This is a genomic window from Citrobacter sp. W9, assembly GCF_026719375.1.
GTDB lineage: Bacteria > Pseudomonadota > Gammaproteobacteria > Enterobacterales > Enterobacteriaceae > Citrobacter > Citrobacter werkmanii.
On sequence record NZ_JAPPTE010000002.1, the window covers coordinates 284547 to 342217 of the forward strand.

At 52.0% G+C, this 57671-nt stretch carries 54 protein-coding genes (2 of these 54 cut by a window edge); 21 read left to right on the top strand and 33 right to left on the bottom strand.

Annotation, left to right across the window (positions count from 1 at the left end):
- The 5 genes from OOJ59_RS06080 to apbC form a co-directional block, all read right to left on the bottom strand.
- Positions 1 to 357, bottom strand: the 5' end (the start) of a protein-coding gene (locus tag OOJ59_RS06080; protein ID WP_160956131.1) for a fimbrial biogenesis outer membrane usher protein. The gene continues 2124 nt to the left of window position 1, outside the view; the window shows 357 of its 2481 coding nt (coding positions 1–357); its start codon is at positions 355 to 357; the stop codon falls past the left edge of the window.
- Positions 358 to 369: 12 nt separating this feature from the next.
- Positions 370 to 1053, bottom strand: coding sequence for a fimbria/pilus periplasmic chaperone (locus tag OOJ59_RS06085; RefSeq protein WP_085047892.1), 684 nt, complete (start codon positions 1051 to 1053; stop codon positions 370 to 372).
- Between the two features lie 45 nt (positions 1054 to 1098).
- Positions 1099 to 1668 (bottom strand): fimbrial protein, encoded by a 570-nt coding sequence (locus tag OOJ59_RS06090; RefSeq protein ID WP_170973235.1) that lies wholly within the window; start codon positions 1666 to 1668, stop codon positions 1099 to 1101.
- A gap of 277 nt (positions 1669 to 1945) precedes the next feature.
- Positions 1946 to 2227, bottom strand: a complete 282-nt coding sequence (locus OOJ59_RS06095; protein ID WP_160956135.1) for a DUF2574 family protein — start codon at positions 2225 to 2227, stop codon at positions 1946 to 1948.
- Positions 2228 to 2492: 265 nt separating this feature from the next.
- On the bottom strand, positions 2493 to 3602 hold the full coding sequence (gene apbC / locus OOJ59_RS06100; protein WP_038641931.1) for an iron-sulfur cluster carrier protein ApbC: 1110 nt from the start codon (positions 3600 to 3602) through the stop codon (positions 2493 to 2495).
- A 164-nt stretch (positions 3603 to 3766) separates the two neighbouring features.
- On the opposite strand from apbC, the gene metG reads away from it, so the two are divergent.
- Together metG and OOJ59_RS06110 are read left to right on the top strand one after the other, a co-directional pair.
- The gene (metG, locus tag OOJ59_RS06105) at positions 3767 to 5800 is read left to right on the top strand and encodes a methionine--tRNA ligase (RefSeq protein ID WP_038641933.1); all 2034 of its coding nucleotides are present in this window, start codon (positions 3767 to 3769) and stop codon (positions 5798 to 5800) included.
- Between the two features lie 205 nt (positions 5801 to 6005).
- Positions 6006 to 6464, top strand: a complete 459-nt coding sequence (locus tag OOJ59_RS06110) for a YehR family lipoprotein (RefSeq protein ID WP_038641935.1) — start codon at positions 6006 to 6008, stop codon at positions 6462 to 6464.
- A gap of 44 nt (positions 6465 to 6508) precedes the next feature.
- Here OOJ59_RS06110 and OOJ59_RS06115 read toward each other — a convergent pair whose 3' ends face one another.
- The 3 genes from OOJ59_RS06115 to OOJ59_RS06125 are packed head-to-tail and all read right to left on the bottom strand — an operon-like array spanning position 6509 to position 9427.
- A complete protein-coding gene (locus OOJ59_RS06115) occupies positions 6509 to 6979 on the bottom strand; it encodes a DUF1456 family protein (RefSeq protein ID WP_087856170.1) in 471 nt (156 codons plus the stop codon).
- 46 nt (positions 6980 to 7025) lie between these two features.
- Positions 7026 to 7745, bottom strand: a complete 720-nt coding sequence (btsR, locus tag OOJ59_RS06120; protein WP_038641937.1) for a two-component system response regulator BtsR — start codon at positions 7743 to 7745, stop codon at positions 7026 to 7028.
- The gene (locus OOJ59_RS06125) at positions 7742 to 9427 is read right to left on the bottom strand and encodes a sensor histidine kinase (RefSeq protein WP_038641939.1); all 1686 of its coding nucleotides are present in this window, start codon (positions 9425 to 9427) and stop codon (positions 7742 to 7744) included. The genes btsR and OOJ59_RS06125 overlap by 4 nt, the downstream gene beginning before the upstream one ends.
- Before the next feature lie 225 nt (positions 9428 to 9652).
- Here OOJ59_RS06125 and mlrA point away from each other — a divergent pair, with 225 nt between their 5' ends.
- Positions 9653 to 10384 carry an HTH-type transcriptional regulator MlrA gene (gene mlrA, locus OOJ59_RS06130; protein ID WP_042307362.1) on the top strand — a complete coding sequence of 244 codons (732 nt, stop codon included), beginning with the start codon at positions 9653 to 9655 and terminating at the stop codon, positions 10382 to 10384.
- A gap of 51 nt (positions 10385 to 10435) precedes the next feature.
- Positions 10436 to 10543, top strand: coding sequence for a protein YohO (locus OOJ59_RS06135; RefSeq protein WP_003027354.1), 108 nt, complete (start codon positions 10436 to 10438; stop codon positions 10541 to 10543).
- On the opposite strand, the gene OOJ59_RS06140 is transcribed toward OOJ59_RS06135, so the two are convergent.
- From OOJ59_RS06140 to bglX, 5 genes are all read right to left on the bottom strand, one after another.
- Complete coding sequence (locus OOJ59_RS06140; protein WP_121529278.1) at positions 10524 to 11255, bottom strand: ABC transporter permease; 732 nt, start codon at positions 11253 to 11255, stop codon at positions 10524 to 10526. The genes OOJ59_RS06135 and OOJ59_RS06140 overlap by 20 nt on opposite strands.
- Complete coding sequence (locus OOJ59_RS06145) at positions 11239 to 12186, bottom strand: ABC transporter ATP-binding protein (protein WP_160956136.1); 948 nt, start codon at positions 12184 to 12186, stop codon at positions 11239 to 11241. Before OOJ59_RS06145 ends, OOJ59_RS06140 begins: the two co-directional genes overlap by 17 nt.
- Positions 12179 to 13345 (bottom strand): ABC transporter permease, encoded by a 1167-nt coding sequence (locus OOJ59_RS06150; protein WP_069323458.1) that lies wholly within the window; start codon positions 13343 to 13345, stop codon positions 12179 to 12181. Before OOJ59_RS06150 ends, OOJ59_RS06145 begins: the two co-directional genes overlap by 8 nt.
- 15 nt (positions 13346 to 13360) lie before the next feature.
- On the bottom strand, positions 13361 to 14278 hold the full coding sequence (gene osmF, locus OOJ59_RS06155; RefSeq protein ID WP_137350836.1) for a glycine betaine ABC transporter substrate-binding protein OsmF: 918 nt from the start codon (positions 14276 to 14278) through the stop codon (positions 13361 to 13363).
- A 221-nt stretch (positions 14279 to 14499) separates the two neighbouring features.
- Complete coding sequence (gene bglX / locus OOJ59_RS06160; protein ID WP_137347135.1) at positions 14500 to 16797, bottom strand: beta-glucosidase BglX; 2298 nt, start codon at positions 16795 to 16797, stop codon at positions 14500 to 14502.
- A 232-nt stretch (positions 16798 to 17029) separates the two neighbouring features.
- Between bglX and dld the strand changes: the two genes are divergently transcribed.
- Positions 17030 to 18739, top strand: coding sequence for a D-lactate dehydrogenase (gene dld, locus OOJ59_RS06165; RefSeq protein ID WP_038641949.1), 1710 nt, complete (start codon positions 17030 to 17032; stop codon positions 18737 to 18739).
- Between the two features lie 64 nt (positions 18740 to 18803).
- Here the strand turns inward: dld and pbpG are convergent, their stop codons facing one another.
- Together pbpG and OOJ59_RS06175 are read right to left on the bottom strand one after the other, a co-directional pair.
- Entirely contained in the window at positions 18804 to 19751 is a 948-nt protein-coding gene (gene pbpG, locus OOJ59_RS06170) for a D-alanyl-D-alanine endopeptidase (RefSeq protein ID WP_160956138.1), read from the bottom strand.
- A 181-nt stretch (positions 19752 to 19932) separates the two neighbouring features.
- Entirely contained in the window at positions 19933 to 20520 is a 588-nt protein-coding gene (locus OOJ59_RS06175) for a Yip1 family protein (RefSeq protein WP_038641953.1), read from the bottom strand.
- A gap of 815 nt (positions 20521 to 21335) precedes the next feature.
- Between OOJ59_RS06175 and OOJ59_RS06180 the strand changes: the two genes are divergently transcribed.
- A complete protein-coding gene (locus tag OOJ59_RS06180; protein ID WP_038641956.1) occupies positions 21336 to 21908 on the top strand; it encodes a DedA family protein in 573 nt (190 codons plus the stop codon).
- Positions 21909 to 21932: 24 nt separating this feature from the next.
- Here the strand turns inward: OOJ59_RS06180 and mdtQ are convergent, their stop codons facing one another.
- Positions 21933 to 23372: a multidrug resistance outer membrane protein MdtQ gene (mdtQ, locus tag OOJ59_RS06185; protein ID WP_038641958.1), complete on the bottom strand. Its 1440-nt coding sequence runs from the start codon at positions 23370 to 23372 to the stop codon at positions 21933 to 21935.
- A gap of 169 nt (positions 23373 to 23541) precedes the next feature.
- Here mdtQ and OOJ59_RS06190 point away from each other — a divergent pair, with 169 nt between their 5' ends.
- A complete protein-coding gene (locus tag OOJ59_RS06190) occupies positions 23542 to 24276 on the top strand; it encodes a class I SAM-dependent methyltransferase (protein ID WP_160956139.1) in 735 nt (244 codons plus the stop codon).
- A 70-nt stretch (positions 24277 to 24346) separates the two neighbouring features.
- The gene (gene yohP / locus OOJ59_RS28180) at positions 24347 to 24430 is read left to right on the top strand and encodes a small membrane protein YohP (RefSeq protein ID WP_087855921.1); all 84 of its coding nucleotides are present in this window, start codon (positions 24347 to 24349) and stop codon (positions 24428 to 24430) included.
- Between the two features lie 103 nt (positions 24431 to 24533).
- Here the strand turns inward: yohP and dusC are convergent, their stop codons facing one another.
- From dusC to mhbT, 6 genes are all read right to left on the bottom strand, one after another.
- A complete protein-coding gene (gene dusC / locus OOJ59_RS06195; protein WP_085047881.1) occupies positions 24534 to 25478 on the bottom strand; it encodes a tRNA dihydrouridine(16) synthase DusC in 945 nt (314 codons plus the stop codon).
- A gap of 61 nt (positions 25479 to 25539) precedes the next feature.
- A complete protein-coding gene (locus OOJ59_RS06200) occupies positions 25540 to 26733 on the bottom strand; it encodes a 3-hydroxybenzoate 6-monooxygenase (protein WP_085047880.1) in 1194 nt (397 codons plus the stop codon).
- 14 nt (positions 26734 to 26747) lie between these two features.
- Positions 26748 to 27392 (bottom strand): maleylacetoacetate isomerase, encoded by a 645-nt coding sequence (maiA, locus tag OOJ59_RS06205; RefSeq protein ID WP_085047879.1) that lies wholly within the window; start codon positions 27390 to 27392, stop codon positions 26748 to 26750.
- Between the two features lie 8 nt (positions 27393 to 27400).
- The gene (locus OOJ59_RS06210; protein WP_160956140.1) at positions 27401 to 28102 is read right to left on the bottom strand and encodes a fumarylacetoacetate hydrolase family protein; all 702 of its coding nucleotides are present in this window, start codon (positions 28100 to 28102) and stop codon (positions 27401 to 27403) included.
- Positions 28103 to 28117: 15 nt separating this feature from the next.
- A complete protein-coding gene (gene gtdA, locus OOJ59_RS06215) occupies positions 28118 to 29155 on the bottom strand; it encodes a gentisate 1,2-dioxygenase (protein WP_038641971.1) in 1038 nt (345 codons plus the stop codon).
- An 11-nt stretch (positions 29156 to 29166) separates the two neighbouring features.
- Positions 29167 to 30525: a 3-hydroxybenzoate transporter MhbT gene (gene mhbT / locus OOJ59_RS06220; RefSeq protein WP_137371589.1), complete on the bottom strand. Its 1359-nt coding sequence runs from the start codon at positions 30523 to 30525 to the stop codon at positions 29167 to 29169.
- Positions 30526 to 30651: 126 nt separating this feature from the next.
- Here mhbT and OOJ59_RS06225 point away from each other — a divergent pair, with 126 nt between their 5' ends.
- The 8 genes from OOJ59_RS06225 to preA all read left to right on the top strand — a co-directional run bounded on the left by OOJ59_RS06225 (position 30652) and on the right by preA (position 37607).
- A complete protein-coding gene (locus OOJ59_RS06225; RefSeq protein ID WP_085047876.1) occupies positions 30652 to 31560 on the top strand; it encodes a LysR substrate-binding domain-containing protein in 909 nt (302 codons plus the stop codon).
- Between the two features lie 122 nt (positions 31561 to 31682).
- On the top strand, positions 31683 to 32081 hold the full coding sequence (locus OOJ59_RS06230) for a CidA/LrgA family protein (RefSeq protein WP_137347653.1): 399 nt from the start codon (positions 31683 to 31685) through the stop codon (positions 32079 to 32081).
- On the top strand, positions 32078 to 32773 hold the full coding sequence (locus OOJ59_RS06235; RefSeq protein WP_160956141.1) for a CidB/LrgB family autolysis modulator: 696 nt from the start codon (positions 32078 to 32080) through the stop codon (positions 32771 to 32773). Before OOJ59_RS06230 ends, OOJ59_RS06235 begins: the two co-directional genes overlap by 4 nt.
- A gap of 148 nt (positions 32774 to 32921) precedes the next feature.
- Entirely contained in the window at positions 32922 to 33806 is an 885-nt protein-coding gene (gene cdd / locus OOJ59_RS06240; RefSeq protein ID WP_038641979.1) for a cytidine deaminase, read from the top strand.
- A gap of 135 nt (positions 33807 to 33941) precedes the next feature.
- Positions 33942 to 34661 (top strand): outer membrane permeability protein SanA, encoded by a 720-nt coding sequence (sanA, locus tag OOJ59_RS06245; RefSeq protein ID WP_160956142.1) that lies wholly within the window; start codon positions 33942 to 33944, stop codon positions 34659 to 34661.
- A 2-nt stretch (positions 34662 to 34663) separates the two neighbouring features.
- Positions 34664 to 34903 carry a DUF2542 family protein gene (locus OOJ59_RS06250; RefSeq protein ID WP_038641982.1) on the top strand — a complete coding sequence of 80 codons (240 nt, stop codon included), beginning with the start codon at positions 34664 to 34666 and terminating at the stop codon, positions 34901 to 34903.
- A gap of 233 nt (positions 34904 to 35136) precedes the next feature.
- On the top strand, positions 35137 to 36378 hold the full coding sequence (locus tag OOJ59_RS06255) for an NAD(P)-dependent oxidoreductase (RefSeq protein WP_160956143.1): 1242 nt from the start codon (positions 35137 to 35139) through the stop codon (positions 36376 to 36378).
- Positions 36372 to 37607 (top strand): NAD-dependent dihydropyrimidine dehydrogenase subunit PreA, encoded by a 1236-nt coding sequence (preA, locus tag OOJ59_RS06260; RefSeq protein WP_038641987.1) that lies wholly within the window; start codon positions 36372 to 36374, stop codon positions 37605 to 37607. Before OOJ59_RS06255 ends, preA begins: the two co-directional genes overlap by 7 nt.
- 57 nt (positions 37608 to 37664) lie before the next feature.
- Here preA and mglC read toward each other — a convergent pair whose 3' ends face one another.
- The 6 genes from mglC to folE all read right to left on the bottom strand — a co-directional run bounded on the left by mglC (position 37665) and on the right by folE (position 44583).
- Positions 37665 to 38675 (bottom strand): galactose/methyl galactoside ABC transporter permease MglC, encoded by a 1011-nt coding sequence (mglC, locus tag OOJ59_RS06265; RefSeq protein ID WP_003027393.1) that lies wholly within the window; start codon positions 38673 to 38675, stop codon positions 37665 to 37667.
- Positions 38676 to 38690: 15 nt separating this feature from the next.
- Positions 38691 to 40211, bottom strand: coding sequence for a galactose/methyl galactoside ABC transporter ATP-binding protein MglA (gene mglA, locus OOJ59_RS06270; RefSeq protein WP_005129207.1), 1521 nt, complete (start codon positions 40209 to 40211; stop codon positions 38691 to 38693).
- A 70-nt stretch (positions 40212 to 40281) separates the two neighbouring features.
- Entirely contained in the window at positions 40282 to 41280 is a 999-nt protein-coding gene (gene mglB / locus OOJ59_RS06275) for a galactose/glucose ABC transporter substrate-binding protein MglB (RefSeq protein WP_006683804.1), read from the bottom strand.
- A gap of 292 nt (positions 41281 to 41572) precedes the next feature.
- Positions 41573 to 42598 carry an HTH-type transcriptional regulator GalS gene (galS, locus tag OOJ59_RS06280; RefSeq protein WP_038641992.1) on the bottom strand — a complete coding sequence of 342 codons (1026 nt, stop codon included), beginning with the start codon at positions 42596 to 42598 and terminating at the stop codon, positions 41573 to 41575.
- A 144-nt stretch (positions 42599 to 42742) separates the two neighbouring features.
- A complete protein-coding gene (gene yeiB, locus OOJ59_RS06285) occupies positions 42743 to 43900 on the bottom strand; it encodes a DUF418 domain-containing protein YeiB (RefSeq protein WP_038641994.1) in 1158 nt (385 codons plus the stop codon).
- Between the two features lie 14 nt (positions 43901 to 43914).
- Complete coding sequence (folE, locus tag OOJ59_RS06290; protein WP_003027410.1) at positions 43915 to 44583, bottom strand: GTP cyclohydrolase I FolE; 669 nt, start codon at positions 44581 to 44583, stop codon at positions 43915 to 43917.
- Positions 44584 to 44904: 321 nt separating this feature from the next.
- Here folE and fghA point away from each other — a divergent pair, with 321 nt between their 5' ends.
- Both fghA and OOJ59_RS06300 read left to right on the top strand, forming a co-directional pair.
- Positions 44905 to 45741: an S-formylglutathione hydrolase gene (gene fghA, locus OOJ59_RS06295; RefSeq protein ID WP_085047873.1), complete on the top strand. Its 837-nt coding sequence runs from the start codon at positions 44905 to 44907 to the stop codon at positions 45739 to 45741.
- 278 nt (positions 45742 to 46019) lie between these two features.
- A complete protein-coding gene (locus OOJ59_RS06300) occupies positions 46020 to 48005 on the top strand; it encodes a ligand-gated channel protein (protein ID WP_085047872.1) in 1986 nt (661 codons plus the stop codon).
- Between the two features lie 867 nt (positions 48006 to 48872).
- On the opposite strand, the gene lysP is transcribed toward OOJ59_RS06300, so the two are convergent.
- The gene (gene lysP / locus OOJ59_RS06305) at positions 48873 to 50342 is read right to left on the bottom strand and encodes a lysine-specific permease (protein ID WP_038642000.1); all 1470 of its coding nucleotides are present in this window, start codon (positions 50340 to 50342) and stop codon (positions 48873 to 48875) included.
- A gap of 195 nt (positions 50343 to 50537) precedes the next feature.
- Positions 50538 to 51419: a DNA-binding transcriptional regulator YeiE gene (gene yieE / locus OOJ59_RS06310; RefSeq protein WP_069323445.1), complete on the bottom strand. Its 882-nt coding sequence runs from the start codon at positions 51417 to 51419 to the stop codon at positions 50538 to 50540.
- Positions 51420 to 51663: 244 nt separating this feature from the next.
- Between yieE and OOJ59_RS06315 the strand changes: the two genes are divergently transcribed.
- The 3 genes from OOJ59_RS06315 (at position 51664) to OOJ59_RS06325 (ending at position 54734) form a co-directional block, all read left to right on the top strand.
- Positions 51664 to 52713, top strand: a complete 1050-nt coding sequence (locus OOJ59_RS06315) for a YeiH family protein (RefSeq protein ID WP_038642005.1) — start codon at positions 51664 to 51666, stop codon at positions 52711 to 52713.
- 72 nt (positions 52714 to 52785) lie between these two features.
- Positions 52786 to 53643, top strand: a complete 858-nt coding sequence (gene nfo, locus OOJ59_RS06320; RefSeq protein WP_193157086.1) for a deoxyribonuclease IV — start codon at positions 52786 to 52788, stop codon at positions 53641 to 53643.
- 2 nt (positions 53644 to 53645) lie between these two features.
- Positions 53646 to 54734, top strand: coding sequence for a sugar kinase (locus OOJ59_RS06325; protein ID WP_160956093.1), 1089 nt, complete (start codon positions 53646 to 53648; stop codon positions 54732 to 54734).
- Between the two features lie 43 nt (positions 54735 to 54777).
- On the opposite strand, the gene OOJ59_RS06330 is transcribed toward OOJ59_RS06325, so the two are convergent.
- The 3 genes from OOJ59_RS06330 to OOJ59_RS06340 form a co-directional block, all read right to left on the bottom strand.
- Complete coding sequence (locus OOJ59_RS06330) at positions 54778 to 56028, bottom strand: NupC/NupG family nucleoside CNT transporter (protein WP_121529287.1); 1251 nt, start codon at positions 56026 to 56028, stop codon at positions 54778 to 54780.
- 96 nt (positions 56029 to 56124) lie between these two features.
- Complete coding sequence (locus OOJ59_RS06335) at positions 56125 to 57060, bottom strand: pseudouridine-5'-phosphate glycosidase (RefSeq protein ID WP_038642013.1); 936 nt, start codon at positions 57058 to 57060, stop codon at positions 56125 to 56127.
- A protein-coding gene (locus OOJ59_RS06340) for a pseudouridine kinase (protein ID WP_085047870.1) crosses the window boundary here: on the bottom strand, positions 57048 to 57671 show its 3' portion. The gene runs 318 nt beyond the window's last position; only the last 624 of its 942 coding nucleotides appear in the window; its start codon lies off the right edge, out of view; its stop codon occupies positions 57048 to 57050. The genes OOJ59_RS06335 and OOJ59_RS06340 overlap by 13 nt, the downstream gene beginning before the upstream one ends.

The following is a 57671-nucleotide window of genomic DNA, read 5'->3' on the forward strand; positions in this document are numbered from 1 at the left end:
GTTCCAGCGATAACTCCCGCCCTGCACCGCTTGCTCAAGAGAAAGGCAGTTTTTGGTTTTATCAAGCTTATCGGTATTAATCCCTAAACGCGTGATGGTATCGCGAGTCAGGCAGGTTTCAGCAGCCGTATCTTTAACTGTAATCTCATATTTGCCGCGCCACTGTTTATTAACGTAGATATCCACGTCATATTGTCCAGGTAAAGGATGATTATCATCAACGCGTAAAGCAGAAACTTTTTCGCCCTTCATCCCGCCCATCATAAAGTGTGTATCAAAAGTTTCTTCTGCCGACAGGACAGAAAAAGACAACAAAGACAATAATATCGCAGAAGCAAGCGGGGTCATCCTTAACATAATCAGCTCCTGTCATCTCAGGCTGACGTTATCACTTATATAATTGCCATGATCATCAATAATTGTTAGTTTATACTGACTGGCATTACTATTTTTCACCGTAAAAGATTCGCTAGATAATGGCGCAACCATCACCGAGTCATTATTTATCTTGATACTGCCAGCTTTAACTTCCGTGACCGTTATCCAGTTAGCACTGCTATTTTTTATAGAGAAATTTCTTCCACTATGGTTTAACGATAATTTTTTAAAAATTTCTTTATTAACTGGCGCAACACCTGCAGGACGATAAAAGAGCTTAATCCGGTTCTGCATAGCAAATTTAAGTACATTTTTACCATCATATGCCGGATTATTGGGTGGGATATCCAACACATTGAGATAAAACAGACTCTCTTTATTATTTGGTAGCATATTAGGCATTTTCTTAATTTTAAGCTGCTGCCCTGAATTTCCCGCTACTTTAGCGACTGGAGGCGTCAGCAAAAAAGGTACCTGAATCTTCTCGGGTGGCAGCGTTGTATTACCATCATCAATCCAGGCCTGTATCAAAGAAGCGCTTTTTTCCTGGTTCATCAACTGTATAACTATTTCATTTTTTTCTGCAGGGTAAATTACTCTTGTGCCATAAATCACTATCCCTGCCTGAGCCGGTGTCATAAGTGATAATGTAATTACCGCGCCTAATATTTTCATTTTAATTCCCTTTTTATACCGGCAACCAGGGTTGCCGGTATAACACTAATCCTGAACAACAATCAGTTTTATATTTGCTTTTACTTCACCTGTACCAACGGGAGCACCCGCAGCACCTAAAGCCTTTGCATAACGAGCCGAAAGTCGAAGCCCGTATTGAGTATTACCCTCAGTTGATAAACCCAACCGTTCAAGATCTGAAAGCTTAAATTCATCCTGACCATCTTTTGTAATTAAAACATTCTTGTGAAATAATTTAAAACCGACCTCCGCAGGACCTGTGCCTTTATTTTCAATAACACTATTATAATCAAAAGCACTACCATCAACTTTTATTTTGACATTATCGCTACTATTACACTCAAGAATTAAATTCTTATCTGCTTCATTTTCACCATACCCCGTATCCTGACCCGCGGCCAGTGGAGTAAGTATTGTAGCGGGAATATCGTCTAATTTAATAGTAGCGGTATTTGCTGTATCAAGGAACTTACAAGCGGTACCTGACACCATACCGGTAATAGTTAACGTACCTTCTTCAACCCCAGCAGCAAACGCCCCGCCACTCATAAATAATCCTGTTACCACTGCCGCAGCAATAATTGAACGTTTCATAGTATCTTCCTTAATCAACATATTTAGATTTGTTACGTGGTGTTATTCCTGTAATTAGAATCTACACGCTTAAATCGTTACCGCAATGTAAACGGAATGTTTTTTTGATTTAAGACAAGTTACTCAATGCAATATAATTACAACAAATAGTCAGGAACCAATCTTATTTACACAATTAATAAGTTAACGTAATTTACCATTCATATTTATTTTCAAGATAAATAAAAAAGCCCACATCATTCATGAGAGTGATGTGGGCTATATGAAAGAGAGTATCCTAGTCGTAGCGGTTGAGGATAATTTGACGATTATCGCTGCCCGGAACAGCGACCAGTTCCGTTGTTACTCCCCTCACCACCGATGAAACAGTTTGTTCGGTACTCGAAACGTGGGTGGAGTTGCCGCAGCGCTGTTGAAGCTGAGCATTTACCACTTCGGTACTGCAGGTCGGCGCGACAACGTTGCCGCTAATAGTTAAGGTTGCGGTATCTGTTCCCAACGCGGGAAGACTTAATCCATAAGCCAGAACTATAATTCCCAGCGACAAAGTTTTTTTCATCTAAACGTCATTCCTGTATTAAGCCCGATTTAACATGCAGGGTAGTTATTTAGCGTAATAATAGGTGCGCTACCACGCGAAAACCAATTGAAATACTAAATCAATAGGATAGGCATGATCAATTTAAATGATGAATATCGGATTTAATTCAGAAAAAAACATGTTTTATTAAGACAGGGTAAACAATGCTCTATTTTTTCTTCATCTTATATATTCACCGCATCAATATATCATTGATGCGGTGAATAATTTTTAACGCCAGAAATTATACCGCGCGGAAGGCAATCTCTCCCGGAATAACTTCCCCCTGCCAGTACAGCTGCGCTGCCACGCGCCCTGCAAGGTCACGGTAAATGGCGGTAAATTCGCTGTCTGGACGGCTGATAACCGTCGGCGTACCGCGATCGAGGTCTTCACGTAGAGAAATATGCAGCGGCATTTGTCCCAGCAGTTGGGTGTGGTACTGCTCGGCCAGTTTCTGTGCGCCGCCGGTGCCAAAGATTGGCTCATGATGCCCGCAGTTGCTGCAAATATGCATACTCATATTCTCAACAATACCCAACACCGGCACTTCGACTTTTTCGAACATCACAATGCCTTTTTTCGCATCGATCAGCGCAATATCCTGCGGCGTGGTCACTACAACCGCCCCAGTTACCGGAATGTTCTGCGCCAGCGTCAGTTGGATGTCACCGGTGCCTGGCGGCATATCCAGTACCAGATAATCAAGATCTGGCCATAAGGTTTCCTGCAGCATCTGCAATAGCGCTTTACTGGCCATCGGCCCGCGCCACACCATAGCGTTATCGTCGGTGACCAGGTATCCAATGGAGTTGGTCGCCAGACCGTGAGACATAATCGGCGCCATATGGGTGCCGTCCGGCGATGTGGGACGCTGGTTTTCCGCGCCGAGCATCGTCGGGATGGACGGGCCATAAATATCGGCGTCCAGAATGCCCACCTTTGCCCCTTCCGCAGCCAGCGCCAGCGCCAGGTTCACCGCAGTGGAAGATTTACCCACCCCGCCTTTGCCGGAACTGACGGCAATGATGTTTTTCACACCATTAATACCCGGCTGATTTTTCACACGTTTCAGGGTGGCGATGTTATGTGACAACTTCCAGTCAATCGCTTTCGCGCCGGTAATACGCAACAGATCGGCACTGCATTGCTCTTTTAATGCTTCAAACGCGCTATGCCAGACGAAGGGCATGACCAGCTCGACGTGCAACGTGTCATCCATCCAGGCGACGTGGTGCAACGCTTTAAGCGTCGTCAGATTATGCTTCAGGGTTGAATGCTGAAAATTCGCCAGCGTCCCGGCGACCATAGCGCGCAGGGTTTCTGGTGATTTGGCCTGGGATTGTGCGTTCATCCCGACTCCTTTTTGTTGTTCTGAAAATACAATAGTCACCAGGTAGTTTACTCCAACCGCAACAATTATTCATTTACGGATAAATGCCCTTATCGCTTGGCGCAGTAATTACCATTTTGGTACTATCAAAGCCCTTTTCACTACAAAAGAAGTAATTGCCCACTATGACTCAAGTCGCGAAGAAAATTCTGGTAACGTGCGCGCTGCCGTACGCCAACGGCTCTATCCACCTCGGCCATATGCTGGAGCACATCCAGGCTGATGTCTGGGTCCGTTACCAGCGAATGCGCGGCCACCAGGTAAACTTCATCTGCGCGGACGACGCCCACGGTACGCCAATCATGCTGAAAGCACAGCAGCTTGGGATCACGCCAGAGCAGATGATCGGTGAAATGAGTCAGGAGCATCAGACTGATTTTGCGGGTTTTGACATCAGCTATGACAACTACCACTCTACGCATAGCGAAGAGAACCGCGAGCTGTCTGAGCTGATTTACACGCGCCTGAAGGAGAACGGTTTTATTAAAAACCGCACTATCTCCCAGCTTTACGATCCGGAAAAAGGCATGTTCCTGCCGGACCGTTTCGTTAAAGGCACCTGCCCGAAATGTAAGTCTGCGGATCAATACGGCGATAACTGTGAAGTCTGTGGCGCAACCTACAGCCCGACCGAACTTATCGAGCCGAAATCCGTCGTTTCCGGCGCAACGCCGGTGATGCGTGACTCAGAACACTTCTTCTTTGATCTGCCGTCATTTAGCGAAATGCTGCAGGCATGGACGCGCAGCGGCGCGTTGCAGGAGCAGGTCGCCAACAAAATGCAGGAATGGTTTGAAGCCGGCCTGCAGCAGTGGGATATTTCCCGCGACTCACCGTACTTCGGTTTTGAAATCCCGAATGCGCCTGGCAAGTACTTCTACGTCTGGCTGGATGCGCCGATTGGCTATATGGGATCGTTCAAAAACCTGTGCGATAAGCGCGGCGACACCACTAGCTTTGACGAATACTGGAAGAAAGACTCTACCGCCGAGCTATATCACTTCATCGGTAAAGATATCGTCTACTTCCATAGCCTGTTCTGGCCTGCCATGCTGGAAGGCAGCAACTTCCGTAAGCCGACCAACCTGTTCGTACACGGTTATGTGACGGTGAACGGCGCGAAGATGTCTAAATCTCGCGGCACCTTTATTAAGGCCAGCACCTGGCTGAAGCACTTTGACGCCGACAGCCTGCGCTACTACTACACCGCGAAGCTCTCTTCACGTATTGATGACATCGACCTGAACCTGGAAGACTTTGTCCAGCGCGTTAACGCCGATATCGTCAACAAGGTGGTTAACCTGGCCTCCCGTAACGCTGGTTTTATCGCCAAGCGTTTTGACGGCGTGCTGGCGGCAGAACTGGCCGATCCGGCACTGTATAAAACCTTTACCGATGCCGCTGCGGTCATTGGCGAAGCGTGGGAAAGCCGTGAATTCGGTAAAGCTATCCGTGAGATCATGGCGCTGGCCGATGTGGCAAACCGCTACGTTGACGAACAGGCTCCGTGGGTTGTGGCTAAACAGGAAGGCCGCGACGCGGACCTGCAGGCAATTTGCTCGATGGGCATCAACCTGTTCCGCGTGCTGATGACTTACCTGAAACCGGTACTGCCGACGCTGGCTGAGCGTGTTGAAGCTTTCCTGAACAGCGAACTCAGCTGGGATGCTATCGAGCAACCGCTGCTCGGTCACAAGGTCAACACCTTTAAAGCGCTCTACAATCGCATCGACATGAAACAAGTTGAAGCGCTGGTTGAGGCGTCTAAAGAAGAGGTGAAAGCCGCAGCCGCACCGGTTACCGGCCCGCTGGCGGACGATCCGATTCAGGAAACCATCACCTTTGACGATTTCGCCAAAGTTGACCTGCGCGTAGCGTTGATTGAAAACGCTGAGTTTGTAGACGGTTCTGACAAGCTGCTGCGTCTGACGCTGGATCTCGGTGGCGAAAAGCGTAACGTCTTCTCCGGTATTCGTTCTGCTTATCCGGATCCGCAGGTTCTGATTGGACGTCAGACCATTATGGTAGCCAACCTGGCTCCGCGTAAAATGCGCTTCGGTATTTCCGAAGGTATGGTGATGGCGGCGGGTCCTGGCGGGAAAGATATCTTCCTGTTAAGTCCGGACGAAGGCGCAAAACCAGGCCAACAGGTGAAGTAAGACCTATCAAGCGCTGCAATGGCAGCGCTTTTTTTTGCAGTAGCTATTCCCCTAATCTCAAACGCGTCACTTCACTCCATTTTCGGACTGCTCAGCCATCGCGATTAGATTTATTCTATACTGCTTTGCTATTAAGGTCGTACGGGCCCATCAAATTCATAGGCTCTATTATTTTGCATCCGATATTCATGAAATGGAGTTTTACATGACAGCGTTTCAAAAATTAGTTTCTCTTGCCGTAGCGTCGGTTGTCATTTTTTCCCTGACGGGGTGTGGTGATAAAGAAGAGACAAAAACATTTAATGCCAACCTAAACGGCTCGGATATTACCGTCTCTTACACCTATAAGGGCGATAAGGTTCTGAAACAAATCTCTGAAAGCAAAATCAGCTATGCGTCGGTCGGCGCCAGCAATAAAGAAGAAGCAGCAAAAGTATTTGACGCCTTAAGCGCTAAATATCAAAACATCCCTGGCATAGAAGAAAAGCTCACCTATTCAGACACCTATGCGCAGGAAAACGTCACTATCGATATGGAAAAAGTCGATGTAAAAGCATTGCAGGCAATTTCCGGGATGAAGCTGTCTGAGAATACCGATAAAAACATCAGCATGAAGCAAATGCAAACGGTAATGGAATCGGCGGGTTTTAAAGAAGTGAAGTAAACCGTCGGCGACCCGATTTTAATCGTGGTCGCCCGTTTTTCTCGTTATGCTTTCGTGCTATGTACGCGTGCGGTCAAACCGCGCAGGAAATAACGCAGGAACTGATCGCCGCATTCGCGATAGTTTTTATGATCCGGCGCGCGCATCATGGCGGTAATTTCCGGCATCGACACGCGAAATTTCTGCTCGGTCATAATGGCCAGAATATCATCGGTTTTCAGCGAAAAGGCGATACGCAGCTTTTTCAGCACCGTATTGTTATTAACACGACGCTCAAGCGCCAGCTCCGGCGCTGATTCATCTTTCCCACGCAGATGATAAATCAGACCGTTTAAAAAACCGGAAAGAATGATATCCGGGCAACGCACAAACCCGTCTTCATCTTCTTTTGTCATCCAGGTATCAAAACCCGCGGAGGTGGATTCCATGTCAGCAAGCGCAAGAATACGCACCATGTCGTTATTGTTCGCTTTCAGGGTGTAGCGCAGGCTACGAAGAATATCGTTACTTAGCATAGAGCCTTCAACAGTCGGTGATGCAATGGCGCGCAGTGTATCAGTTTTACAGTCCAATCGCCTCTTTTAGACTTTTAAGATAACGACGACTCACCGGAACGGTCAGCCCGTTACGCAAAATCAGCTCGGCCTGGCCGTTATCTTCCAGTCGGATTTCCTGCAATTGCGCCAAATTCACCAGATATTGGCGGTGGCAGCGCAGGAGTGGCGTACGGCTTTCCAGCGTTCTGAGCGTTAACTCTGTGAACCCCTCTTTGCCATCGCTACTGGTGACATACACGCCGCTCATACGGCTGCTGATAAACGCCACATCATCCATTTGCAGCAAATAAATACGGCTATGACCGCTGCACGGAATAAACTTCAGCGGCTGCTGATGCTCGGGCAGTAGCGATACATCCTGCTTCGTGCGTTCCTGACGTAAACGGCTCAGCGTTTTTTCCAACCGCGCTTCTTCAATCGGCTTGAGCAGATAATCAAACGCGTGTTCTTCAAAGGCTTTGACCGCATACTCATCAAACGCGGTCAGGAAAACAATGTATGGACGATGTTCGGGATCAAGCATCCCGACCATTTCCAGGCCGCTGATACGCGGCATCTGAATATCGAGAAACAGGACATCCGGGTGCAGTTTATGTACCGCGCCGATGGCTTCCACCGCATTCGAACACTCCCCGATAATCTCGATGTCGCTTTGCTCCTGCAACAGGATCCGCAGATTCTCCCGCGCTAACGGTTCGTCATCGACAATCAGCACTTTGATCATGCCTGTTCCTCCAGAGGAAGTCGTAAAGTAATTCGGGTAAAGCGGTCAGGTTCACACGCTACGCTGATGCCAAAGTCATCGCCAAACCGCTCGCGTAGTCGCTTATCGACTAGATTCATACCCAACCCGCTGGCCTCAGACGTTGGCTGATACAGCCCGGCATTATCTTCAATATCCAGCATCAGATACTGTCCTTCGCGACGGGCGGTAATCGACACCTCTCCGGTATCCAGTAGCTGAGAGGTACCATGCTTAATGGCATTCTCCACGATGGGCTGCAGGGTAAAAGCCGGTAATTGCTGATGCGAAAGTTCATCAGGCACCGTTAAAGTCACCTGTAGCCGTGACTGGAATCGTGCCTTTTCAATTTGCAAATAGGCGTTCACGTGCTCAATTTCATCGGCCAGTGTGACAATCTCCGACGGGCGTTTTAAGTTTTTGCGAAAGAAGGTCGACAGGTACTGCACCAGTTGACTGGCCTGCTCGCTATCGCGGCGGATCACGGCTTTGATGGTGTTGAGCGCATTGAACAGAAAATGAGGATTCACCTGGGCATGCAGGAGTTTTATTTCTGACTGCGTAAGCATTGCTTTTTGCCGCTCGTACTGTCCGGCCAGTATTTGCGCCGAAAGTAGCTGAGCGATCCCCTCCCCCAACGTGCGGTTGATCGAGCTAAAGAGGCGGTTTTTAGCCTCATACAGTTTGATGGTCCCCATCACCCGCTGATTTTCACCCCGCAGCGGAATCACCAGCGTCGAGCCTAATTTGCATTGCGGATGCAAAGAACAACGGTAAGGGACTTCATTCCCGTCGGCATACACCACCTCTCCGGTTTCTATTGCCCGTAGAGTGTACGACGACGAAATCGGTTTACCAGGCAGGTGGTGATCGTCACCAATGCCGGTAAATGCCAGCAGCTTCTCACGATCGGTAATCGCCACCGCGCCGATATCCAGCTCTTCGTACAGCACCTGGGCCACCTTCATGCTGTTAACCTCGTTGAATCCCTGACGCAAAATACCTTCCGTAGAGGCGGCAACTTTGAGCGCAGTAGCGGAAAAAGCGGAGGTGTATTTTTCAAACATCGCCCGTTTATCGAGCAATATACGCATAAACAGGGCTGCGCCCACGGTATTGGTGACCATCATCGGCGCGGCAATATTGCTGACCAACCGAAACGCATCATCAAACGGACGAGCAATTAACAAGATAATCAGCATCTGCACCAGTTCGGCCACAAAGGTAATCGCGCCCGCCGTCAACGGGCTGAAGACTTTATCGGTACGACCGCGACGAGTGAGCACGCTGTGCACCAGCCCGCCGAGTAAACCTTCCACAATGGTCGAAATCATGCAGCTTAGCGCCGTCATACCGCCCATTGAATAACGGTGTAAGCCACCGGTCAGACCGACTAAACCACCGACTACGGGACCGCCAAGCAGCCCGCCCATCACCGCACCGATGGCACGCGTGTTAGCAATAGAGTCATCAATGTGCAGCCCGAAATAGGTGCCCAATATGCAGAAAATGGAAAAGGTGACATAGCAAAGCAGTTTGTGCGGGAGACGGATAGTGACCTGCATCAGCGGGATAAACAAACGCGTTTTGCTCATTAGCCACGCGATAACGAGAAACACGCACATCTGCTGAAGCAGCAGCAACACCAGATTAAACTCGTACATACGCGCCAACCACACATCACTTAAAAGCGCGTAACATACATGGGCTGCGCGTAACTTTCTTTGAAGTGTTGCAAAAAAACAGGAATTTGTGAGAACGATCACTCGAAAGCGCGAGTAGGACGACAAACTCACCCCTTCACTGATCAAAAAACAGACAAAACTACCTGGTTCGTAAAAGAGCGTCTAAAGTAAAACTGGGACCTCGCGAGCAAGAGTGAGACGACGATGGCGCTTTACACAATCGGTGAAGTGGCTTTGCTTTGTGATATCAACCCTGTCACTTTACGCGCGTGGCAGAGGCGTTACGGATTACTCAAACCGCAGAGGACAGACGGCGGTCATCGCCTGTTTAACGACGCGGATATTGACCGGATCCGAGAGATAAAACGCTGGATAAACAACGGCGTTCAGGTCAGTAAGGTGAAAATGTTGCTCAGCAATGAGAACATTGATGTGCATAACGGCTGGCGTGAACAGCAAGAGACGCTATTAAGCTATTTGCAAAGCAATAATTTGCATAGTCTGAGAATGTGGATCAAAGAGCGTGGCCAGGATTATCCCGCACAAACGCTCAACACCCATTTGTTCACACCGTTACGCCGCCGTCTGCAATGTCAGCAGCCGATCCTCCAGGCGTTACTCGGGATCCTCGACGGCGTCCTCATCAACTATATCGCGATTTGTCTGGCCTCAGCGCGCAAGAAACAGGGTAAAGATGCGCTGGTTGTCGGCTGGAACATTCACGATACCACCCGTTTGTGGCTGGAGGGTTGGGTTGCCAGTCAGCAGGGATGGCGCGTTGACGTTCTGGCCCACTCACTGAACCAACTACGACCGGAAATGTTCGAAGGTCGAACCTTACTTGTCTGGTGCGGCGAGAACCAAACGCCCGCTCAGCAGCAACAGCTGAGTGAATGGCGCGCGTTAGGTCACGATATTTATCCACTCGGTATTTAATATTCTATTAACAAAAGTGTACAATCCTTAGATTCACATAAGGAGTGCACAATGAGCGCAGCTAAAATCGGTGTAATAACCCTCTTCCTGCTGATGGCTATCGGCGGTATCGGCGGCGTCATGCTGGCAGGCTACACCTTCATTTTACGTGCCGGGTAAGGTAGCTCGCTAATCGCTCAAATCCGCGATCGACAATCACTGCCGCCAACGCGACCAGCAACGCCCCCTGAATCACATAGGCGGTATTGAATCCGCTAAGTCCGATAATTATCGGCGTGCCCAGCGTATTCGCCCCGACGGTTGAGGCTATCGTTGCGGTGCCGATATTAATGATCACCGATGTGCGGATCCCCGCCAGAATAACCGGTGCCGCCAGCGGCAACTCCACTTTACGCAGGCGCTGCCAGCGACTCATCCCCATCCCGCTGGCGATATCCATCACGCTGGCAGAGACGCCTCCCAACCCCGCCAGGGTTGCCTGTAGGATCGGTAACACGCCATACAGGATCAGCGCGATAACCGCCGGCTCAAGACCAAATCCCATCACCGGCACGGCAATCGCCAGCACCGCGACCGGGGGAAAAGTCTGCCCCACGGCGGCGATAGTTTCTACCATCGGCCTGAACTCTGCCCCCCAGGGCCGGGTTACCGCAATTCCGGCGCCGGTGCCGATGAGTACAGCGATAAGACTCGATATTCCCACCAGCGCAAAATGACTCAGCGCCAGCGTCGTAAAACTTTCCTGCTGATACACGGGACGCGGCAACTCTGGAAACAACGAACTAAACAGGGCCTGACTGTGCGGTAACCCGACCAACAGGATCAGGAACAGGACAACCAGCCACAGCAGTGGATCAGCAAGACGTTTCACGGGGCGGCATCTCCGAAAGCAGATCGCGAAAGTGAAGCGTACCGCAGGACACGCCCTGCGGCGTCACAACCGGCAGTACATCGCACCCTCGCGCCACAAACATCGACAGTGCATCACGCAGCGTCATTTCAGCCACCAGCGGCTCACCGGCTGAATGTTCGCCGCGACGAATAAAATCCCCCACCGTACGCAGCGACAGTAACCGTACGCCCAGTTCGCTGCGGCCAAAGAACGTTTGTACGAAATCGTTCGCTGGCGCCGTCAGCATCGACAACGGAGTCCCTTGCTGCACGACCTTACCCGCGTCCATCAGGACCAGATGTTCCGCCAGCCTCAGCGCCTCATCAATATCATGCGTCACCAATACAATGGTTCGCCCCAGCAGACGATGAATACGGGTCATCTCCTGCTGCAGCGCACCGCGGGTGACGGGATCCAGCGCGCCAAAAGGCTCATCCATCAATAGCACCTGCGGATCTGCCGCCAGCGCGCGTGCAACCCCGACCCGCTGCTGTTGCCCACCGGAAAGCTGATGCGGATAACGGTGACGCAAACTCGCCTCCAGCCCCAACAGCGCCATAAGTTCATCTGTGCGATCATCAATACGCGAGCGCGACCACTTTTGTAATTGCGGCACGGTGGCGATGTTCTGCGCGACGGTCCAGTGCGGGAACAAACCGATAGACTGGATCGCGTACCCCATACGCCGCCTTAACTCCAGTACCGGCAGACTGCGAATCTCCTCGCCCGCAAAAAGAATCTGCCCGCGGTCATGCTCGACCAGTCGGTTGATCATCTTCAGTGTGGTGGATTTCCCGGAACCCGACGTGCCAATCAGCACCGAAAAGCTCCCCTCCGCCAAATGCAGATTAAGGTCGTCGACGGCTTTTTGCTGACCGTAGGTTTTACTGACATGATTAAATTCAATCATTATTCGTTCCCTTCAGCAGCGCTAGCCCTAAATCAAACAGCGCATCAATCAACACTGCCAGCACAACTACCGGGATCACGCCCAGCAGCACTAAATCAACGGCGCTACTGAGCAATCCCTGAAAGACCAGCGCGCCAAAGCCCCCGGCACCGATCAGTGCGGCAATCACCGCCATCCCTACTGTCTGGATCATCACCACCCGCAAACTGCGCAAGAAGACAGGCAGCGCCAGCGGCAACTGCACCGAGATAAACCGTTGACGCGCGCTCATCCCCATCGCCCGGGCGCTTTCCAGTACATCCTGTGGAACCTGATTCAGTCCAGCCACCACGCCACGTACCAACGGTAAGAGCGCGTACAGTACCAACGCAATAAGCGCGGGTGTCATGCCGGTTCCCGCAACGCCGAGTGAGCTTAACCAGGGGAAATGCTTAACCAGCCCAGCGAGCGGCGCAATCAACAGGCCAAACAAGGCCACCGAGGGAATGGTCTGGATAATGTTCAGTACGGCGAAAACGGGTCCCTGACGCGAGTCAGAAAAAGAGCACCAAACGCCCAGCGGCACACCAAGGAATAGCGCGGGTATCACGGTGCCAAACAGAATAGTCAGATGCTGCGCCAGTGCGTCGTTAAAGACATCCTGGCGGTTGGCATACTCTTTAAGCAGGGAAAGATCGTTAAACGTGCCGGACAGTAATAACACTATCGGCATAACAAAAAGTTGCGCATGCAGCACCCATCGCCACAACATCTGACGGGTGATGCGCCGAATGGCGTCACTGGCAGCCAGCAGCATGAATCCGAGACCCAGCCAGAACCCGGAGCCAAGACTGGTTCTGGCCAACGTACTGCCCGTCTGTGCCAGATACGTTGCCGTTGTACCTGCGGTTACCAGCGCCGCAATCACCAACAGCTGGCTGATAACAAGCGTCAATATATTGCCGGGTTTGCCCGACACAAAGCACAGAAGAAACAGTAGCAGACAGGCCACCGCCAGTCCCCACGCCATGTCGGGCCTGATATCCCAGAGTTGACGACCTTCGCCGGAAACCAGGCGATTGGGAGCATAGCTAATGAAAGGAAGCGCAGCTGCTGCGAAGGTAAGAAGAACCAGCAGCAACAGCACCCGATTAACCGAGATATTGGACAAAACACCCACCCGCCGTAAATTCCGTTACTTAACCCATCCTTTTTGCTTCAGATAATCTGCTGCAACTTTTTTTGCATCCAGCCCCTCTACAGCAATACTGGCGTTAAGCTGCTGGAGCGTTTTTTCATCCAGACTGGCAAAAACAGGCTGCAGCCATTCTTCCATTTGCGGATAGTCCTTGAGTACCGACTCACGTACCACTGGCGCAGGCGCATAAATCGGCTGAACGCCTTGCGGATCGCTTAACGTTTGCAGCCCCAGCGCGGCGACCGGACCATCGGTGCCGTAGGCCATCGCGGCATTGACGCCGGAGGTTTGCTGCGCTGCGGCTTTAATCGTCACGGCGGTATCCCCCCCGGCCAGTGATAAAAGCTGATTCTGATTCAGTTTAAAATCATAGGCTTTTTCAAACGCTGGCAGCGCGTCCGCACGTTCGATAAACTCCGCAGAGGCGGCCAGTTTGAAAGTGCCCCCCTCCTTGAGGTAGCGCCCTAAGTCTGCAAGCGAAACCAGTTTATTCTTTTCGGCGACATCCTGGCGGACCGCAATGGTCCAGGTATTGTTGGCGGGCGCAGGCGTTAGCCAGACCAGTTTATTTTTCTCTGCGTCCAGCTTTTTCACTTTGTCGAAACCAGCCTGCGCATTTTTCCACGCCGGATCATTCTCATCTTTAAAGAAGAAGGCGCCATTGCCGGTATATTCCGGGTAGATATCCAGCTCGCCGGATGTAATCGCGCCACGCACCACTGGCGTAGTCCCCAGTTGCACTTTATTGACGGTTTTCACACCATGGCTTTCGAGCACTTGCAAAATAATGTTACCGAGCAGCGCCCCTTCAGTATCAATTTTTGACCCAACCGTAACGGGCGACGCGGCCTGCAAGGGCATACTTATCGCGGCTAAAAATGCCAACGACCCTACCCCAAACTTTGAGATTATCATGCTGTGCTCCTCATCCTTTTGCGGCCCTTTTCAGAGACTTGAGGAAAAAGCATAGTCGAAAAATCAGGCCTTAACCTGGCAATTGGGTAGTAACACTGAGAGTAATTAGCAGTAAGGCGAAAAAAATCCGGCAAACCCAAAGTGAATTTGCCGGATAGCGTTATTTCATAGACCAGATAAGCATTGCGCCATCAGGCATGATGCGTGGCTTTCTTCATCAACTACAGCAGTTCAAATTCACCCTGCTTCACTCTGGCGGAATCCACGCCGATAAAGACGTTAAATTTACCCGGTTCAGCATCGTATTTCATACGCTGGTTCCAGAATTTCAGCGCTTCGATATCAATCGGGAAGCTGACAGTCTGCGTTTCACCCGGTTTAAGATTCACTTTCTCAAAGCCTTTCAGCTGTTTTACCGGACGGCTCATTGAAGCGGTCACATCCTGCAAATACATCTGAATCACCGTGGCACCTTCGCGCTTGCCGGTGTTGGTCACCTGGACGCTGGCCGTCACAGTCCCGTCACGTTTCATCGTCGGTGCAGAGAGTTTCACATCCGAAACGGTAAAGGTGGTGTAGCTCAGGCCATAGCCAAAGGGATACAACGGACCGTTTGCCTCGTCAAAATAACGCGAGGTGTACTTATTCGGCTTATCGGCGTTATACGGACGACCGGTATTGAGATGGCTGTAATAGACCGGAATCTGTCCGACAGAGCGTGGGAAAGACATCGGCAGCTTGCCTGATGGGTTGTAATCGCCAAACAACACATCGGCGATGGCGTTACCGCCTTCCGTCCCGGCAAACCAGGTTTCGAGGATCGCATCAGCCTGTTGATCTTCCTTAACCAGCGCCAGCGGACGTCCGTTCATCAGCACCAGCACCAGCGGTTTGCCCGTTGCTTTCAGCGCGGCAATCAGGTCACGTTGGCTCTGCGGAATAGTAATGTCCGTACGGCTGGAGGCTTCATGCGCCATTCCCTGTGCCTCACCGACCACCGCAACCACCACATCAGACTGTTTCGCAGCGTTAACGGCTTCATCAATCATCTCCTGCGGCGAGCGCGGGTCAACTTTCACCGCCTCTTCATACAGGTTCAGGAAGTCGACAATGCCTTTATCGTTGGTGATATTCGCCCCTTTGGCGTATACCACTTTACCCTGCTCGCCAATGGCATTTTTAATCCCTGTCAGCACCGTTACCGACTGATCGGCAACACCCGCTGCGGACCAACTGCCCATCACATCACGCTTGCTATCGGCCAGTGGCCCGACAACCGCCACGGTGGCGGATTTTTTCAGCGGCAGCGTGTCGAGGCGGTTTTTCAGCAGCACCAGGCTTTCACGCGCCACTTCACGCGCTTCTTTACGGTGCAGGCGGCTTTCGGCGTTGGTATCCACCGGGTCAGACTCTTTGGCTCCCAGATGGCTGTACGGATCGTTAAACAGCCCCATATCATATTTCACGTTCAGCACGTGACGCGCAGCGTCGTCAAGCTCCGCCATCGTCACTTTGCCTGATTTAATCAGCCCCGGCAGGTATTTGCTGTAATACTCATCGCTCATACTCATGTTGATACCGGACTTGATAGCCACGCGTACCGCATCCTCAGGATCGGAGGCGGTGCCGTGCTTAATCAGTTCCTTAATCGCGCCGTGATCGGAAACGGTGATGCCTTTAAAGCCCCACTCATCGCGCAGCACGTCTTTCAGCAGCCATGCATCCGACGTCGCCGGCGTACCGTTGAGTGAATTAAGTCCTACCATCACCGCGCCGCTACCGGCATCCAGCCCGGCTTTGTACGGCGGCATGTAGTCGTTAAACAGACGCTGCGGGCTCATATCGACGGTGTTGTACTCTTTCCCGCCCTCTACCGCACCATAAGCGGCGAAGTGCTTGACGCTGGTCATCACCGAATAGCGATCGGCCGGGCTTTTCCCCTGCATCGCTTCCACCATGGTTTTACCCATTGTGGCGGTCAAATACGTGTCTTCGCCAAACCCTTCCGATGCCCGGCCCCAGCGCGGATCGCGGGAGACATCAACCATCGGCGCCCAGGTCATGTTCAGGCCATCGTCAGCGGCTTCATACGCTGAAACGCGACCGACGGTTCTGACCGCATCAAGATTAAAGGAGGACGCCAGACCGAGGCTTATCGGGAACACGGTACGCTGACCGTGCAATACGTCGTAGGCAAAAAAGAGAGGAATTTTCAGGCGGCTGAGTTCCATCACCTGATCCTGCATTTTGCGGATATCCTGGCGTGTGACGGTGTTAAAAATTGCCCCAACCTGCCCGTCTTTGATCATCTCGCGGATGGCTTCCTTCGGATTATCAGGCCCGACGCTGATTAAGCGTAATTGACCAATTTTCTCATCCACGGTCATCTGTTTGAGTAAATCGGTAACAAACGCATCCCGCGCTTCTGGCGTCAGCGGATGGTTACCAAACAGAGTGTCCGCCAGCGCGGGTTGCACTGCCAGACTCACCGCAACACCTACAGAACATAGCCATTTCATGTTGATTCTCTCTTTATTTTTTCCTGACGCATCAGCGAAAATATAACAAAAACCGCAATTTGCCGTAAGACTAAACGGGAGCGCTAAAGAAAGCTAAGGTTATTCTCCTAATTTTCAAAACCAGCGTGAATCAATGAAAGACAAGCCAGAGACAATATGAATGAGAAAGCGTATTGTCATACAAAGCGCTATGCTTGTTCCTGATATTGAGTCCCACCACAAGGAGTGGAGAATGTCTTCCATTACAACAGATAATAAAGCTTTCCTGAATGAACTGACCCGCCTGGTGGGTCATTCGCACCTGCTCACTGAACCCGCTAAAACCGCCCGCTATCGCAAGGGATTCCGCTCCGGCCAGGGCGATGCGCTCGCCGTCGTTTTCCCGGGCTCGCTTTTAGAATTGTGGCGCGTCCTGAACGCCTGTGTCGCCGCAGACAAAATCATTCTGATGCAGGCCGCCAATACCGGCCTGACCGAAGGCTCTACGCCAAGCGGCAATGATTACGACCGTGAGATTGTTATTATCAGCACCCTGCGTCTTGATAAGCTGCACGTCATCGGCAAAGGCGAACAGGTGCTGGCCTGGCCTGGAACAACGCTCTATTCGCTGGAAAAAGCGCTCAAACCTTTTGGTCGTGAACCGCATTCAGTGATCGGTTCTTCCTGCATCGGTGCTTCCGTGATTGGCGGCATTTGTAACAACTCCGGCGGCTCGCTGGTGCAACGAGGCCCGGCCTACACGGAGATGTCGCTGTTTGCACGTATTGATGAACAGGGTAAATTACAGCTGGTTAACCATCTGGGCATCGACCTTGGCCAAACCCCAGAGCAGATCCTTAGCAAACTCGATGACGAGCGCATCAAAGATGACGATGTTCGCCACGACGGACGTCATGCGCACGATCACGACTACGTGACCCGCGTCAGAGATATTGAGGCGGACACGCCCGCACGCTATAACGCCGACCCGGACCGCTTGTTTGAATCTTCCGGTTGTGCCGGAAAGCTCGCGGTTTTCGCCGTGCGTCTGGACACTTTCGAAGCCGAAAAAAATCAGCAGGTCTTTTATATCGGCACCAACCAGCCAGAGGTGCTGACGGAGATCCGCCGTCATATTCTGGCGAAGTTTGAACATCTGCCGGTTGCCGGTGAATATATGCATCGCGATATTTACGACATCGCTGAGCAGTACGGCAAAGATACGTTCCTGATGATTGACAAGCTCGGCACCGACAAAATGCCGTTTTTCTTCACCCTGAAAGGTCGCACCGATGCGATGCTGGAAAAAGTGAAATTTTTCCGTCCGCACTTCACCGACCGGGCGATGCAGAAGTTTGGCCATTTATTCCCCAGCCACTTACCGGCGCGTATGAAAAGCTGGCGCGACAAATACGAGCATCACCTGCTGTTAAAAATGGCCGGTGGCGGCGTGGCTGAAGCGCAAAACTGGCTAAATGAGTTTTTCAAAACGGCCGAGGGCGACTTCTTTGCCTGTACGCCGGAAGAAGGCAGCAAGGCATTCCTGCACCGCTTTGCGGCGGCTGGCGCAGCTATTCGTTATCAGGCCGTTCATGCGGATGAAGTGGAAGATATTCTGGCGCTGGATATCGCGCTGCGTCGTAACGACACCGAATGGTATGAACATCTGCCGCCAGAAATCGACAGCCAACTGGTGCACAAGCTCTATTACGGGCATTTTATGTGCTATGTATTCCATCAGGATTACATCGTCAAAAAAGGCGTGGATGCCCATGCGCTGAAAGAGCAGATGCTGGAGTTACTTCGCGAGCGTGGGGCACAGTATCCGGCGGAGCATAACGTCGGGCATTTGTACCAGGCGCCGGAAACATTAACCCGCTTTTACCGCGAGAATGACCCAACCAACAGTATGAACCCGGGTATTGGGAAAACGAGTAAGCAGAAGTTCTGGAAAGAATCGTAGGCCCGATAAGCATAAGCGCCATCGGGCACGTTGCCGGGGGCGCTTCGCTTGCCCGGCCGACGGTTTAATCGTTCTGCGCGGTTTGCTCACCCGTAGCTGAACCTGCCGCCGCCATCTGCGCCGCTTTTTGCTTTTTGTAGCTCAGCGCCGCCGCCGGAACCGGCATCACCTTGCCGGTTTCAATCCAGGTGCGTAAACGGCTGGCATCGGCAAAGTGGGTATATTTCCCAAAAGCATCCATCACCACCAGCGCCACCGGTTTGTTATTAATCACCGTGCGCATCACCAGACAGTGGCCCGCCGCATTGGTAAACCCGGTTTTAGTTAACTGAATATTCCAGTTATCGCGATACACCAGATGGTTGGTATTACGGAACGGCAATGTATATGCCGGATTGGCAAACGTCGCCATATCTTCACGCGTAGTACTTAGCTGACCAATCAGCGGATACTGTTTGCTGGCAATCAGTAACTTCGTTAAATCACGCGCGGTTGAGACGTTATGAATCGATAACCCGGTCGGCTCCACAAAACGGGTATGGGTCATGCCCAGCGCTTTCGCTTTCGCATTCATCGCCTTGATAAACGCGTTATAGCCGCCAGGGTAATGATGCGCCAGACTGGCTGCCGCGCGGTTTTCAGATGACATCAGCGCCAGTAACAGCATGTCTTTACGGGTGATTACACTGTTCAGCCGTACGCGAGAGTAAATTCCTTTCATCTCAGGCGTCTGACTGATATCAACTTTCAGCTTTTCATCCAGCGGCAGTCGCGCATCAAGCACCACCATCGCCGTCATTAATTTGGTAATCGACGCAATCGGACGCACCAGATCCGGATGGTTCGAATAGATAACCTTGTTGGTATTCAGATCAACAATCATCGCGCTACCGGACGCTATCTCAGGTTGAGAAGCCGCTACGGTAGGTGCCGTTTTCGCCACGGCTTGGGGTGCAAAAGGAACGGCCAGCACCAGGGCAAGGCTTAATAATGAAACTCGGAATTTCAGCATGATGAGATTTCTGATAAGGGTTCACGCACGTCACAACGCACACCGCCCGAGATTAAGTATTTTCTCAGGCTAGCTCAGGCATCATAGCGATCCGACAGGTTTGCCGCTACAGGATAATCGTCTCGAAATGCTGCGTTGCTGACTTTTACGTCAACAACGCAGCGCAGAGCCGTTTTACAGGTCAGAATAAGCGATAGCCGTAACCCCACAGGATTACCGTAATCGCCAGCAGAACCTCCAGTACCAGCACACCAATAGCCAGCGTGGAACTGGAAAAACTTAACCCTTCCTCACGAGTGATATTCAGGAACGTTGGAATACCGAGATAGAGTAAATAACCGGTGTAAAACAGCGCGATAGTTCCCACCAACGCACACAGCCAGACCAGCGGATAAAGGGCGACCAGACCGCTTAAAAACAGCGGAGTCGCGACATATCCGGCAAAGACCATACAGTGCGCCAGCGATGGACGCTGCGGGTAATTACGCGCCATCCACCAGATAACCCGGCCCATGACAGCCACGCCCGCCAGCATCACGCCGTAAAACAGAATGGCCAGCGCCAGTCCGGTCAACAGGGATAACTGCAGTATGTTGCCGTCACCAAAATTCCAGCCGATTTGTGTGGTACCGATAAACGCGCAAACAACCGGGATTGCCGCCATCAGCAGTACATGATGGGTATAGTGATGCGAAACGCTTTCGTTTTCGCTGTTGATCACGTGCATTTCACGATCGGGATGGGAAAACAGCCCCCAGACATGGTTCATACCGCCCCCTTCTTGTCAGCTCCGGACCTCAACACTTCAAGTATAATTCAGCTTTTGATTATTTTATGTACACAGAGAAAATACCGGATCGCTACGGCGTATTGTTACGTTCACCCAATGTTTATCACTTCTCTGAAACGATACTGCCTGTGAATGTGTTAAGGGTACTATCGCCGTACCCTTAACAATCCCGGCTCCCGGCGGGAAAATTGCCACTTCGTGGTTCCCCCCGCTTATTCCTTCAGGCTACCGGGTCGGGCGCGAGGTAGCATCCCTGCAAAACGCGCCCTGAGCCAGCATCCATGCTGGCTCTCCCGGCCTTACGGAAACACGTCGGCAATTTTCAGCCGGACCAGCCTACACCTCACCATCTGCGTTTTTGGTCTGAACAGCAAAACAGATTTAACTGGAAGTCAGAGCGTTGAAGCGATCCCCCCGGTCCGGCTGAAAATCGATGAGGCGTTGGCGGCTGACCGGGTCTGCCCGCAGGGATGCGGGCAGAGGGGACGGCCTGCATGGATGCAGGCTCGGCCCCGACCCGACAGGCAGACGGCATAAGACGAATAACTCGCGCAGCGACGATTTTCCCGCCGGGAGCCTGGGATGCAAGGGAGGCGGCGGTAAGCCTCCCTTGCACGTTCACGGGTAACGGCGTTTCAGAGAAATGACACCGCGGAGGTGAACGGAACCCTGAGCCAGAATCACATGTCCTTCATAATACTTAACTGACAAGCATTAGATCGCTACGGCGCGGCTTTTCCGGCATCAAGTATTCATAGGGTGTATGCTATAAGCGGTGGAGGTCATACAATCGTATGGATATAAATCATTATGTTGCGCAATACGGCTATGCCGCATTAGTGATTGGCAGTCTGGCTGAAGGGGAAACCATTACCCTGTTAGGCGGCGTCGCGGCCCATCAGGGAGTACTTAAATTTCCGCTGGTGGTGCTCTCCGTCGCGCTGGGCGGGATGATTGGCGATCAGTTGCTCTATTTACTCGGACGTCGTTTTGGCGGCAAAATTCTGCGGCGTTTTTCGCGTCATCAGGCAAAAATTGATTACGCGCAGAAGATGATCCAACGGCGTCCTTATCTGTTCGTGGTCGGCACGCGTTTTATGTACGGTTTTCGCGTTATTGGCCCTTTGCTGATTGGCGCCAGTCACCTGCCACCGAAGATCTTTTTACCGCTCAATATTCTCGGGGCGCTGGTGTGGGCGCTGATATTTACCACTCTGGGTTATGTGGGGGGAGAAGTCATCGCGCCGTGGCTGCACAATCTCGACCAGCACATTAAGCACTGGATATGGCTGGTTCTGGTGATTGTACTGGTGGTAGGTGCACGCTGGTGGTTGAAAAAACGCAGCAGCAAGAAGACGGCCCGGTAGAGCGGCATCTACCGGGCAGGTGTGTTACGACGCGTGGTAACCGCCGCCCAGCGCGCTGGTCAACTGAATGGAAGCATCCAGCCACTGGCCTTGCAATACCAGACCGTTGCACTGCTCACGTAACGCCGGGATCTTTGCTTCGCTGACCCGGGAACCCGCGATAATACCGGCGTTAAATCGCGCCTGCGCAAGTCCCACCACACGCTGTGCATCATGTTCGATCTGCTGCTGATGCTGATTCTTCTGCGCCAGTGTTTCCACCTGCGATGCGGCACGCGCCACGTCATTCACCGCATCTACCACGGCTTTGTTGTAATTCGCCACCGTCAGGTTGCTTTGCGCTTTGGTGATATCAAGATTGGCATTCAATCTGCCGCTGTCGAAAATAGGCAGCGTGAGTCCGGCTGTGACGCCCATTTGCTGCGCGGAATGGCGGAACAGATCGCTCAGATGTAACGCATCTTGTTGTAAAAACGCCATCAAATTCACGTCCGGATAAAACGCGGCTTTGGCCGCATCAATGCTGCTCAGGGATGATTCAATATACCAGTGCGCGGCCTGTAAATCCGGTCGACGGGCCAGCAGCGAATAACCTAACTGAGACGGGAGCTGGCTTTCTACGGTAGGTAACTTACTGGTATGCAGTTTCAGAACGGTAGACTGTGAATTAGTCAGGGCGCTCAGCCGCGCCTCAATCACTTTCATTTTGCCGTTAACATCGTTCAGCTGCTGATCCGTTTTACTGGAATCGATATCGGTCTCAACGCCTTCCACTGATGAGGTAATGCCGTTTTGATACAGCTGACGATCGACGGTTATCACGTTCTGTTGCTCATTTTTAATCTGCGTCAGCACGCTTTTCAGTGCCGCCTGCGTCTGCCATTCCCAGTACAGACGCGAAACACCGCTCGCCAGCAGTTGGCGGGTTTGTTCACGCTCAGCTTCACGCGCTTTAACGGCCCCAATACGCGCCGTCACTTCGGCCCGATTTTTCCCCCACAGATCCAGATTCCAACCGGCGGTTAAACCAAAGGTCCCGTTGGTGTACCACGGGCCTGTCGTTCCGGCGGCAGGATCGGTAATGGCAAACGGTCCCATCAGCCCTTCAGCTGACATTCTCTGACGCTCAACGTCCGCAGAGAAATCGATCTCCGGACCATCCTGCGCCTCAACGGCCTTCGCCTGTGCCTCCGCCAGTTGAATGCGCTGTTCCGCCACCTGCATATCAGGAGAGTTTCGCAACGTGCTGTCAATCAGCGCATTAAGCTGAGGATCGTGGTATGCCTTCCACCATTGGCTGTCCGGCCAGCCATTTTTTAACGCCGCAGGTAAGGCGGAATCGACATTCGCAGCAGGGGTCTGCTGCGACAGAGATTGACGGTCATCATGCATAGGCGCACAGCCAGCCATGAGAATAAAAAGGGGCAACAATGCCGTCGCGGCAAAAACAGAATTACGATTCATGGAGATATACAGGTAAGAAAAGATGCGCAGAGAGTACGACTTGTCGCTGTTACTTTTTTAGTTACGCGTGGCAATACATCTTTGGCAATAAAAATATATAATCAGAAAAATATACACCACACAAATAATATAGATTAAATAATTTTAATAATTTATAGATGGAAACCTTATGTCACAGAATATTTATGACAACCCGGAATTCTTTGCCGGATATGCGACGCTGGATCGTTCAGTAAAAGGGCTTGACGGCGCACCGGAATGGCCAGCAATACAGGCTATGCTCCCCGCTCTGCAGGGTAAAAACATTCTCGATTTGGGCTGCGGATATGGCTGGTTTTGTCGCTACGCGCGCGATAATCATGCCGCCAGCGTCGTGGGGCTGGATATCTCACAAAAGATGTTAACCCAGGCGCATAATATGACTCACGGCAATGGCATCGTCTATCGCCGTGAAGATCTCGAAACGCTTACGCTCCAGCCGGCGTCTTTCGACCTGGCGTATAGCTCCCTTGCCCTGCACTATTTACACGATATTGAACGATTATTCGTAACGATTTACCAGGCATTAACACCGGGAGGCATGTTGGTTTTCTCTGCCGAGCACCCCATTTATACCGCACCGCTTAACCAGGGCTGGATAAAAGACAAAACCGGGCAGCTGTCCTGGCCGGTTAATCATTACCAACAAGAAGGCGAGCGTATCAGTAACTGGTTTGCTGAAGGCGTTAAAAAACAGCATCGCAAGCTGGCGACCTGGATTAACGCGCTCATTGCCGCCGGATTCGACATTGTGTGTGTTGATGAATGGGGACCCTCTGCGCAGCAGATTGCTGAAAACCCGGCGCTGGATGAAGAAAAAGAGCGGCCAATGGTGTTTCTGCTAAGCGCACGTAAACCCGCATAACAGCGCCGCCAGGCAGAATAGTTGATACTTTCCTATACTCAATCTGAATTTACCAAAAAAAGGAAAGTTAATGAAAATTCTGCTGTGGATTATTCTAATTATTTTTCTGATTGGACTGTTGGTGGTAACCGGCGTGTTTAAGATGATTTTTTGATGTTGTCTTTTAGCCCAGGCCTGATAGCAGAAATGTCAGGCGATTGTTCTCTCTGATGCCGGATGGCGGCGTAAACGCCTTATCCGGCCTACCAGAACTGATGTCAGGCGGTAATCTTGATGGCCTGAATCGCCCGAGCGATATCCGGCGAATTGTTTAACGCGCGAATCTCCTGAAACAACGCCGTGGCTTCTGAATATTCTTTACGCAAATACCCTAACCACTGCTTAATACGCGCCACATGATACAACCCCGTGTCACCCTGCTTTTCGAGACGGGTATATTTTTGCAGCAGCATCACGACGTCAGGCCACGGCATACGCGGCTCGTTGTACTTCACCACACGACTCAGATTCGGGATATTTAACGCGCCACGGCCGATCATCACCGCATCGCATCCGCTGATGGCCATACAATCCTGGGCGCTCTGCCAGTCCCAGATTTCACCATTTGCGATAACCGGAATGGTAAGTCGCTGGCGAATTTCGCCAATCGCCTGCCAGTTAATATGCTCGGCCTTATAGCCCTGCTCTTTGGTACGACCATGCACCACCAGTTCACTGGCGCCAGCCTGCTGGACGGCATCGGCAATTTCAAACTGCCGGTCGCTGTTGTCCCAGCCCAGGCGTACTTTCACCGTCACCGGGAGAGGGTCCGGCACCGCCTCGCGCATGGCTTTTGCGCCGCGGTAGATGAGCTCAGGATCTTTCAATAACGTCGCGCCACCGCCGCTGCCGTTGACCAGCTTCGACGGACAGCCGCAGTTCAGATCGACACCGTACGATCCCAGTTCGACCGCGCGGGCGGCGTTCTCCGCCAGCCACTGCGGATACTGGCCCAACAGCTGTATGCGCACCCGCGTGCCGGATGGCGTGCGGCTGTTGTTATGCAGTTCCGGGCAGAGCCGGTGAAATACTTTTGCCGGCAGGAGCTGATCCACCACGCGCACAAACTCCGTGATGCACAGATCGTAATCATTCACTTCAGTCAGCAGCTCGCGCACCAGGGAATCGAGCACGCCTTCCATCGGCGCCAGTAAAACACGCATATCGTCACCCGCAAAAAAAGAGGCGCTATGGTAGCGCCTCCGTTCGGGAGATTAAAGAGGCTCAGCGCGGCAACAGACAGTTATCTTCTTTCCAGCCGTACAGCCACTCCATACCGCGATAAAACTCCGCCTGTGATTTACCTTTCCACAGCAGATTACGCACCTGGCGCTCGACGCCCGCGGCGTGATAAACGCGGCCCATTTCGCGCGTCGACCAGACAATCCGCGCCGTACGCGGAATGCGCACCGACTCATACAGGGCAAAGGCATCAGCCGCATCGCCGTCACACTGCTGTAACGCCTTACCAAGCGTGACGGCATCCTCCAACGCCATACAGGCTCCCTGCGCCATATATTGCGCCACCGGGTGCGCGGCATCACCCACCAGCGTAATGCGGTCGGTACCCCATTTCTCGACCGGCTCGCGGTCAGCGGTGGACCAGCGCCGCCATGATGTCGGTTTATCCAGCATCTGGCGCGGACGTGGATGAATACCGGCAAAATAGGAGAGCACCTCCTCTTTACTGCCATCCTTCACGCCCCACTCTTCCTGCTGACGACTATGAAAGGTCACCACCAGATTATATTGTTTGCCGCCGCGCAGCGGATAGTGCACCAGGTGACAGTGCGGTCCGGCCCACAGCACCGGCGCGTTAATGCGCAAATCTTCCGGCATATCATCGCAATCAATCACCGCGCGGTAGACCACGTGCCCGGTCACGCGTGGCGCATCGCCAATCAGAGACTGACGGACAACCGACTTCACACCGTCACAGCCGACCAAAATATCTGCCGTCCAGCTGTTGCCATGCTCGTCAAATACCGTCACGTCATTCTCGGTCTGGCGAATATCAACCACGTTAGTTGAAGTGCGATACTCAACGTTGGGATGAACCAGCGCCGCTTCCCACACAGAAGCATGAATATCCACCCGATGGATAACCGCATAAGGACCGCCAAAGTGATCGCGGAACGCCTGTCCGGTTTCAATACGCACGACTTCCTGCGCATTTACCGCATCCATCATGGTGATATGATCGGTAAAAACGGCGCGCTGGCGGGCAACCTCTCCCACGCCAAGGCTGTCGAGAGCAGAGAACGCGTTTGGCCCGAGCTGAATGCCCGCGCCGATTTCGCCAATCTCATGCGCTTTCTCCAGCAACATCACTTTGATTCCCTGACGGGCCAGCGATAACGCGGTCGCCGCGCCGCCAATCCCACCACCCACGATAATTGCGCGTGTCACTTTAGCCATTGTCGTTCTCCTTATCAGGCCGGAATTTTGTCTTGTTGGTTCTCGGGCGCGGCGGCGATAAACGCCGGAAGCTGGGTACAGGCATCATAGACCGCCTTACAGCGTGGATATGCGCTCAAATCGCAGCCCATACGTAGCGCGTTCGCCCATTGCGGGATCAGGCAGCAATCCGCCAGCGTCGGCGCATCACCCACGCAGAACGCCCCCGAATGACTCTGGCGCAGCATCTGTTCCACTGCGCTTAACCCTTGCTGGATCCAGTGCGCATACCAGCGTTTTTTATCCTCTTCACTGATCTTTAATTCGTCGCTCAGGTAGCGCAGTACCCGCAGATTATTCACGGGGTGGATATCACAAGCGATGGCATAAACAATTTCCAGCACCCGACTGCGCATCGGGAAGTCAGCAGGCAGCAGCGGCGACTGCGGAAAGTGGCCATCCAGCCAGTCGATTATCGCCAGCGATTGTCCAAGCGATTCTCCGTCGTCGGTCACCAGCGTCGGCACCAGCCCCACCGGATTCATCCGCCGGTAGGCCAGCTCGTTCTGCTGGCCGATGCGAATGTTGACGCCCACCGTCTGGTAATCGAGCCCTTTCAGCGCCAGCGCAATACGCACGCGATATGACGCGGAGCTATTAAAGAAACTGTACAACTTCATCATCCACCTCAGACAATCTTCACGGCGATGGGGGTTAAACCGTCTACGTTGCCGGTGATCACATCCCCTTTCACTACCGCCCCCACGCCTTCCGGCGTACCGGTGTAGATCAGATCGCCCGGCTGCAGTTCGAAAAATCCGGACAGATAGCTGATGGTTTCATTCACAGACCAGATAAGGTGGCGAATATCGCTCCGCTGATGATCGTCGCCGTTAACCTGCAGCCAGATAGGCGCATTGTTAACATCAGCGATTTCACTGGCTTTATGCAGCGGCGCGATGGGCGCAGAGAGATCAAACGCTTTGCCGATTTCCCACGGACGCCCCATCTGGCGCATCTCCATCTGCCTGTCACGACGGGTCATATCCAGACCGGTGGCATAGCCCCAGATATATTCGTGCGCTTTTTCCAGCGGTATATCGCTGCCCTTTTTACCAATCGCCACCACCAGCTCTATCTCGTAGTGATAGTTATCGGTCTGCGACGGGTACGGCAGTTCAAAAGTTTGACCAGCCGCCACCGGAACCACCGCGTCGGCCGGTTTACAGAAGAAGAACGGCGGTTCGCGATCCGGGTCAAAGCCCATTTCACGCGCATGTGCAGCATAGTTGCGCCCCACACAGTAAACGCGGCGCACGGGAAATTGTTCATCACTACCAACCACCGGAACGGTAACAGGCGCTTGTGGTTCGAATACGTATTGCGTCATTTTCTCTCTCCCAAATTAATAGCGTGCTTCACGGAACAACCCCAGCGCTTCCTGAACCGGTCTGTCCGAAAAACTGAATAAGACGGCATCTTCGCTGGCCTGGAACGACACACCGTGCCAGGTCGGCACCACGAAGATATCTTTTGGCGAAAAGTTGAAGGTTTCGTTGCCGATGGTGACCCGCCCGCTTCCTTCCACCACATGGTAGATAGTGCTGTCAGTGGTACGCGCCATCCGTGAAGAAAAGCCCTTCGGCAACAATTGCAGGAAGGTCCCCATTGACGGCATGGGATAACCGCCGGTTACCGGGTTCACGTAGCGCATCTTGTAACCATCCCACTCGTCGGCTTCGCCCATGCGGGTCAGGTCATGCAGCGCTTCACGGCTACGATCGTAGCGATAGTTGAAAATGGGCGATGAGTTACCCTTCTGATGACGCAGCGGCAACATGTTGGCCGCATAGCGCGGTAAATAATCCCCTTCCTTGCGCGTGACCGGCTGCTGATCTTCCGGGTAGTCTTCCGCAAAGCCGCAGCCCAGCAGATTCACCAGCGGCAGATCCAGACCGTCCAGCCACACTACCGGTTCGCTGCCTGGGTTGCCGTGATCGTGCCAGCGCCATTGCGGCGTCAGAATAAAATCGCCTTCATGCATCTGGGTGCGCTCGCCATCGACGGCGGTAAATGCCCCTTTCCCTTCGACAATAAAGCGCAGCGCAGACTGATTATGGCGGTGGCTCGGCGCAACCTCGCCCGGCATAATCAACTGTAATCCCGCGTACAGCGTCGGGGTGATGGAAGACTGTCCGCGCAGCATTGGGTTTTCCAGCACCAGCACGCGGCGAATCGCCTCTTTCGCGCCAATCAGATCGCCGCTTTCCAGCAGTAGCGGACGGATCTCCTGATAGTTCCAGTACGCAGGCGCGCAATTCGCGTTCGGCGTTGACGGCACCAGACGGTGCAACGACTCCCACAGCGGGGTCAGATTCTGCCCGGAAATATGCTGGTAAAACTGCTGACGGCTGTTCTTAACATCCTGATTCAGTTCAGACATAGGGATTCTCCTTATTCATTCACGATGCCTGCGCGTGGCAAGGCGTCAGGGACAGAGGCCGACTGGCGAACAACAACCGTCAGCAGCGTAAGCATCACCGCGCTGATGGCCGCCGGAACGGCAATAATGAAAAACAGGTTATCGAATGAGAAATTCATCGCCATCATCACGCCGCCGGAAAGCGAACCGACAATCGCGCCGCAGCGGCCAATGGCATTAGACCAGCTGACGCCCGTCGCCCGGCTTTGCGTCGGATAAAGGGTGGCGGTTAACGCATTGAGACCCACCTGAGAACCGCTAATCCCGATGCCGGTGCCAAAAATCGCCAACGCCATCAGCCACAGGCCGTTTTCGCTCAGGCCAATCATGACGATACATACCGCCCCCAGCGCATAGCTCACCGCCAGCACGCGGAAAGGATTGTATTTATCCATCAGTACGCCCAGCGCCAGCGCGCCTAACGTACCGCCAATCTGGAAGGCCGCAGTCACCCAGGAGGCATGTTGCAGGTCGATTCCTCGATGGTTAAGCAGCGTTGGCATCCAACTGGAGAGCAGATAAATAATCAGCAGGCTCATAAAGAACACCACCCATAACATCAGGGTAATGGGCAACTGTCGCCCGACGAACAGCTGGCGGATACTGCCTTTGGCAATCGCTGCGCCTTCGTTGAGATAAAAATGGGTATCGTCATAACGTTCCCGGGTAATAGCGCTGACAGTTCTGGCAATCACGTTTTGCGGTAGCTGGCGACGAACCTGCCAGCGCGGGGATTCCGGTAGCGCAAACAGCAGGGCGACAAACAGCATGAGCGGCAAAACGCCTCCCAGCACCAGAATGCCGTGCCAACCAATAACCGGCACCAGTTGAGCACTGACGATGCCGCCCATAGCCGATCCGAGAGTAAAGCCGCAGAACATCATGGTGACCAATGCGCCACGCCGACGGGCAGGCAGGTATTCCGACGTCATGGTGATGGTATTAGGCATCGCGCCGCCCAGACCTAACCCGGTAAGGAAACGCAAAATGACCAGCGTTTGCAGATCGGGCGAAAAAGCAGAGATCAGACTCAGCGCGCCAAACAGCGCCACGCAAAGCTCAATCACCCGTTTACGGCCAAAACGATCGGACAGCGGGCCGCAGAGCAACGCGCCAGCAGTTAGCCCCAGCAGTCCTGCGCCAAAAAGCGGCGCCAGATCCCCGGCAGTCAATTGCCAGTGAGTGCGTATATCGGGTGCGATAAAACCAATCGCCGCGGTATCAAAACCGTCGAGCATGACGACCAGAAAACAGCAAATAATCACGCGCCACTGCGTCTTACCGACGGGGGCGGAATCTATTAGTGCTTGTAGATCACGTTGTTGAGTCATAGTGAATGCCTCAGTGCAGGTAGAGTAGATGTCTGTTTTGTTTTAGGTATGTTGCGACTTTGTATGTTTGGAGATGAAATGTACAATGGCTTTTCATGCAGAGGCATAACCTGGAGGTTATAGCAAATGGCTAACTGGGCACAGAAACTGAAGTTGCACCACCTGCAAACGCTGGTCGCGCTAGGGGAACAGGGAAATTTGACTCACGTCGCCCGGATGATGAATATCACCCAGCCTGCCTTGTCCAAATGGTTATCACAGCTCGAAGATGAGATTGGCATCACGCTCTTTGAACGACATAGCAAAGGCTTACGCCCCTCCGAAGGCGGCAAGCTGTTGCTGCAACATGCTCAACGCCTGATCAATGATATGGAGCGTTCGCAGTATGAAATTGCCCGTTTCAAGCAAGGCGGTCTGGTGGGAAGTCTGAAGATTGGCTGCTCGCCGGTGGCGACCGACTGCGTTTCACAGGCAATACTGGGCTTGCTTACGGAGCTACCCACTCTGCATCTCAATATTGAAGAGAAAGTGATGACCCCGTTACTGCACGATCTGCTGGCGGGTTCAGTGGATGTCGTCGTCGGTCGCGTTGGCGGCCGGGCGCTTCAGCTGCCGCTTAATTACCAGGTGCTCTATACCGAGCCGGTCTGTTTTGTCGCCCGCCCCGATCATCCGCTGGCAAAATATCCCCTGCTCACCTGGAACGATCTGGCTAACTGGCGCTGGATTGTCTGGCCGACAGGCACCCCCATTCGGATTAGCATTGACAACGCGCTGGTCGATAATGGCGTAATGCTGCCGGAAAACACCATTGAATCAGCGTCGATAAACGTCAGCACCAACCTGCTGCAAAGTAGCGACATGGTTTCTATTCTTTCTCTGCGTCTGGCGCAGCGTTATGCCGCCCAGGGACAACTGGCTATCCTGAATCTGCCGAAGATTGAACAAAAAGGCAGCGTAGGCGTATTCTGGCGCAACAATGAAACGCCTACCACAGCCCTGAGTCGTTTTTTGTATTACCTGGCGCAGGTTTAGCGCGGTCATATGCGCAATGTTCCAGACGTCTATTTCCTCTATGCTTAGAATTCATGATGTGATCGGTAGCACGTTTTGAAGTTTAATTGTATGATGAATCAGTCTCGTCAAGGGTTTCAATTATGAGCAAATCACTGAACATTATCTGGCAATATTTGCGCGCATTCGTCCTGATCTATGCCTGCCTCTATGCAGGTATTTTTGTCGCTTCGCTGCTGCCGATCACAATTCCGGGCAGCATCATTGGCATGCTGATTCTGTTTGTCTTACTGGCATTGCAGGTATTACCGGCAAAATGGGTTAATCCCGGCTGTTATGTCCTGATTCGCTATATGGCCCTGTTATTTGTCCCGATTGGCGTGGGGATCATGCAGTACTTTGATTTGCTCCGCGCACAATTTGGCCCGGTGGTGGTGTCATGCACCATCAGTACGCTGGTTGTTTTCCTCGTGGTGAGCTGGAGCTCGCATCTTGTACACGGTGAACGCAAAATTGTTGGCCAAAAAGGTTCGAAAGAATGATGACATATATCTGGTGGTCATTGCCCCTTACTCTCGCGGTGTTCTTTGGCGCACGTAAGCTGGCAGCACGCTTTAAAATGCCGCTGCTGAATCCGCTGCTGGTCGCGATGGTGGTGATTATTCCCATTCTGATGCTGACCGGAATTCCCTACGATCACTATTTCAAAGGCAGCGAGGTGCTGAACGATTTACTGCAACCTGCCGTGGTCGCGCTGGCCTATCCGTTATACGAACAGCTGCACCAAATTCGCGCACGCTGGAAATCGATAATCGCTATCTGTTTTGCGGGGAGCGTCGTGGCGATGGTTACCGGCACAACAATCGCCCTGTTGATGGGCGCCTCACCGGAAATTGCCGCGTCAATCATGCCGAAATCGGTCACCACGCCTATCGCGATGGCGGTGGGAGGAAGTATTGGTGGTATTCCGGCCATCAGCGCGGTGTGCGTCATTTTCGTCGGCATTCTCGGGGCGGTATTTGGTCATACTTTACTGAATGCTATGCGCATTCGCACGAAGGCCGCGCGAGGACTGGCAATGGGTACCGCTTCGCACGCCCTGGGAACCGCGCGTTGCGCAGAACTGGATTATCAGGAAGGCGCGTTTAGCTCTCTGGCGCTGGTCATTTGCGGCATTATCACCTCGTTGGTCGCCCCGTTTCTGTTCCCGGTTATTCTGTCAGTGGTCGGCTAACCTTCACTTTTTGGTTATTTATTTGCGATGCGTTGCACATTTTTCATTTAAGTTTCATAAGTTGCACACACAATGAGATTTGGATCACATATAAAGCCGTAACAGGCCCGTAAACTACGATTCCATTACATTGTTATGAGGCATCGCCATGCATCCACGTTTTCAAACTGCTTTTGCCCAACTCGCGGATAACTTGCAATCAGCCCTGGCCCCTGTTCTGGCGGATACGCATTTCCCCGCCATGCTGACTGCTGAGCAGGTCTCTTTGCTGAAACGCGAATCGGGACTGGACGAAGACGCGCTGGCATTCGCTCTGCTGCCGCTGGCTGCGGCCTGCGCACGTACCCCGCTTTCCAACTTCAACGTGGGCGCGATCTCTCGCGGCATTAGCGGCACCTGGTACTTCGGTGGCAACATGGAGTTCCTGGGCGCAACAATGCAGCAAACCGTTCATGCCGAGCAAAGCGCCATCAGCCACGCCTGGCTGCGCGGTGAAAAAGGCCTCGCCGCCATCACCGTTAACTACACCCCTTGCGGCCACTGCCGCCAGTTTATGAACGAACTGAACAGCGGGTTGGATTTACGCATTCATCTGCCTGGGCGCGAACCACACGCACTGCGCGACTATCTCCCGGACGCGTTCGGGCCAAAAGATCTCGACATCAAAACGCTACTGATGGACGACCAGGATCACGGCTTCGCGCTGCAGGGCGACGCCCTGACCCAGGCGGCAATTACCGCCGCCAACAGATGCCATATGCCATACAGCAAATCGCCAAGCGGCGTGGCGCTCGAGTGTAAAGACGGGCGAATTTTCAGTGGCAGCTATGCTGAAAACGCCGCCTTTAACCCCACTCTCCCACCGCTGCAAGGCGCGTTAAACCTGTTGAGTCTGAACGGTTACGACTATCCGGACATTCAACGCGCGGTGCTGGCAGAAAAAGCCGATGCGCCGTTAATCCAGTGGGATGCGACCTCCGCCACCCTGCACGCGCTGGGCTGCAACAATATTGAGCGCGTGCTGCTCAGTTAACTCATAAAGCCCGGTGGCGCTGCGCTAACCGGGTAACAGTGACTAAAATCCCCTCAATCAGACTGCTGTTTCTTGCGCTACGTCTTCCGGTACAGTAGCCTGATTGAAATTCCACCCAAATAACGAGTTTTCTGCATGTTAAAGCGCGTGTTTTACAGCCTGTTAGTCCTGTCAGGCCTGCTGCTGTTGACTGTGCTTGGACTCGACAGATGGATGAGCTGGAAGACTGCCCCCTATATCTACGACGAATTACAGGATTTACCCTACCGCCAGGTCGGTGTGGTCCTGGGTACGGCAAAATACTATCGAACCGGCGTTATCAACCAGTATTACCGCTACCGTATTCAGGGCGCATTGAACGCCTATAACAGCGGGAAGGTAAACTATCTGTTGCTGAGCGGCGACAACGCGCAGCAAAGCTATAATGAACCCATGACGATGCGTAAGGATCTGATTGCCGCAGGGGTCGATCCGGCTGACATTGTGCTTGATTACGCCGGGTTCCGTACGCTCGACTCCATCGTGCGTACCCGTAAGGTATTCGATACCAACGATTTCATCATTATTACTCAGCGATTCCACTGTGAACGCGCCTTGTTTATTGCGCTGCATATGGACATTCAGGCCCAGTGCTATGCGGTGCCTTCACCAAAAGATATGCTTACCGTGCGGGTACGCGAATTCGGCGCGCGTTTTGGCGCACTCGCCGATCTCTATATTTTTAAACGTGAACCCCGTTTTTTAGGCCCACTGGTACCCATCCCTACCATGCATCAGGTACCCGACGATGCGCAGGGGTATCCGGCGGTTACGCCTGAACAATTACTCGAATTACAAAAGAAACAAGGAAAATAAGCATGGATGTACAAACCCTCTTCGTCGTGTTGGCCTTTCTGCTCATTCCTGTGTTTTGTTTCCGTGAGGCCTGGAAAGGCTGGCGCACCGGGGCCGTAGATAAAATTAAGAAGAATACGCGCGAACCGGTATACGCTTATCGCCATCAAGAGCCCCTGCAATTTTGGTCCTATGTGTTGGTTTATGCCGGATGCGGATGTTTATCCTTCGGTATGGTTATTTACTTAATTTTCTATCGATAAAGATATTATTTTTATATTAGCGTTTGAGAATAGCTAATATTATGATAACGGTTACCATTTCAAATTAAGGGATTAATGCTGCCCGCCAGCATTTCCCGCCAACACTCTTCTATTTGTGAATCCTTTCACAGAATACTCTTCCTGCAGTGCTTAGCCTTAAGAATAGCCTTTCGATTTTTATATTTTGTTATTAACGGTTTGCCTTAATTTACTCACGCATTAAGGAAGAAAATATGCCACAACAAAATTATCTGGATGAGCTCACGCCTGCTTTTACGCCATTATTAGCCATAAAAGAGGCTTCCCGCTGTTTATTATGTCACGATGCCCCCTGTAGCCAGGATTGTCCGGCGCAAACTGACCCGGGAAAATTTATTCGCTCCATTTATTTTCGTAATTTTAAGGGTGCAGCCGAAACTATTCGTGAAAATAATGCACTTGGGGCAGTATGCGCCCGGGTATGCCCAACCGAAAAGTTATGCCAACGCGGGTGTACACGCTCAGGCATTGATAAGCCGATTGATATTGCACGTCTGCAACGCTTTATTACCGACTTTGAGCAGCAGACCGCAATGAAAATTTATCAACCCGCCACAAAAACACGTGGCAAGATCGCCATCATTGGCGCAGGCCCGGCAGGATTACAAGCCAGCGTAACGCTGAGCAATCTGGGCTATGACGTCACTATCTATGAAAAGCAGACCCAACCTGGCGGCTGGTTACGCTATGGCATTCCAGAGTTTCGTCTGCCGCATGCTGTTTTAGATAACGAAATTGCTCGTATCGTTGAAATGGGCGTAACAATCAAATGCAATTGTGAAGTCGGCACTGCCCTTTCCATTGAGCAACTCAAAACAGAATACCGCGCCGTACTGGTTACCGTAGGGATGTCTTACGGTTCAACGTTACCGCTGTTTGAGAAGGCCAATCACGTTGAAATTGCCGTCGATTTTCTGCAACGAGCCCGGCAAACCAGCGGCGATATTACCGTCGCGCAAAGCGCATTGATCATCGGCGGCGGCGATGTCGCGATGGATGTCGCCAGCACGTTGAAACTGCTGGGCTGTCCGTCAGTTACCTGTGTCGCCCGTGAAGAACTGGCCGATTTCCCAGCCAGTGATAAAGAGTTCAGCAGCACACAAGCGTTAGGGGTATCGATTATTGACGGTTTCACGCCTGTGGCGGTTAGCGGAAATCGGGTTACTTTTAAACACGTACGCCTGCCGGGAGAACTGACGCTTGAAGCCGAACATATTATTCTCGCCGTTGGTCAACATGCTCAACTTGAAAATTTCGCCGCGTTAAAGCCACAGCGCAATCTTATCGATACGGATAATTATCAAACCGCCGATCCCGCTTTGTTTGCCGCGGGCGATATTGTAAAAGGCGATAAAACGGTGGTTTACGCCGTGAAAACCGGAAAAGAAGCCGCTCAGGCCATTCATCACTACTTAGAGGGAGCTTGCTCATGTTAACGAAAGATCTTTCTATTACTTTTTGCGGCGTCAAATTCCCCAACCCGTTCTGCCTCTCTTCTTCTCCGGTGGGCAACTGCTATGACATGTGCGCCAAAGCCTATGACACCGGCTGGGGCGGTATTGTTTTTAAAACCATTGGTTTCTTTATTGCAAATGAAGTCTCTCCACGCTTTGACCATCTGACCAAAGAAGATACCGGCTTTGTTGGCTTCAAAAATATGGAGCAAATTGCCGAGCACCCGCTGGAGGAAAATCTGGCCGCTATTCGCCGGCTGAAACAGGACTACCCGGATAACGTGCTGATTGCATCGATCATGGGGGAAAATGAACAGCAGTGGCAGGAGCTGGCACGGCTGGTCGAAGAGGCGGGTGCAGACATGATCGAATGCAACTTCTCTTGCCCGCAAATGACCTCACATGCCATGGGTAGCGATGTTGGGCAAAGCCCTGAGCTGGTCGAAAAATATTGTCGGGCAGTTAAACGCGGCTCTTCCCTGCCGATGCTGGCTAAAATGACACCGAATATCGGTGATATGTGTGAGGTTGCGCTGGCGGCAAAACGCGGTGGCGCCGACGGTATCGCAACCATCAATACGGTTAAATCCATTACCAATATCGATCTGAACCGGAAAATTGGGATGCCGGTCGTCAACGGTAAATCCAGTATTTCCGGCTACTCCGGCAAGGCCGTTAAACCTATCGCCCTGCGATTTATTCAGCAACTGCGCATGCACCCTGAACTGCGCGATTTCCCGATTAGCGGCATCGGGGGTATAGAAAACTGGGAAGATGCCGCCGAGTTTTTACTGTTAGGCGCGGCCACGCTGCAGGTGACCACCGGGATAATGCAGTATGGTTATCGGATTGTGGAGGACATGACCAGCGGGCTGTCACATTACCTCGCCGATCAAGGATTTGACTCACTGGAGGAGATGGTGGGCCTTGCCAATGCCAATATCATCCCCGCTGAAGATCTTGACCGTAGCTACATCGTCTACCCAAACATCCATCTCGATAAATGCGTGGGCTGTGGTCGCTGCTACATTTCCTGTTATGACGGCGGGCATCAGGCGATGGAATGGAATGAGGAAACCCGAACCCCACACTGCGACACGGAAAAATGTGTGGGATGCTTGCTGTGCGGCCACGTTTGCCCGGTCGCCTGTATCGACCTGGGTGAAGTAAAATTTAAACCCGGAGAGAAAGAGCACGCGTTAACATTATAACGCGGACAAAAAAGGCCGGTGCAGATTGCGCTGCACCGGCCTTTTGGCGTTTTATCGTTACTTCTTACGCGCGTACTTCAGGGAGTCCAGCGCCACCGCGAAGATGATGATGCCGCCCTTAATAATGTACTGCCAGTATGGGTTAACGCCGATGTAAGTCAGCCCGTAGTTGATGACGGTAAAGATAATCACACCGGTCACCACGCCGAAGACGGTCCCTACCCCACCGCTAAACGAGACGCCGCCAACCACGCACGCCGCAATCGCATCCAGCTCATACATAAAACCGAGGTTGTTGGTCGCCGAGCCGATACGTCCTGCTTCCAGCAAACCACCGAAGGCATAGAACACACCAGACAACGCATAGATAATCAGCAGGTTCAGCGCGACGTTCACGCCAGACACTTTCGCCGCCTCTGGGTTACCGCCGATAGCAAAAATGTTTTTACCGAAGCGGGTCTTGTTCCACAGCACCCACACAAAGGCCACGGCAATCAGCGCATAGAAGGTGATATAAGAGAGTCGGAAGCTGCCCAGCGCGATAAAGCCCTGCGCAAAGGTAGAGAATCCGCTGTCAAAGCCAGAAATTGGCGATGCGCCGACAAAATCATAGTACAGGGAGTTGATCCCGTAGACGATGATCATCGTACCCAACGTGGTAATAAACGGCGTCACGTTCAGATACGCGATGATGATACCGTTCACCAGACCGATAATCGCGCCGATGACGCAAACAATCAGTACCACCACGATAATCGGCATCGTCGCCATTTCCGGGAATACCTTGTTGGCGTTCTCCATCGATTGCAATAAGGTTGCCGCCACCACTGCCGCCAGACCAACCTGACGCCCTGCCGACAGGTCTGTCCCTTGCGTCACAATCAGTCCGGCAACACCCAATGCGATAATAATACGCACTGAGGATTGCGTCAGAATATTACTCAGGTTGAGTAAACTTAAGAAAGTGGGATCCTGGAAAATAATAATTGCCAGCAAAACCAAAAGAACAACGTATATTCCGCCTTCTTTCAGATAAGTAAGAAAACTTTTCTTATTTAACGCACTCATGAGGAGCCCCTAATCTTAAAGGTGCAAAGACGCAAGACGGAGGATTTCGTTTTGCGTTGTCGTTTTAGTGTCAACAATTCCGGCAACGAGACCATTGCTCATCACCAGAATACGATCGGTAATACCCAGCAGCTCCGGCATTTCAGAGGAAATAATAATAATCCCCTTATCTTTTTTCGCGAGTTCGGCTATCAACTGATAAATTTCAAATTTTGCGCCGACATCGATACCACGTGTAGGTTCATCCAGCATCAGGATTTCTGGCTGCGTTAATAGCCAGCGGCCAATAACCACCTTTTGCTGATTCCCCCCGGAAAGTGAACCAATTTGTGTACGATGGCCCGGCGTTTTCACCCTCATAGAGTCAATCACCCACTGGGTATCGCTCTTCATGCGGGAATTATCCAACAGACCGACTTTATTTTTATAGTTTTGGATATTGGAGATTAACGAGTTAAAACCAATGTCCAGATACGCATAAATACCGGTCGAGCGGCGCTCTTCCGTGACCAGTGCAAAGCCATGGTTGATGGCTTCATTCGCGCTGTGGTTATTAATTTTTTTGCCGTGTAACGTAATCGTACCCGATGATTTCTCACGAATACCAAAAAGCGTTTCAACGATATCAGTGCGTTTTGCGCCTACCAGACCGGCAATCCCGAGGATTTCCCCTTTGTGCAAATCAAACGAGACATCACGAATCGACGGCTGACGCAGCGAGGTCAGGTTACGCACTTGCAGAATCACTTCACCAGGTTTGTTTTCTTTATCAGGAAAACGTTGGTTCAGCGAACGTCCAACCATCATGGCGATGATCTTGTCCATATCCAGCCCTTCCAGCGGCTGGGTTGCGATCCACTGCCCGTCGCGCAGCACGGTAATTTCATCACACAGCTGGAAAATTTCTTCCATTTTGTGAGAAATATAAACAATACCGCATCCACGCTCTTTCAGCTTACGAATGATGGTGAACAGATGATTAACTTCTTTCTCGGTTAACGATGACGTCGGCTCATCCATGATGACGATTTTGGCATCGTAGGAGAAGGCTTTCGCAATTTCGATCATCTGCATTTGTGAAACGGATAATGTACCGACGCGCGCCCGCGGATCGATATCAATATCCAGCTCATCAAATATCGCTTTGGTATCACGGTACATTTTTTCCTGATCGACAAACATACCTTTGGTGGGATAGCGCCCCAACCACATGTTGTCCATCACGGAACGTTGTAATACCAGGTTTAATTCCTGGTGGACCATCGAAATACCATTTTCAAGCGCTTCTTTCGCCGAATGAAAATCGATTTCTTTACCCTGAAATAAAATACTACCGGAATCTTTTTGATAGATGCCGAAAAGACATTTCAATAATGTGGATTTCCCCGCGCCGTTCTCGCCCATTAAGGCGTGAATTGAATGCGGGCGGACCTTTAAATTAACGTTATCAAGAGCCTTAACGCCGGGGAAAGACTTGTTAATGCCGGTCATTTCCAACAAGTATTCGCCTGACGACTGAGTATGTGTGCTGACCATAAATATACCTTGTTGGCCTTGCAAAGCGCGTTATTAAGGGCGCAATGACATTGCGCCCATAGACGGAGATTTATTTATTAGTGAACTCAGCCAGATTATCTTTATCGACACCGACGTACGGAACGCGAACAATTTTGTTGTCAATTTTCCAGTTAGTGCCGTCTGCTGCGCCTTTGCCATCAGCCAGGTTTTTCGCCAAATCGAAGGTCGCTTTCGCCTGGTTGTTGGCATCGTTCAGCACGGTACCGGCCATGGCACCGGATTTCACCAGGGCCAGCGCTTCAGGCAGCGCATCCACGCCAAATACCGGTACGCTGGTTTTGTTGTGCGCTTTCAGCGCTTCAACTGCGCCCATCGCCATCGCATCGTTGTTGGCGATAACCACTTCAATTTTGTTAGCGTTCGGACCGGACATCCACGCATCCATCTTATCTTTCGCCTGAGCGGTATCCCACATCGCGGTATCTAACTGCAGTTGCTCAGTTTTAATGCCCTTGTCGTTCAGCTCTTTGATCACGTAAGTGGTACGTGCTTCAGCATCCGGGTGTCCCGGTTCGCCTTTCAGCAGAACAAACTGGATTTTACCGTCTTTATTCAGATCCCAGTTCGGGTTAGCAGCCCAGTGTTTAGCAATCAAGTCACCCTGAATAATGCCAGACTCTTTAGAGTCAGTACCGACGTAATACGCTTTGTCATAGCTGTCCAGCGCTTTACGAGAAGGTTCTTTGTTGAAGAACACGATCGGCACGTTCTGACCGCGTGCTTTTTCAATTACCGTGCCTGCAGCTGCCGGGTCAACCAGGTTAATCGCCAGTGCTTTAACGCCTTTTGCCAGCAATACGTCGATCTGGTCGTTTTGTTTGGACTGATCGTTCTGCGAGTCATTCATCAGCAACTGTACGTCAGGCGCCGCTTTGGCATCCTTTTCAATAGCCTTACGTACCACAGACATAAAGTTATCGTCGTACTTATAAATCGTCACACCAATGCGGGTATCAGCAGCGTGCGCAGCCGCGCCGAATAACATGCTTGCCATTACAGCAGACAGGGTCAACACCTTCTTATTCATGGTATCTCCGGTTTTATTATGCAGGGTAGTACTTGAGATAAATGCTCGGCAGGCAGAACGTTACTGAAGTGTTACTGAACGCCGAAGCTCACTTTTAAAAATAATTCTTCCGTGCCTGGCAACGCTCCAAAAACTGGCTTTAATTTTTGTTTAAGGCACCAATACCTCGATGAAAGTGATTATTCACCGTTACATAGTAGTTACAGCGCAACAAACAGTGTCATCATAGCTATCGCATTGTTAATATACTGTGAATTTACTCACATATTGAAAGCGGTTACATAGTTCGACTTTATGAGTTAGTGATCGGTGCCGCATTCTGCCGCAATGCCACAGAATGACGACGCACCAGTGTCGGCATAAAGCAATGCGACGCCGCAGGATCTAACGTGCCCGCCGCGCCTTGCAGCGCAAGCTCCGTCGCCATTTTTGCCATTGAGGCGATGGGATAGCGTACGGTTGTCAGTTGCGGATCGGTGTAACGCGCAATGGGAATATCATCAAAGCCAATGATAGAAAGATGTAATGGGATGGCGATGCCGTTGTCTTTTAACGCGGTCAGTGCGCCCGCTGCCATGTTGTCGTTGTAGGCGAAGACCGCCGTCAGTTGCAAATTGCGCCCCAGCAGCTCCACCATGGCAGACTCTCCTCCCTGCATATCGGGCGAACCGGTACCGATCCAGCTTTCCGCCGCATCAATTCCTTGTTCTTTCAGGGCCGATAACCACCCTTCTTTGCGCATCGCATCATCTTCAATACGGTGGCTTGATGCCAGGTAACCAATGCGTTGATGACCATTATTCAGCAGCATGCGGGTCGCCATTTTGGCGCCGCTGATATTATCCAGGCAGACGCAACGGTGGGCGTAACCCGGAACAAGGCGATTGATCAGCACCATGCCAGGGATCTGATCCATAAACTCTGCCAGTTCCCGATCGCTGAGCGCTTTAGAGTGAACAATCAGAGCGTTACAGCGTTGGCGAATCAAAACCTCGATAGCATGACGTTCTTTTTCAGCCTCATGATAGCTATTGCCAATCAGGACATATTTCTGATGCTGCTGGGCAACCATATCGACAGCTTTAACCAGCGCGCCAAAAAACGCATCTGACACATCCATCACCACCACACCAATGGTGTCACTTACCTGTGTCGCCAGCGCCTGCGCATTGGCGTTAGGTCGATAGCCTAACTGAGTGACTGCTTTCATCACCGCTTCACGCGTGTCGGGACTCACCAGCGCACTGTTGTTCAGTACGCGGGAAACGGTCGCTACAGATACGCCAGACTGTCGTGCCACATCACGGATGGTTACCATATTCACTGCCCTGTTTTAGATTGCGGTTAGCCACAGACACCCCAGGCTGGGTATTTTGTCAGCACAATGAAACGGACTGCGTGAGTGATGTCACAGGAATGAAAGCGCTTACATCCATTTTGTTAATGAATGTGATCCAGATCGTTATCTGGATGTACGTGGTAATGATGTCCCTGAAGCACGCAGGGTTAATTGACGCCACAGCCACTCTACCGGGCCCTGCCGGTAAAAACGCAGCCAAATGACGGAGAACAGAAGATTAACGGCCCAGACAGGAATGACGAAACAGAGCAGCTCCAGCCGATCGAATTTCATAAACAAGCCGAATTGATAAAACAGCGTGGTGCAAATTAAGGTTTGCAACAGATAGTTAGTTAACGCCATACGTCCCACGCAGGCGATGGCAATCACCCACTTTAAGCGGCTCAACTGCGGCCAGAAGCCAAACATCAGGGCGGCGTAGCCGATAGTCTGCAACGGCGCGCCCAGCTCGCGCGGAGCTTGTAACAGGAAAGCACACCAGCGGTAGGCCCACTCCAAATGCCACTGAATGATAATAGCAGGCAGGTTAATCGCCATGCCAATAATGACCAACAGTACGCCGGTACGTCGATAATGCTGCAGACTGTACTGCCCTTTCAGCCAGCCGCTGCGCATTAATGCTGCGCCAAGCAGCATCATCCCAGCCAGTTGCCAGCCGTACTGCGCGCCCAGTGCCAGCAAGCTATTGGACATCATATCCACGCGATTGCTGACCGCTTCCAGACCGCCATTCACTTTCCAGTATTTTTCATACAGCAAAGCTGAGGCATCCGGCGTCCAGGCCCGACTGGTTTCCCCGCCGGAGATAACGCCCAGCAGCAACAGTACGCCAATCCCCACCAGATAAAGCAGGACGCCGGTGTTAAACAGGCTTTTTACCGAAGGGGCATCGCGAATCAACCGCCAGCAAATCAGACCAATTAAGCCATAAGCCAACAGGATATCGCCGTCCCAGAAGAGTAAACCGTGAATAAAACCCAACAGCACCAGTAGCGTAAGCCGCGACTGGATCCAGCGTTTGCCGCGCGGGAGCAGCATTTGCAGCCCTGCCCCAAACAGCAATGCAAACAGCGTGAGAAACTTGACCTGTGCGAAGAGATCAAGCACCGCCCAGCTCCAGGCGTCGGATAAGGTGATATTGCCATACCAGGCGGGATTGAGATATGCCGCCTTTGGCAGGCCAAAGGCGTTAATATTGAGAAGCAGGATGCCAAGAATGGCGACGCCACGAATAAAATCCAGCGTGACATTACGCTCCATGGCCCCTGCCCTAATCAGTTGTGATGACGTACTGCGCGCAGGAATTCCTGACGCGTGTTCTGGCTGGACTTAAACAATCCGCCCAGAGAAGTGGTGGTGGTCGCGCTGGTCGCATCGCGAATACCGCGCGCTTTCACGCAGTAATGCACCGCATCAATCGACACCGCAACATTATTCGTCCCAAGCAGCGTTTGCAGCGCGGTGAGAATTTGCTGGGTCAGACGTTCCTGCACCTGCGGACGCTGCGCAAAGAACTGCACAATGCGGTTGATCTTCGACAGGCCAATGACTGAATCTTTCGGGATATACGCCACCGTCGCTTTACCATCGATAGTGACAAAGTGATGCTCGCAGGTGCTGGTCAGCGTGATATCGCGGACCGTAACCATCTCGTCCACCTTCATTTTGTTTTCAATGACGGTGATTTTCGGGAAGTTGGCGTAATCGAGACCGGAGAAAATCTCATCGACATACATTTTCGCAATGCGATGCGGAGTTTCCATCAAACTGTCATCGCTCAAATCGAGATTGAGCAATTGCATAATCTCGGTCATATGGCCTGAGATAAGACGTTTGCGCGTTTCGTTATCCATCTCCTGCACGGGCGGGCGTAGTGGTGTTTCGAGACCACGCGCGACCAGCGCTTCATGAACCAAAGCCGCTTCTTTACTGAGTGATGACATTTCTTTTTCTCCTGCAGGTGTGGCGCCTCTGCCCTGCATGGGGCAAAGTTTTTAGGCTGTGTCACAGCCAGAACATTGTGCGTGAGGCGGCGCACATAATCCAGTATTCACCGCGATAATTATTGAAATTGGCACAGCCTTTCAGCGTATCAAATTCACGTAGCGTTCAGCCCGGCGATGTTGAGTGTTAATGTAAAGTTATATAGATGATGAAGTATGTTTGCCCAATGCGGAAGTGAAAGTTACTCACAGTGCAATGAATAATCTGTATTATGATGAATTCGCAAACATATTCAGGTTCAACACAACAAGGAGCCACGCATGGAAATGCTTGAAGAGCACCGCTGTTTTGAAGGCTGGCAGCAACGCTGGCGTCACGACTCCGCCACGTTAAATTGCGCTATGACTTTCAGCATCTTTCTTCCCCCGCCTCGTGAGAATACCCCGCCTCCGGTGCTGTACTGGTTGTCGGGCCTGACCTGCAATGACGAAAACTTCACCACCAAAGCGGGCGCGCAACGTGTGGCGGCTGAGCTGGGTATTGTGCTGGTGATGCCGGATACCAGTCCACGCGGCGATCAAGTAGCCAACGATGATGGCTACGATTTAGGCCAGGGGGCTGGGTTTTACCTCAATGCCACCCAGCAGCCGTGGGCAAGCCATTTTCGCATGTATGACTATCTGCGTGATGAGCTTCCGGCACTGATCCAGTCGCAGTTTAACGTCAGCGATCGTTGCGCCATCAGCGGACATTCCATGGGTGGTCACGGGGCGTTGATTATGGCGCTGAAAAATCCGGGGAAATACACCAGTATCTCCGCTTTTGCCCCCATCGTTAACCCTTGCCGCGTTCCGTGGGGCGAGAAGGCTTTTAGCGCTTATCTGGGTGAAGATAAATCGCTGTGGGCCGAATGGGATAGCTGCGCGTTAATGTTGGCCAGCAGGCCCGAAGATGCGATTCCGACGCTTATCGATCAAGGGGACAACGATCAGTTTCTTGCCGATCAGTTGCAGCCCGCGGTACTGGCCGAAACGGCACGTCAGACCGCATGGCCGATGACGTTACGCATCCAGCCGGGTTACGATCACAGCTATTACTTTATTGCGTCGTTTATTGAGGATCACCTGCGCTTCCATGCGCAATATTTACTGAAGTAACGCCTGAGTGAGGGCGAAAGCCCTCTTCATTTAGCCATCATCCCTTCACTTTTTCTCCATTTTTCTTTTTCACTTATCTTATTGATTTAATAGTAATTTTCCCTCAAACCACATCAAACACAAATGATTTCTATTATCATTTGTGTTTACAAAAATTCATACTTTTGTACAATCCATTCGCTTCTTTACTGAAAAGAGTCCTTAAAAGACAAATACATACAATTGTCATGGCCTTTCACATGACGCGCAGTTTGATTCATTTAAATGGAATGATACAAATGACTATACCTCACGTTAAGGCTGTAGCTGCCGCAGTATGCGTCGCCAGTCTCCCATCACTCGGCCATGCCGCTGAACAGGACACCGTCGTCGTCACCGCTACCGGCTTCGAGCAGAAAATTCAGGACGCCCCCGCGTCGATATCTGTTATTACCAAGCAGCAAATTGAAGACAAAGCCTATCGCGATGTCACCGATGCGCTAAAAGATGTCCCTGGCGTCGTCGTCACCGGTGGCGGCAGCAGCAGCGATATCAGTATTCGCGGTATGGCTTCGCAATACACGTTGTTCCTGGTCAACGGCAAACGCATCAGCACACGCAGCACACGACCTAACAGCGATAACTCAGGGATTGAACAAGGCTGGTTACCGCCGCTGGAATCCATCGAGCGCATCGAAGTTATCCGTGGACCAATGTCATCGCTTTACGGCTCTGATGCGATGGGTGGCGTTATCAACGTCATCACCAAAAAAGTGTCGAATACCAAAGCCTGGACCGGCTCCTTACATGGCGATGCCACTTTCCAGGAAGACAGGGATTCCGGTGATATTTACCAGACGAATGCCTATGCGTCCGGGCCGCTGATTGACGGGTTACTCGGTGCGAAGGTGACCGGATTATTCTCTCATCGTGCCGAAGATGAAATCCTTAATGGCTACAATGAACAGCGTATGCGTAACGGGGGTTTAACCCTCAACTTCACGCCGGATGATAAAAACGACATCGACTTCGATTACGCACGTGAACTGCAGGATCGTGATAGTACGCCGGGCAAATCCAGGGCTGAAGAAATCTGCCGCAACGGAAGCTGTAAGCCCAACAGTAAAAGCGAAAGCAAGTATGTGCACACCACATATTCACTCACCCATAGCGGCTATTACGACGACTTCAACTCCACCAGCTATGTCCAGCAGGAAGAGACTGACAACCCTGGTCGCCAGATGAAGTCCTACAACACCATCTTTAACAATCAGAACCAGATTTTCCTCGGGGCGCACACCCTGACAGTGGGTGGACAGTACCGTTATGAGAAACTGCGCGATAACGGCAACCAGTTGCAAGCTGCCGATGGGCTGAACAAACTGACCCGCTGGAGCTGGGCGCTGTTTGCTGAAGATGAATGGGCTATTACCGATACCTTCGCGCTGACCGGCGGTCTGCGTATGGATAAAGATGAAAACTACGGCGACAACTGGACACCACGCGGTTACGGCGTCTGGCATCTGAGCGATCAATGGACCTTGAAAGGTGGCGTATCTGCGGGCTATCGCGCACCGGATCTGCGTCAGTCTTCTGCCAGTTGGGGGCAGGTCACCGGCGGCGGTCGTCTGAACGGGATCATCGTCGGCAACCCGGATCTGAAGCCAGAGAAAAGCCTGAGCGAAGAGATCGGGTTATTGTGGGATAACGGCAACGACCTCAACGCGGGCGTGACGCTGTTCAATACCGACTTCAAAAACAAAATTACCGAAGTGCGTCGCTGTAACAGCAGTTCCGACCCGGCCTGCACCATTGGTGGCACCCATTATGATTTCGTCAGCGATCGTGTGAACGTCGATAAAGCCAATATGCGCGGCGTAGAATCCACCTTCGGCTGGAAAATCACCTCCGACGTCAACTGGACGGCGAACTACACCTATACGGAATCTGAGCAGAAAAGCGGTCAGTTCTCCGGTCAGCCATTAAACAAAATGCCGAAGCATATGTTTAACACCACGCTGGACTGGCAGGCAACGCAGGATCTCGGTTTCTGGAGCCGTCTGAATCTGCGCGGGAAAACGTCTGAGTACCTGAGCCGTACCTCCATGGCACAGGGTACGCCATCGTATACGCAGGTCGATGTTGGTTTACGCTACTATGCTACCAAGGATCTGCTGATGACCGCCGGCGTGTATAACGTGCTGGATAAGCAAATCGATTATGACACCTACGACACCGTTCTCGATGGCCGTCGTTACACGGTTGGCCTGACTTACAGCTTCTAAGTCTGGCGCAATAAAAAACCCCCGGCAAGGTGAATGCCTAATGCCTGTTAGTTAAGCATGTATGGAGAACATTTTATTCCGCTACGGGGTTCCGTTCACCTCAGCGGTATCACTTCTCTGAATCACAGATACCCGTGAACGTGCAAGGGAGGCTCACCGCCGCCTCCCTTGCATCCCAGGCTCCCGGCGGGAAAATCGTCGCTGCGCGATTCATTCGTCTTATGCCGTCTGCCTGTCGGGTCGGGGCCGAGCCTGCGTCCCTGCAGGCCATCCCCTCTGCCCGCATCCCTGCGGGCAGACCCGGTCAGCCGTCAACGACTCATCGATTTTCAGCCGGACCGGAGTCATCGCTTCAACGCTCTGACTTCCAGTTAAATCTGTTTTGCTGTTCAGACCAAAAAACGCAGATGGTGAAGTGTGGGCTGGTCCGGCTGAAAATTGCCGACGTGTTTCCGTAAGGCCGGGAGAGCCAGCATGGATGCTGGCTCAGGGCGCGCTTTGCAAGGACGCTACCTCGCGCCCGGCCCGGTAGCCTGAAGGAATAAGCGGAGGGTATTGCGCAGCAACAATTTTCCTGCCGGGAGCCGGGATTGTTAAGGGTGCGGCGATAGCACCCTTAACACGTTCACTGGCGTTCAGTGTACAGAGAAGCGATGAACATGAGGTGAACGGAACCCTTTCTCAGAGAGAGCATGTTCATTATCCCGCCAACACATGTTGATGCTTTCTGAAACTGAGATGTTAACTGAACATGGTGAGTGGCGGGGGGGGGGGGGGTTATTGTCTGCCGGATGGCAGCATGGAGGGCTTACCCGACCTACACTATCTTACGTAGGTCGGATCAGCACGGTGCCAGCAGGTACAAGATTACTTCTTCACGCGTCCAGGGAATTTCATTTCGCTATAGCGAACGAAATGAGTGCCTTTCGTCAGCTTGTAACCAAACCAGATAATCAGGAACAGTGGAATACCGATATAGGTTGCCATCACGCCGCCCCAGTCAATACTGTCCTTCAGGAACGCTTCGTAGTTCTGACCCAGAGTGATGATCAGGCACAGCACAAAGGCAAAGATCGGCCCCAGCGGGAAGAAGCCAGAACGATACGGCAGATCCTGCACATCATGCCCCTGCAGCACATAACCACGACGGAAACGATAATGGCTGATAGCAATCCCTAACCAGGCGATAAAGCCCGTCATCCCGGAAGTATTCAGCAGCCACAGGTATACGGTCTGGTTGCCAAACATTGAGGTCAGGAAGCACAGCCCCGCCACCACCGTAGTTGCATACAGTGCGTTACGCGGCACACCGCCACGAGACAGTTTGGCGAAGATACGCGGCGCTTTACCGTCGCAGGCCAGGGTGTAAAGCATACGCGTTGAGGCATACATCCCGGAGTTACCCGCAGACAGTACCGCCGTCAGGATAACCGCGTTCATTACCGCTGCCGCAGACAGCAGACCCGCATGCTGGAATACCAGCGTGAACGGGCTAACGCTGATGTCTTTCACATCGTTACGCAGCAGGCTTGGATCGGTGTACGGGATAATCAGGCTAATAATCAAAATCGCGAACACATAGAACAGCAGGATTCGCCAGAACACCTGACGCACCGCGCGTGGAATATTCTTCTCAGGATCTTCCGATTCACCTGCCGCGATACCAATAAGCTCAGTTCCCTGGAAGGAGAAGCCGACAATCATCGCCACGCCAATCATAGCGGCAAAACCACCGGCAAACGGCGCATCACCGGTCGTCCAGTTGCTCCAGCCCACCGGCTGAGCGCCTTTGAAGATACCGAAGATCATCATTACGCCAACCACGATAAAGATAATCACGGTGGTCACTTTGATCAGTGAGAACCAGTACTCCGCTTCGCCAAACCCGCGCACGGAAATGTAGTTCAGCAGGAAGATAACGCCGAGGAACAGCGCACTCCAGATCCAGCCTGGCGTGTCCGGGAACCACCAGCTCATTACCAACTGTGCGGCTACCAGGTCAACGGCAATTGTCACCGCCCAGTTGTACCAGTAGTTCCAGCCCAGCGCGAAGCCGAAGCCTTCTTCTACATAGTTCTGACCGTAGGTGGAGAACGAACCGGAAACCGGCATGAAGGCTGCCAGTTCACCGAGACTGGTCATCAGGAAGTACACCATCAGACCAATCAGAATATACGAGAACAACGCGCCGCCAGGACCCGCCGCAGAAATAGTTGCACCAGATGCAACAAAAAGACCTGTACCGATGGAGCCTCCGATGGCAATCATCGTCAGGTGACGCGCCTTCAGTTCACGACGTAGCGTGGGCGCTTCTGTGGTTTTAGTTTCGGAAACCATGTGAAAATGCTATCCATCCAAAAAATGAGGCGCGATTGTAGCAGACGAAAGGGCTTTCTTCCGGCACAAATGCGCTGTTATAAGAGACCTTCATGACTGGCCGCGGATTATAAGTAAAGCAGAAAATGGGCGGAGCATGGCGGTTAAGACGAAACCGCCGTTATGCATAGAGGTGATATTACGCCAGTGAGTGCCTTATTCGCCCTGCGCAACCTGATCGCTGTAATGTAAAAAGCGCGTAATGGCATTAGAGAGATGCTTTTGTCGATGATGAACGCGCCAGAGCGTGCGAACTAAACGCGGCAGCGGCACAGGGACTTCACTCAGCGTACCCGCCTGTAACTGTTCTGCAATGACCCGACGCGACAAACAGCTGATACCGAGCCCATGGCGGACCGCATGCTTAATGGCCTCGGAGTTACCCAACTCCATCGCCATCTGGAATCTCGGCAGATGCGATAACAACAGATAATCTACCAGTTCACGCGTACCGGAGCCTCGCTCACGTAAAATCCACGGCGAAGCAGCCAGTTGATCCAGCGTCACGGGACCTTTTGTCAGCGGCGAAGATGGGGCGGCAAACACCACCAGTTCGTCCTCCAGCCATGGTTCAGAGATAATTTCTGTGCTGTGACAAGGTCCTTCGATCAGCCCAATATCTACCCGAAAATCCAGAACAGCGTTGATCACATCCTGGCTGTTACCCACGCTTAGCTCCAGCGGTAAATCGGGAAAATCCTGGCGATAGCGGGCGATCATGGCGGGCAAAATGTAATTGCCAATGGTGCTGCTGGCATAGACGCGAATCGCGCCATTATCCTCACGAAAAAGCTGTTCGATTTCTATCGTTTGCTCAAGTAACGCCAGCGCGCGCGGGTAGAGCAAGCGCCCGTGCTCATTGACCACCAGCCGCTTGCCAACGCGGTCGAAGAGCTGTACGCCAAGCTGCCCTTCCAGATCGGTAAGCGCCGCACTCACCGCCGACTGCGACAATGCAAGCATGACAGATGCCTGAGTCGTCGAGCCGCTTTTCAGTACCTCAGCAAACACTTCAAGTTGTCGCAGGGTGATATGCATAGTCGTTTTCCACCGGATATCCGTTACTTATACCCTAAATAATTCGAGTTGCAGGAAGGCGGCAAGAGAGAGCATCCCCGGGAGCGTACTTAAGTACGTGACTGGGGTGAACGAGCGCAGCCAACGCGCATGCAACTTGAAGTATGACGGGTATACCACTTATATAGATTAATTATAAATATATAATCAATTTTATTTTTAAACCACATCGCCGTACTCTTTTACCCAGATAAAGGAGAAGGATATGACAGAACTCACCTTACAGACTCATCGTCGTACAGCGTGGCATTTTATTCCGGGGCTTGCCCTGAGTGCAGTTATCACTGGGGCCGCCTTATGGGGGGGATCCATTCCCGCCGTCGCAGGTGCCGGGTTTAGCGCCCTCACCTTAGCCATCTTGTTTGGGATGGTTATCGGCAACACCGTGTATCCACAAATCTGGAAAAGCTGCGATGGCGGCGTACTGTTTGCTAAACAACATTTATTACGCCTGGGGATAATCCTCTACGGTTTCCGCCTTACCTTCGCGCAAATTGCTGACGTCGGCGTCAGCGGTATCGTAATCGACATATTAACGCTCAGCAGCACCTTCATGATTGCCTGCTTCCTTGGGCAGAAAGTGTTTGGTCTGGACCGTCACACCAGTTGGCTGATTGGCGCGGGGAGCAGCATCTGTGGCGCAGCCGCGGTACTGGCAACAGAGCCTGTCGTTAAAGCCGAAGCCAGTAAGGTGACGGTCGCCGTCGCCACGGTGGTTATCTTCGGTACTATCGCTATCTTCCTGTATCCGGCGATGTATCCGCTGTTAGCGCACTGGTTTACTCCCGAGACTTACGGGATTTACATTGGCTCCACCATGCATGAAGTTGCGCAGGTTGTTGCCGCCGGACACGCCATTAACCCGGATGCTGAAAACGCCGCGGTTATTGCCAAAATGCTGCGCGTCATGATGCTGGCTCCGTTCCTCATCCTGCTGGCCGCACGAGTAAAACAACTGTCTCCGGCAACCGGTGGTGAGAAGAGCAAAATCACCATTCCATGGTTTGCCATCATGTTCATTGTGGTGGCGATTTTTAACTCTTTCCACCTGCTGCCGCAGTCGGTAGTGAGTATGCTGGTGACGCTGGATACCGTGCTGCTGGCAATGGCGATGGCCGCACTGGGGCTAACCACTCACGTGAGCGCCCTGAAAAAAGCTGGTGCTAAACCTTTGCTGATGGCGCTACTGCTGTTTGTCTGGCTGATTGTAGGCGGTGGTGCGATTAACTTCGCCATCCACGCGCTAATGGCATAAACGATCACGACTAACGTTAGTTGACCCGCTATACTCTTCCTTTTTTGAATTTGAGTATGGCGGGTTTAATTCATGAAATACATCGGAGCGCACGTAAGCGCCGCTGGCGGTCTGGCTAACGCCGCTATTCGGGCCGCAGAAATCGAAGCTACCGCATTCGCCCTGTTCACCAAAAATCAGCGTCAGTGGCGCGCCGCGGCGTTGACCACTGAAATCATTGATGATTTCAAATCCGCTTGCGAGAAGTATCACTATACTTCCGCTCAGATCCTGCCTCACGACAGCTACCTGATTAATCTCGGCCACCCGGTCAGCGATGCGCTGGAAAAATCACGCGATGCATTTATCGATGAAATGCAGCGCTGTGAACTGCTCGGTTTATCGCTGCTCAACTTTCATCCGGGCAGCCATTTGATGCAGATCCCGGAAGATGAATGTCTGGCGCGCATTGCTGAATCTATCAACATCGCCCTCGCTCAGACCCATGGGGTTACGGCAGTTATCGAAAATACCGCCGGACAGGGCAGCAATCTCGGATTTAAGTTTGAGCACCTTGCCGCCATTATTGATGGTGTTGAAGATAAATCCCGTGTTGGCGTCTGTATTGATACCTGCCACGCTTTCGCTGCCGGTTACGATTTGCGTTCTGTCGAGGAATGCGAAAAGACGTTTGCGGAATTTGAACGTATTGTCGGTTTCAGCTATCTACGCGGTATGCACCTGAATGACGCCAAGAGCACGTTTGGCAGTCGCGTTGACCGCCACCACAGCTTAGGTGAAGGGAATATTGGCCACGACGCTTTCCGCTGGATCATGCAGGACAGTCGTTTTGATGGCATTCCGCTGGTGCTGGAAACGATTAATCCGGATATCTGGGCAGAAGAGATTGCCTGGCTGAAAGCCCAGCAAACAGAACAAGCGGTGGCGTAATCATGAACGACAGGGAAAAGCAGATCCTTAAGATCCTGCGTCGCAATCCGTTGATTCAGCAGAATGAAATCGCCGATATTCTGCAAATCAGCCGTTCACGCGTCGCTGCGCATATTATGGATTTGATGCGTAAAGGCATGATCAAAGGTAAAGGTTATATCCTTACCGAACAGGATTATTGCGTGGTTGTCGGAGCAATCAACATGGATATTCGTGGTGTTGCAGACATCCATTATCCTCAGGCTGCCTCTAATCCTGGCAGCATTCGCTGCTCGGCAGGCGGCGTAGGACGCAACATCGCCCACAACCTGGCGCTGCTGGGCCGTGACGTTCACTTAATTTCCGCTGTTGGCAGTGATTTCTATGGGGAAACATTGCTGGAACAAACGCGTCAGGCCGGCGTTAACGTTGCAAGTTGCATACGCCTGCATGGGCATAACACCTCAACCTACCTGTCGATCGCTAATCAGCAGGAAGAAACCGTACTGGCAATTAACGATACCCATATCCTGCAGCAATTAACGCCGCAGTTGCTGAACGGGTCGCGAGATTTGATCCGCCATTCCGGTGTCGTACTGGCAGATTGCAATCTGACCGCCGAAGCCATTGAGTGGGTCTTTACTATTGCTGATGATATTCCGGTATTCATTGACACCGTTTCAGAGTTCAAAGCGGCAAAAATGAAGACATGGTTTACGCGTATTCATACGCTAAAACCAACGCAGAAAGAGCTGGCGATTTTGTGGGGCCAACCTATCCATTCAGATGCCGATCGCGTACTGGCCGTCAATAGTCTGCATCAGCAAGGGGTAAAACGGATCTTTGTCTGTCTGGAAGATGAATCTGTTTTTTGCAGCGAAAAGGACGGAGAACAATTTTTACTGACGCCTCCCAATCATACGATCGTAGACAGTTTTGGCGCCGATGACGCTTTTATGGCCGGATTGCTGTACAGCTTTCTGGAAGGTAGCGAGTTCCGTGAAAGCGCTCACTTTGCCATGGCCTGCGCGGCATTATCGCGAGCCAGCGTCAGCATTAACAACCCAACCCTTTCGGCAGATAACGCCTTATATTTGCTGCAAACAGCTTAAATGTAATGCCGGATAGCGCCACGCTTATCCGGCATTATTCTCACTATGCTATACCGATAAAGAAACCCGCTATGGTGGCGCTCATCAGGTTTGACAACGTTGCTGCTGCCAGCGCGCGCATTCCAAGCTGCGCGATTTCCGGGGCTCGCTGTGGCGCTATCGCCGAAAATGCGCCGACGACAACGCCAATCGAACCAAAGTTAGCGAACCCGCACAGCGCAAACGAGATAATCGCAATGGTCTTCACATCCAGTGTTCCGCCGGTTTGCAGATACGGCGAGAAGTTGAGATAGGCGACAAACTCGTTGATTGCCAGCTTCTGTCCAATCAGGCTACCTGCCAGCGTCGCCTCGCTCCAGTCCACGCCCATAATCCACGCCAGCGGGGCTAACACATAGCCAAAGATCCCTTCCAGGGTGGCGTGACCAAAACCAAACCAACCACCAATTCCGCCGATAATGCCGTTAATCAGCGCAATAATGGCAACAAATGCCATTACTACCGTCGCCACGCCTGCGGCAATTTTCAGCCCGGTCATCGCCCCGCTCGCCGCTGCTTCGATGATGCTTTTCGGCGGCGTTTCGGTAAATGACAGGTTCTCAAAGGTGACGCGAGATTCTTCAGTTGCCGGACTCAGCATACGCGCAAATAAAATACCACCAGGGATTGCCATCAACGATGCCGCCAGCAGATAGTCAATCGGAACGCCCATTCCAGCGTAACCAATCATCATTGAGCCAGCAATCGAGGCCATCCCGCTACAGATAGCGGTAAATAGCTCATTGCGATTCAGCCGGTCAATAAACGGTTTCACGATTGCCGGGATCTCGTTTTGCCCGAGGAAAATAGTGGTTACTGCGACAAATGACTCGATCTTACTGATGTTCAACGCTTTCTGGAAAATACCGCCAAGGATGCGGATCAACAGCCCCATCACGCCAATGTAGTAGAGTAGACTGATCAGCGCGGTCACAAAAATGATGGCCGGGAGCACCCGAAAGGCGAAGATAAACCCGGCTCCGTCGAACAGCACATCCATTTTTGGCCCGACCAGGGAGCCAAAGATAAATGCACTACCCGCGTCACTGTATGACATCACCTTGTGGACACCGAGCGCGGCCTGTTCAACCAGCCATTTCCCCGGCGGGAAATAGAGCATAATGCCGCCGATTGCAATTTGCAGCACCAGTGCTGCCCCGACCGTACGCAGACTAATACGCTTTTTATTTACTGACAGCAGAAACGCGATAGTCAGTAATACCACCATACCCACAACACTTCTCATTATATCCATAATGAAATTCCCTTCATGCCAGGAAACCCGGCGTTACCGCCAGGTTTTGGTAGGTTTGCTATCCGCGGGCGACCGCATTCTGCCCGGAAAATTTGGTCAGGCGAGGCGTTGATACTCCTTCGCAATTTCACAAGCCAGTACCGCGTTGTTGAACACCAACTGAATATTTGATTTCAGGCTGTCACCGCCGGTCAGCTCCGCAACGCGCGCCAGCAGGAACGGCGTACTCTCTTTGCCCACAACCCCCTGCTCTTCCGCTTCTTTTACCGCCCGATCGATTGCCGCATTAATTTTCTCTTCAGCCATCGCAAACTGTTCCGGGATTGGGTTTGCAACAACCAGACCGCCGTCGAGACCTGTCTGCCATTTCACCGCCATGGCACGGGCAATTTCTTTTGCGCTGTCCAGACGGATACTGACCTCAAACGGACTGGTTCGGCAGAAAAATGCCGGCAACGCGTTAGTCTGATATCCAATTAACGGCACGCCAAAGGTTTCTAAATATTCGGTCGTTAAACCGAGATCAAGAATAGATTTCGCCCCGGCACAAATTACCGTGACATTGGTATGCGCCAGTTCTTGCAGATCTGCGGAAATATCAAAGGTATGTTCAGCACCACGGTGAACACCACCAATCCCGCCCGTCGCAAATACTTTAATTCCAGCCAGGGAGGCAATAATCATGGTTGAGGCAACTGTCGTCGCACCATTTTTCCCTGCAGCAACCACAAATGGTAAATCACGACGACTGACTTTAGTAACGCTATGCCCCTCTCTTCCAAGCAACTCAATTTCATCTTTGCTTAAACCAACTTTCATTACCCCGCCAATAATGGCAATGGTCGCAGGAACTGCCCCGTGCTTACGAATAGTTTCTTCTACTTCAATAGCAGTCTGGGCATTCTGCGGAAATGGCATACCATGAGAAATAATGGTTGACTCGAGGGCAACAATCGGTTTTTTACTGTTTAATGCTTCCTGTACTTCTGGAGATATTTGTAATAATTCAGAGGAAAGAGTTAATTCAGACATTCTGTGTTCTCCACGATTGAGATAACATTCGCAACAGACAAATCAGGGTTATTGGTATATTCACAGGCTAATGCCATTGATGAACAACCCTGCGCAAATCGAACCGAATCAATAAAGGGCATGCCGTCTACCCAGCAGGAAGCCAGTCCCGCCATCATCGCATCGCCAGCCCCGGTAACATTAATGACGTGAGTTTTAATCGGCAGCGACCAACCGCAATCCCCCGCAATATCACTGTAATAAACTCCGTCACCGCCCATGCTGAGCACCAGGCGATTTAAGCCGCGATCGTGAAACCAGGCGGCCACTTTGCCAACATCATCACGCCCGGAAAGCGCAATACCGCTCAGCGTTTCGGCTTCAAGCCGGTTAGGTTTGAGGGTGTGAATTTGTCCAAGCCGCTCGCGAACTTTGACGCATTTCCATGCCGATACCGGGTCGACAAACACCGGAACATCTCCGGCATTATCCAGCACCCATGCAAGGGCGTCTTCGCTGATATTGCAATCGGCGACGATGACTTTCGCCTGCCGAATAAAATCATGCTGCTGCGATAAAAAACTCGGTGAAATATGTTCGGTAATGCTCATATCATTAATGGCAACCAGCAT

Coding starts and splice junctions, on each gene's coding strand:
- OOJ59_RS06085 (WP_085047892.1), bottom strand. CDS start 1,053: ATGAAAATATTAGGCGCGGTAATTACATTATCACTTATGACACCGGCT.
- OOJ59_RS06090 (WP_170973235.1), bottom strand. CDS start 1,668: ATGAAACGTTCAATTATTGCTGCGGCAGTGGTAACAGGATTATTTATG.
- OOJ59_RS06095 (WP_160956135.1), bottom strand. CDS start 2,227: ATGAAAAAAACTTTGTCGCTGGGAATTATAGTTCTGGCTTATGGATTA.
- apbC (WP_038641931.1), bottom strand. CDS start 3,602: ATGAACGCACAATCCCAGGCCAAATCACCAGAAACCCTGCGCGCTATG.
- metG (WP_038641933.1), top strand. CDS start 3,767: ATGACTCAAGTCGCGAAGAAAATTCTGGTAACGTGCGCGCTGCCGTAC.
- OOJ59_RS06110 (WP_038641935.1), top strand. CDS start 6,006: ATGACAGCGTTTCAAAAATTAGTTTCTCTTGCCGTAGCGTCGGTTGTC.
- OOJ59_RS06115 (WP_087856170.1), bottom strand. CDS start 6,979: ATGCTAAGTAACGATATTCTTCGTAGCCTGCGCTACACCCTGAAAGCG.
- btsR (WP_038641937.1), bottom strand. CDS start 7,745: ATGATCAAAGTGCTGATTGTCGATGACGAACCGTTAGCGCGGGAGAAT.
- OOJ59_RS06125 (WP_038641939.1), bottom strand. CDS start 9,427: ATGTACGAGTTTAATCTGGTGTTGCTGCTGCTTCAGCAGATGTGCGTG.
- mlrA (WP_042307362.1), top strand. CDS start 9,653: ATGGCGCTTTACACAATCGGTGAAGTGGCTTTGCTTTGTGATATCAAC.
- OOJ59_RS06135 (WP_003027354.1), top strand. CDS start 10,436: ATGAGCGCAGCTAAAATCGGTGTAATAACCCTCTTCCTGCTGATGGCT.
- OOJ59_RS06145 (WP_160956136.1), bottom strand. CDS start 12,186: ATGATTGAATTTAATCATGTCAGTAAAACCTACGGTCAGCAAAAAGCC.
- osmF (WP_137350836.1), bottom strand. CDS start 14,278: ATGATAATCTCAAAGTTTGGGGTAGGGTCGTTGGCATTTTTAGCCGCG.
- bglX (WP_137347135.1), bottom strand. CDS start 16,797: ATGAAATGGCTATGTTCTGTAGGTGTTGCGGTGAGTCTGGCAGTGCAA.
- dld (WP_038641949.1), top strand. CDS start 17,030: ATGTCTTCCATTACAACAGATAATAAAGCTTTCCTGAATGAACTGACC.
- pbpG (WP_160956138.1), bottom strand. CDS start 19,751: ATGCTGAAATTCCGAGTTTCATTATTAAGCCTTGCCCTGGTGCTGGCC.
- OOJ59_RS06175 (WP_038641953.1), bottom strand. CDS start 20,520: ATGAACCATGTCTGGGGGCTGTTTTCCCATCCCGATCGTGAAATGCAC.
- OOJ59_RS06180 (WP_038641956.1), top strand. CDS start 21,336: ATGGATATAAATCATTATGTTGCGCAATACGGCTATGCCGCATTAGTG.
- mdtQ (WP_038641958.1), bottom strand. CDS start 23,372: ATGAATCGTAATTCTGTTTTTGCCGCGACGGCATTGTTGCCCCTTTTT.
- OOJ59_RS06190 (WP_160956139.1), top strand. CDS start 23,542: ATGTCACAGAATATTTATGACAACCCGGAATTCTTTGCCGGATATGCG.
- yohP (WP_087855921.1), top strand. CDS start 24,347: ATGAAAATTCTGCTGTGGATTATTCTAATTATTTTTCTGATTGGACTG.
- dusC (WP_085047881.1), bottom strand. CDS start 25,478: ATGCGTGTTTTACTGGCGCCGATGGAAGGCGTGCTCGATTCCCTGGTG.
- OOJ59_RS06200 (WP_085047880.1), bottom strand. CDS start 26,733: ATGGCTAAAGTGACACGCGCAATTATCGTGGGTGGTGGGATTGGCGGC.
- maiA (WP_085047879.1), bottom strand. CDS start 27,392: ATGAAGTTGTACAGTTTCTTTAATAGCTCCGCGTCATATCGCGTGCGT.
- OOJ59_RS06210 (WP_160956140.1), bottom strand. CDS start 28,102: ATGACGCAATACGTATTCGAACCACAAGCGCCTGTTACCGTTCCGGTG.
- gtdA (WP_038641971.1), bottom strand. CDS start 29,155: ATGTCTGAACTGAATCAGGATGTTAAGAACAGCCGTCAGCAGTTTTAC.
- mhbT (WP_137371589.1), bottom strand. CDS start 30,525: ATGACTCAACAACGTGATCTACAAGCACTAATAGATTCCGCCCCCGTC.
- OOJ59_RS06225 (WP_085047876.1), top strand. CDS start 30,652: ATGGCTAACTGGGCACAGAAACTGAAGTTGCACCACCTGCAAACGCTG.
- OOJ59_RS06230 (WP_137347653.1), top strand. CDS start 31,683: ATGAGCAAATCACTGAACATTATCTGGCAATATTTGCGCGCATTCGTC.
- OOJ59_RS06235 (WP_160956141.1), top strand. CDS start 32,078: ATGATGACATATATCTGGTGGTCATTGCCCCTTACTCTCGCGGTGTTC.
- cdd (WP_038641979.1), top strand. CDS start 32,922: ATGCATCCACGTTTTCAAACTGCTTTTGCCCAACTCGCGGATAACTTG.
- sanA (WP_160956142.1), top strand. CDS start 33,942: ATGTTAAAGCGCGTGTTTTACAGCCTGTTAGTCCTGTCAGGCCTGCTG.
- OOJ59_RS06250 (WP_038641982.1), top strand. CDS start 34,664: ATGGATGTACAAACCCTCTTCGTCGTGTTGGCCTTTCTGCTCATTCCT.
- OOJ59_RS06255 (WP_160956143.1), top strand. CDS start 35,137: ATGCCACAACAAAATTATCTGGATGAGCTCACGCCTGCTTTTACGCCA.
- preA (WP_038641987.1), top strand. CDS start 36,372: ATGTTAACGAAAGATCTTTCTATTACTTTTTGCGGCGTCAAATTCCCC.
- mglC (WP_003027393.1), bottom strand. CDS start 38,675: ATGAGTGCGTTAAATAAGAAAAGTTTTCTTACTTATCTGAAAGAAGGC.
- mglA (WP_005129207.1), bottom strand. CDS start 40,211: ATGGTCAGCACACATACTCAGTCGTCAGGCGAATACTTGTTGGAAATG.
- mglB (WP_006683804.1), bottom strand. CDS start 41,280: ATGAATAAGAAGGTGTTGACCCTGTCTGCTGTAATGGCAAGCATGTTA.
- galS (WP_038641992.1), bottom strand. CDS start 42,598: ATGGTAACCATCCGTGATGTGGCACGACAGTCTGGCGTATCTGTAGCG.
- yeiB (WP_038641994.1), bottom strand. CDS start 43,900: ATGGAGCGTAATGTCACGCTGGATTTTATTCGTGGCGTCGCCATTCTT.
- folE (WP_003027410.1), bottom strand. CDS start 44,583: ATGTCATCACTCAGTAAAGAAGCGGCTTTGGTTCATGAAGCGCTGGTC.
- fghA (WP_085047873.1), top strand. CDS start 44,905: ATGGAAATGCTTGAAGAGCACCGCTGTTTTGAAGGCTGGCAGCAACGC.
- OOJ59_RS06300 (WP_085047872.1), top strand. CDS start 46,020: ATGACTATACCTCACGTTAAGGCTGTAGCTGCCGCAGTATGCGTCGCC.
- lysP (WP_038642000.1), bottom strand. CDS start 50,342: ATGGTTTCCGAAACTAAAACCACAGAAGCGCCCACGCTACGTCGTGAA.
- yieE (WP_069323445.1), bottom strand. CDS start 51,419: ATGCATATCACCCTGCGACAACTTGAAGTGTTTGCTGAGGTACTGAAA.
- OOJ59_RS06315 (WP_038642005.1), top strand. CDS start 51,664: ATGACAGAACTCACCTTACAGACTCATCGTCGTACAGCGTGGCATTTT.
- nfo (WP_193157086.1), top strand. CDS start 52,786: ATGAAATACATCGGAGCGCACGTAAGCGCCGCTGGCGGTCTGGCTAAC.
- OOJ59_RS06325 (WP_160956093.1), top strand. CDS start 53,646: ATGAACGACAGGGAAAAGCAGATCCTTAAGATCCTGCGTCGCAATCCG.
- OOJ59_RS06330 (WP_121529287.1), bottom strand. CDS start 56,028: ATGGATATAATGAGAAGTGTTGTGGGTATGGTGGTATTACTGACTATC.
- OOJ59_RS06335 (WP_038642013.1), bottom strand. CDS start 57,060: ATGTCTGAATTAACTCTTTCCTCTGAATTATTACAAATATCTCCAGAA.